At 70.3% G+C, this 56,264-nt stretch carries 48 protein-coding genes (1 of these 48 cut by a window edge); 11 read left to right on the forward strand and 37 right to left on the reverse strand.

The annotated features are described in order from the left end of the window. Window positions 1–428 carry the 3' end of a glycoside hydrolase family 2 protein gene (locus OG2516_RS18315; RefSeq protein WP_007257197.1) on the forward strand. The gene continues 2,284 nt to the left of window position 1, outside the view, so 428 of the gene's 2,712 nt are visible here — the last part of the coding sequence; the start codon falls outside the window, past its left edge; its stop codon occupies window positions 426–428. Continuing rightward, complete coding sequence (locus OG2516_RS18320) at window positions 428–1,495, forward strand: ABC transporter ATP-binding protein (protein WP_007257198.1); 1,068 nt, start codon at window positions 428–430, stop codon at window positions 1,493–1,495. The genes OG2516_RS18315 and OG2516_RS18320 overlap by 1 nt, the downstream gene beginning before the upstream one ends. 5 nt (window positions 1,496–1,500) lie before the next feature. On the opposite strand, the gene OG2516_RS18325 is transcribed toward OG2516_RS18320, so the two are convergent. The 13 genes from OG2516_RS18325 to OG2516_RS18385 form a co-directional block, all read right to left on the reverse strand. Further along, on the reverse strand, window positions 1,501–3,054 hold the full coding sequence (locus OG2516_RS18325) for a hydantoinase B/oxoprolinase family protein (RefSeq protein ID WP_007257199.1): 1,554 nt from the start codon (window positions 3,052–3,054) through the stop codon (window positions 1,501–1,503). Further along, the gene (locus OG2516_RS18330) at window positions 3,047–4,141 is read right to left on the reverse strand and encodes a M24 family metallopeptidase (protein ID WP_007257200.1); all 1,095 of its coding nucleotides are present in this window, start codon (window positions 4,139–4,141) and stop codon (window positions 3,047–3,049) included. The genes OG2516_RS18325 and OG2516_RS18330 overlap by 8 nt, the downstream gene beginning before the upstream one ends. Continuing rightward, window positions 4,138–4,953, reverse strand: a complete 816-nt coding sequence (locus tag OG2516_RS18335; RefSeq protein WP_007257201.1) for an aspartate/glutamate racemase family protein — start codon at window positions 4,951–4,953, stop codon at window positions 4,138–4,140. The genes OG2516_RS18330 and OG2516_RS18335 overlap by 4 nt, the downstream gene beginning before the upstream one ends. 24 nt (window positions 4,954–4,977) lie before the next feature. Continuing rightward, the gene (locus tag OG2516_RS18340) at window positions 4,978–6,630 is read right to left on the reverse strand and encodes a hydantoinase B/oxoprolinase family protein (protein ID WP_007257202.1); all 1,653 of its coding nucleotides are present in this window, start codon (window positions 6,628–6,630) and stop codon (window positions 4,978–4,980) included. After that, a complete protein-coding gene (locus OG2516_RS18345) occupies window positions 6,627–8,702 on the reverse strand; it encodes a hydantoinase/oxoprolinase family protein (protein ID WP_007257203.1) in 2,076 nt (691 codons plus the stop codon). The genes OG2516_RS18340 and OG2516_RS18345 overlap by 4 nt, the downstream gene beginning before the upstream one ends. 1 nt (window position 8,703) lies before the next feature. Next, window positions 8,704–9,183: a GAF domain-containing protein gene (locus OG2516_RS18350; RefSeq protein ID WP_007257204.1), complete on the reverse strand. Its 480-nt coding sequence runs from the start codon at window positions 9,181–9,183 to the stop codon at window positions 8,704–8,706. Continuing rightward, window positions 9,183–9,980 (reverse strand): ABC transporter ATP-binding protein, encoded by a 798-nt coding sequence (locus OG2516_RS18355; RefSeq protein WP_007257205.1) that lies wholly within the window; start codon window positions 9,978–9,980, stop codon window positions 9,183–9,185. The genes OG2516_RS18350 and OG2516_RS18355 overlap by 1 nt, the downstream gene beginning before the upstream one ends. Continuing rightward, window positions 9,977–10,849, reverse strand: coding sequence for an ABC transporter ATP-binding protein (locus tag OG2516_RS18360; RefSeq protein WP_007257206.1), 873 nt, complete (start codon window positions 10,847–10,849; stop codon window positions 9,977–9,979). Before OG2516_RS18360 ends, OG2516_RS18355 begins: the two co-directional genes overlap by 4 nt. Next, complete coding sequence (locus tag OG2516_RS18365) at window positions 10,846–11,679, reverse strand: ABC transporter permease (RefSeq protein WP_007257207.1); 834 nt, start codon at window positions 11,677–11,679, stop codon at window positions 10,846–10,848. Before OG2516_RS18365 ends, OG2516_RS18360 begins: the two co-directional genes overlap by 4 nt. After that, window positions 11,676–12,704 carry an ABC transporter permease gene (locus tag OG2516_RS18370; RefSeq protein ID WP_007257208.1) on the reverse strand — a complete coding sequence of 343 codons (1,029 nt, stop codon included), beginning with the start codon at window positions 12,702–12,704 and terminating at the stop codon, window positions 11,676–11,678. The genes OG2516_RS18365 and OG2516_RS18370 overlap by 4 nt, the downstream gene beginning before the upstream one ends. Before the next feature lie 79 nt (window positions 12,705–12,783). Beyond that, complete coding sequence (locus OG2516_RS18375) at window positions 12,784–14,355, reverse strand: ABC transporter substrate-binding protein (protein WP_007257209.1); 1,572 nt, start codon at window positions 14,353–14,355, stop codon at window positions 12,784–12,786. Next, window positions 14,352–15,002: a helix-turn-helix domain-containing protein gene (locus tag OG2516_RS18380; RefSeq protein WP_083788653.1), complete on the reverse strand. Its 651-nt coding sequence runs from the start codon at window positions 15,000–15,002 to the stop codon at window positions 14,352–14,354. The genes OG2516_RS18375 and OG2516_RS18380 overlap by 4 nt, the downstream gene beginning before the upstream one ends. A gap of 140 nt (window positions 15,003–15,142) precedes the next feature. Further along, window positions 15,143–15,826: a hypothetical protein gene (locus OG2516_RS18385; RefSeq protein ID WP_040616414.1), complete on the reverse strand. Its 684-nt coding sequence runs from the start codon at window positions 15,824–15,826 to the stop codon at window positions 15,143–15,145. Between the two features lie 452 nt (window positions 15,827–16,278). Here OG2516_RS18385 and OG2516_RS18390 point away from each other — a divergent pair, with 452 nt between their 5' ends. Together OG2516_RS18390 and OG2516_RS18395 are read left to right on the forward strand one after the other, a co-directional pair. Beyond that, window positions 16,279–17,577, forward strand: coding sequence for an AAA family ATPase (locus OG2516_RS18390; RefSeq protein WP_007257212.1), 1,299 nt, complete (start codon window positions 16,279–16,281; stop codon window positions 17,575–17,577). Between the two features lie 60 nt (window positions 17,578–17,637). Beyond that, window positions 17,638–18,741 carry a ParB/RepB/Spo0J family partition protein gene (locus tag OG2516_RS18395; RefSeq protein WP_040616415.1) on the forward strand — a complete coding sequence of 368 codons (1,104 nt, stop codon included), beginning with the start codon at window positions 17,638–17,640 and terminating at the stop codon, window positions 18,739–18,741. An 82-nt stretch (window positions 18,742–18,823) separates the two neighbouring features. Here OG2516_RS18395 and OG2516_RS18400 read toward each other — a convergent pair whose 3' ends face one another. From OG2516_RS18400 to OG2516_RS18410, 3 genes are read right to left on the reverse strand one after another with little or no spacing between them, the layout of a single operon-like run. After that, the gene (locus tag OG2516_RS18400) at window positions 18,824–19,636 is read right to left on the reverse strand and encodes an alpha/beta fold hydrolase (RefSeq protein WP_007257214.1); all 813 of its coding nucleotides are present in this window, start codon (window positions 19,634–19,636) and stop codon (window positions 18,824–18,826) included. Window positions 19,637–19,643: 7 nt separating this feature from the next. Then, on the reverse strand, window positions 19,644–21,407 hold the full coding sequence (locus OG2516_RS18405; RefSeq protein WP_007257215.1) for a thiamine pyrophosphate-binding protein: 1,764 nt from the start codon (window positions 21,405–21,407) through the stop codon (window positions 19,644–19,646). Between the two features lie 22 nt (window positions 21,408–21,429). After that, on the reverse strand, window positions 21,430–23,451 hold the full coding sequence (locus OG2516_RS18410) for a tripartite tricarboxylate transporter permease (protein ID WP_007257216.1): 2,022 nt from the start codon (window positions 23,449–23,451) through the stop codon (window positions 21,430–21,432). A gap of 191 nt (window positions 23,452–23,642) precedes the next feature. Between OG2516_RS18410 and OG2516_RS18415 the strand changes: the two genes are divergently transcribed. From OG2516_RS18415 to OG2516_RS18435, 5 genes are all read left to right on the forward strand, one after another. After that, the gene (locus tag OG2516_RS18415; protein WP_007257217.1) at window positions 23,643–24,692 is read left to right on the forward strand and encodes a Bug family tripartite tricarboxylate transporter substrate binding protein; all 1,050 of its coding nucleotides are present in this window, start codon (window positions 23,643–23,645) and stop codon (window positions 24,690–24,692) included. Window positions 24,693–24,798: 106 nt separating this feature from the next. After that, window positions 24,799–26,430 (forward strand): UbiD family decarboxylase, encoded by a 1,632-nt coding sequence (locus OG2516_RS18420; RefSeq protein ID WP_007257218.1) that lies wholly within the window; start codon window positions 24,799–24,801, stop codon window positions 26,428–26,430. Window positions 26,431–26,485: 55 nt separating this feature from the next. After that, window positions 26,486–27,520, forward strand: coding sequence for an AbrB family transcriptional regulator (locus OG2516_RS18425; protein ID WP_156799451.1), 1,035 nt, complete (start codon window positions 26,486–26,488; stop codon window positions 27,518–27,520). Window positions 27,521–27,542: 22 nt separating this feature from the next. Continuing rightward, complete coding sequence (locus OG2516_RS18430; protein WP_007257220.1) at window positions 27,543–28,241, forward strand: GntR family transcriptional regulator; 699 nt, start codon at window positions 27,543–27,545, stop codon at window positions 28,239–28,241. Beyond that, a complete protein-coding gene (locus OG2516_RS18435; RefSeq protein WP_007257221.1) occupies window positions 28,231–28,716 on the forward strand; it encodes a TIGR02444 family protein in 486 nt (161 codons plus the stop codon). The genes OG2516_RS18430 and OG2516_RS18435 overlap by 11 nt, the downstream gene beginning before the upstream one ends. A gap of 1 nt (window position 28,717) precedes the next feature. Here OG2516_RS18435 and OG2516_RS18440 read toward each other — a convergent pair whose 3' ends face one another. Genes OG2516_RS18440 through OG2516_RS18455 form a run of 4 tightly spaced genes read right to left on the reverse strand, consistent with a single transcriptional unit; the run spans window position 28,718 to window position 33,396 of the window. Next, window positions 28,718–29,533 carry an FAD binding domain-containing protein gene (locus OG2516_RS18440; RefSeq protein ID WP_040616441.1) on the reverse strand — a complete coding sequence of 272 codons (816 nt, stop codon included), beginning with the start codon at window positions 29,531–29,533 and terminating at the stop codon, window positions 28,718–28,720. Window positions 29,534–29,540: 7 nt separating this feature from the next. Continuing rightward, complete coding sequence (locus OG2516_RS18445; RefSeq protein WP_007257223.1) at window positions 29,541–30,020, reverse strand: (2Fe-2S)-binding protein; 480 nt, start codon at window positions 30,018–30,020, stop codon at window positions 29,541–29,543. Next, on the reverse strand, window positions 30,017–30,946 hold the full coding sequence (locus OG2516_RS18450; RefSeq protein ID WP_007257224.1) for an ABC transporter substrate-binding protein: 930 nt from the start codon (window positions 30,944–30,946) through the stop codon (window positions 30,017–30,019). The genes OG2516_RS18445 and OG2516_RS18450 overlap by 4 nt, the downstream gene beginning before the upstream one ends. Further along, entirely contained in the window at window positions 30,943–33,396 is a 2,454-nt protein-coding gene (locus OG2516_RS18455) for a xanthine dehydrogenase family protein molybdopterin-binding subunit (RefSeq protein ID WP_007257225.1), read from the reverse strand. Before OG2516_RS18455 ends, OG2516_RS18450 begins: the two co-directional genes overlap by 4 nt. A 115-nt stretch (window positions 33,397–33,511) precedes the next feature. On the opposite strand from OG2516_RS18455, the gene OG2516_RS18460 reads away from it, so the two are divergent. Continuing rightward, entirely contained in the window at window positions 33,512–35,800 is a 2,289-nt protein-coding gene (locus OG2516_RS18460; protein ID WP_007257226.1) for a xanthine dehydrogenase family protein molybdopterin-binding subunit, read from the forward strand. Next, complete coding sequence (locus tag OG2516_RS18465) at window positions 35,797–36,381, forward strand: UbiX family flavin prenyltransferase (RefSeq protein ID WP_007257227.1); 585 nt, start codon at window positions 35,797–35,799, stop codon at window positions 36,379–36,381. Before OG2516_RS18460 ends, OG2516_RS18465 begins: the two co-directional genes overlap by 4 nt. On the opposite strand, the gene OG2516_RS18470 is transcribed toward OG2516_RS18465, so the two are convergent. The 17 genes from OG2516_RS18470 to OG2516_RS18550 form a co-directional block, all read right to left on the reverse strand. Beyond that, complete coding sequence (locus OG2516_RS18470; RefSeq protein ID WP_007257228.1) at window positions 36,378–37,499, reverse strand: ABC transporter ATP-binding protein; 1,122 nt, start codon at window positions 37,497–37,499, stop codon at window positions 36,378–36,380. The genes OG2516_RS18465 and OG2516_RS18470 overlap by 4 nt on opposite strands. Next, complete coding sequence (locus OG2516_RS19205; protein WP_007257229.1) at window positions 37,496–38,374, reverse strand: helix-turn-helix domain-containing protein; 879 nt, start codon at window positions 38,372–38,374, stop codon at window positions 37,496–37,498. Before OG2516_RS19205 ends, OG2516_RS18470 begins: the two co-directional genes overlap by 4 nt. Before the next feature lie 37 nt (window positions 38,375–38,411). Next, window positions 38,412–39,299, reverse strand: a complete 888-nt coding sequence (locus OG2516_RS18480) for a carbohydrate ABC transporter permease (RefSeq protein WP_007257230.1) — start codon at window positions 39,297–39,299, stop codon at window positions 38,412–38,414. Beyond that, window positions 39,296–40,189, reverse strand: a complete 894-nt coding sequence (locus OG2516_RS18485) for a carbohydrate ABC transporter permease (RefSeq protein WP_007257231.1) — start codon at window positions 40,187–40,189, stop codon at window positions 39,296–39,298. Before OG2516_RS18485 ends, OG2516_RS18480 begins: the two co-directional genes overlap by 4 nt. Window positions 40,190–40,253: 64 nt before the next feature. Next, window positions 40,254–41,546: an ABC transporter substrate-binding protein gene (locus tag OG2516_RS18490; protein ID WP_007257232.1), complete on the reverse strand. Its 1,293-nt coding sequence runs from the start codon at window positions 41,544–41,546 to the stop codon at window positions 40,254–40,256. 39 nt (window positions 41,547–41,585) lie between these two features. Next, window positions 41,586–44,216: a GH116 family glycosyl-hydrolase gene (locus OG2516_RS18495; RefSeq protein ID WP_007257233.1), complete on the reverse strand. Its 2,631-nt coding sequence runs from the start codon at window positions 44,214–44,216 to the stop codon at window positions 41,586–41,588. A 292-nt stretch (window positions 44,217–44,508) separates the two neighbouring features. Continuing rightward, window positions 44,509–46,458, reverse strand: a complete 1,950-nt coding sequence (locus tag OG2516_RS18500; protein WP_007257234.1) for an SDR family oxidoreductase — start codon at window positions 46,456–46,458, stop codon at window positions 44,509–44,511. Window positions 46,459–46,465: 7 nt separating this feature from the next. Next, window positions 46,466–46,759 carry a hypothetical protein gene (locus tag OG2516_RS18505; RefSeq protein ID WP_007257235.1) on the reverse strand — a complete coding sequence of 98 codons (294 nt, stop codon included), beginning with the start codon at window positions 46,757–46,759 and terminating at the stop codon, window positions 46,466–46,468. Continuing rightward, window positions 46,756–47,853 carry an ABC transporter ATP-binding protein gene (locus tag OG2516_RS18510; protein WP_007257236.1) on the reverse strand — a complete coding sequence of 366 codons (1,098 nt, stop codon included), beginning with the start codon at window positions 47,851–47,853 and terminating at the stop codon, window positions 46,756–46,758. The genes OG2516_RS18505 and OG2516_RS18510 overlap by 4 nt, the downstream gene beginning before the upstream one ends. 2 nt (window positions 47,854–47,855) lie before the next feature. Continuing rightward, window positions 47,856–48,716, reverse strand: coding sequence for a carbohydrate ABC transporter permease (locus OG2516_RS18515; protein ID WP_007257237.1), 861 nt, complete (start codon window positions 48,714–48,716; stop codon window positions 47,856–47,858). Further along, a complete protein-coding gene (locus tag OG2516_RS18520) occupies window positions 48,716–49,660 on the reverse strand; it encodes a carbohydrate ABC transporter permease (protein ID WP_007257238.1) in 945 nt (314 codons plus the stop codon). The genes OG2516_RS18515 and OG2516_RS18520 overlap by 1 nt, the downstream gene beginning before the upstream one ends. Window positions 49,661–49,682: 22 nt before the next feature. After that, on the reverse strand, window positions 49,683–51,119 hold the full coding sequence (locus tag OG2516_RS18525) for an ABC transporter substrate-binding protein (RefSeq protein WP_007257239.1): 1,437 nt from the start codon (window positions 51,117–51,119) through the stop codon (window positions 49,683–49,685). A gap of 26 nt (window positions 51,120–51,145) precedes the next feature. Continuing rightward, entirely contained in the window at window positions 51,146–52,171 is a 1,026-nt protein-coding gene (locus OG2516_RS18530; protein WP_007257240.1) for an ABC transporter ATP-binding protein, read from the reverse strand. After that, window positions 52,168–53,391 (reverse strand): Tm-1-like ATP-binding domain-containing protein, encoded by a 1,224-nt coding sequence (locus tag OG2516_RS18535; protein WP_007257241.1) that lies wholly within the window; start codon window positions 53,389–53,391, stop codon window positions 52,168–52,170. Before OG2516_RS18535 ends, OG2516_RS18530 begins: the two co-directional genes overlap by 4 nt. Window positions 53,392–53,402: 11 nt before the next feature. Continuing rightward, window positions 53,403–54,260 carry a phosphoenolpyruvate hydrolase family protein gene (locus OG2516_RS18540; protein ID WP_007257242.1) on the reverse strand — a complete coding sequence of 286 codons (858 nt, stop codon included), beginning with the start codon at window positions 54,258–54,260 and terminating at the stop codon, window positions 53,403–53,405. Then, a complete protein-coding gene (locus OG2516_RS18545) occupies window positions 54,257–54,997 on the reverse strand; it encodes an alpha/beta fold hydrolase (protein ID WP_007257243.1) in 741 nt (246 codons plus the stop codon). Before OG2516_RS18545 ends, OG2516_RS18540 begins: the two co-directional genes overlap by 4 nt. Before the next feature lie 217 nt (window positions 54,998–55,214). Further along, window positions 55,215–55,976, reverse strand: coding sequence for an AraC family transcriptional regulator (locus OG2516_RS18550; protein WP_007257244.1), 762 nt, complete (start codon window positions 55,974–55,976; stop codon window positions 55,215–55,217). Between the last annotated feature and the right edge of the window lie 288 nt (window positions 55,977–56,264).

Raw genomic sequence — 56,264 nt, forward strand, 5'->3', positions numbered from 1 at the left:
CCAACGTCTTCTGGAACACGCTCTGGACCAGCGGGCAGGAGCCGCACACGCTGGGCCTGCGCATCGACACCGACCATCCCGCCCTCGCCGGCTTCCCGGCGCGCCGCCACAACGAGGCGCACTGGTTCGAGCTGATGAGCCGGCGCGTCGCCTTCGGCCACGAAGGCCTGCCCGGCCGGCCCATCGTCGCGGTCAACGACGACTGGAACCGCAACCGCGACCTGTCGCTGCTGAGCGAGGTCGCCGTCGGCGAGGGCCGGCTGCTGATCTCGGCGATGGACCTCGCCGCACAGAGCGACCGCCCCGTCGCCCGCAGCCTCGCCCGCGCCCTCGCGCGCTACCTCGACGCGCCCGCCACGGCCGGCACGGCCGAGCCGCAGGCGGTGCTCGAGTGGTGGCAGGCGAACAAGCGCAAGGGAGAGGACTGATGGCGCGGATCGAACTCGAAAGCGTCACCAAGACGTTCGGCGGGACGCAGGTCATCCACGGCCTCGACCTCGCCATCGAGGAAGGCGAGTTCTGCGTCTTCGTCGGCCCCTCGGGCTGCGGCAAGTCCACGCTGTTGCGCATGATCGCCGGGCTCGAGGACATCTCCGGCGGCGAGATCCGCATCGACGGCGACCGGGTCAACGAGGACCCCGCCGTCGAGCGCCAGCTCGCCATGGTGTTCCAGTCCTATGCGCTCTACCCGCACATGAGCGTCGAGCAGAACATGAGCTTCGCGCTGCGCCGCACCGGCACGCCCAAGGCGGAGGCGCGCGAGAAGGTGCGCCGCGCCGCCGAGACGCTCCAGCTCACCGAGTACCTCGATCGCAAGCCCGGCCAGCTCTCGGGCGGCCAGCGCCAGCGGGTCGCCATCGGCCGCGCCATCGTGCGCGAGCCGCGCGCCTTCCTGTTCGACGAGCCGCTGTCCAACCTCGACGCCGAGCTGCGGGTGCAGATGCGCTTCGAGATCGCCAAGCTGCACCAGCAGCTCTCGGCGACGATGATCTACGTCACCCACGACCAGGTCGAGGCGATGACCCTGGCCGACAAGATCGTCGTGCTGCGCAAGGGGCGCATCGAGCAGGTCGGCCCGCCGGCCCGGCTCTACGGCGATCCCGACAACCTCTTCGTCGCCGGCTTCATCGGCTCGCCGCAGATGAACTTCGTCGCCGTCACCGCCGAGGCCGACGGCCTGCGCCTGCCCGACGGCAGCCTCGTCGCCTCCCCCGTCCCGCTCGACCGGCTCGCCTCCGGCCGCCGGTACACCCTCGGCATCCGCCCCGAACACCTCTCGACCGAGGGCGCGGGCGAGCGGCTGTCGCTCGAGGTCGACGTGAGCGAGAACCTCGGCGCGGCCAACATCATCTACGGCCTGATGTCAGGCGGCACCCGCGTCCTCGTCGAGGACCGCTCCGGCCGGCCGATCTCCTCCGGCGAGCGCATCGAGGTCCGCTACGAGCGGACCCGCTCGTTCCTGTTCGACGCCGAGGGCGCGCGGATCAGGGGCTGAGCCCCCTACCCCGCCCGCGCGTTGCCGCCGCGCGCGGTGGCGATCTCGAGCTCGTCGCCCGCCGCGATGCGCCGCTTGCTCAGGAAGGTCGGCTGCGCCTCGGTCTCGCCGTCGCGCGCCAGCGTCAGGCGGTTGAGCCCGCCCTCGCTCGCCCCCGGCAGCGCCCAGACCGGCACGACGCCGTGCGAGAACCCGGCCGAGATCACCGCGTCGGCGTGCAGCCGGTAGCGGGTATGGACGCCGCGCCCGCCCGCGTGCTCGCCCGCCGCCTCGTGGCGCGCCCCGAGCCACTTGCCGATGACCTCGAAGCCGTAGCGCGCCTCGGCGACCTCTATGGGGCAGTTGAAGGTGTCGCCGTGGTTGGTGGAGAACATCGCGTCGTTGCCCGGCCGCTCCCTCGTGGCCCCCCAGCCGCCCATCTGCGGCTCGACCATCGTGTAGCGGCGCCCGGTGACCGGGTGGCGGCCGGCGATGACGACGCCGAAGATCGACGCGAAGCTGCCCGCCGGCAGGTCCACGCCCCCCTGCTCGGCAAGGCCGCGCCAGAGCATGTCGATCAGCCGGATCCGGGTCTCGAAGTAATAGCCGTGCGCCGCCTCGGGCGAGGGATCGAACAGCGAGCCGGGCCGGGTCAGCACCCGCAGCGGCTCGAACGAACCGGCATTGGCGTAGCGGTCGGGGTCGGTGAGCGCCTTGAACAGGATCTGGCAGGCCACCAGCGCCCCGTCGCGGCAGGTGTTGTAGGGGCCGGGGCTCTGGTCGGGCGCGTCGCGCAGGTCGACGGTGAAGCTGTCCTCGGCGATGGTGATCTTCGCCCGCCAGGTACTGCCGTCGTCCTGCGGCTGGGCGACCTCGAAGGTCCCGCGCGGCAGCTCCGCCAGCCCCTGCAGCGCCCGCGCCCGGCCGGTGGCGTGGGCGTCGTCGATGGCCGAGCGGATCGTCTCGGCGCCGTAGCGCGCGCACAGCCCCCGGATCAGCCTCGCCGCCCGCCGCCCCGCCGAGACTTGCGCCCAGAGATCGCCGGTCACGAAGTCGGGCAGCCGCGAGTTGGTCTGGATGATGTCGGCCACCGCCGCGTTGCGCTCGCCGCGCGAGAACAGCCGCACGATCGGCAGCCGCAGCCCCTCGGCGACGATGCCGGTCACGTCGGTCGCCATCGAGCCGGGCGTCGAGCCGCCGATGTCGCCCCAATGGGCGATCGACGCCACCCAGGCCACGCAGGCCCCCTCGAAGAACACCGGCTCGGCGACGACGACGTCGTTGAGGTGGGTGACGCCGCCGAAATTGGGATCGTTGGTGACGAAGACGTCGCCCTCCTCGATGCGCCCGCCCTCCTTGGCGAGGATCGCCTTGACCGACTTGTCGAGCACGCCGACGAACGACGGGATCCCCGCGCCCGAGCTGACCAGCGCGCCGTCGGCGGCGGTGATGCCGGTGCCGACGTCGAGCACCTCGTAGATGATCGGGCTCATCGCCGTCTTGCGCAGCACCTCGAACATCTCCTCGGCGGCGCTGTCGAGGCCGGCCTGCACGACCGAGAGGGTGAAGGGATCAGCCATCGATCCGCTCCGCGTCGCGCGGCAGGTCGGAGAGGATCTCGGGGCCGTCGGCGCGCAGCACCACGATCTCCTCGAGCCGGATGCCGAAGCGGCCGGGCAGGTAGATGCCGGGCTCGATGGAGAACACCATGCCCTCGTCGAGCACCGTGTCGGAGCTGGCGGTGATGAAGGGCGGCTCGTGGACCTCGGTGCCGAGGCCGTGGCCGGTGCGGTGGACGAAGTACTCGCCGTAGCCCGCCTCGGCGATCACGCCGCGCGCCGCGTCGTCGACCTCCCGCGCCTTCACCCCCGGACGCGCCGCCGCGAGCGCCGCCTGCACCGCCGCCTCGACCACGGCGTGCACCTCGGCGTAGCCCTCCGGCCCGTCGCCGATCACCGCCATGCGGGTGATGTCCGACGAATAGCCTTCCGACGCCGCGCCGATGTCCATGACCACGGCGTCGCCGTCCCGCAGCACCGTCTCGCCGGTCTGGTGGTGCGGGAAAGCGCCGTTCTTGCCGGCACCGATGATGGTGAACAGCGGCTTGGCCCCCGCCTCCGCGAAGTGGCCGCGCACGACCGCTGCGATCTCCGCCTCGGTCTTGCCCGGCGCCATCGCGGCGCGGGCGGCCTGCATCGCGCGGTCGGCGATCTGCGCGTTGCGCTTCAGCGCGGCCAGCTCGTCGTCGCCCTTGCGCATCCGCAGCGCCCCGACCGTGTCGACGGTGAAGCGCCGCGCGGCCCCCGGCAGCGCGTCGGTGACGAGCGCGGCGTGATCGGCGCGCATCGTCTCGTCGAGCACGAGCGCACCGGCGTCGCGGACGCCGAGCTCTCCCAGTAGCTCCGCCAGCGCCGCCTCCGGCCCGGCATCGTCGGCCCATTCGAAGAACGGCAGGTCGGTCTGCGTCCGCGCGCTCTCGGCCTCGAGCGCGGGCATCAGGAACCCGGCCCCCTTGGCCGAGACGAAGGCGAGGCAGGGCCGCTCGTCGGCGTGGGGCTTCACCCCGAGCAGCCACGCAAGGTGCGCGCCCGGCCCCAGCACCACGAGGTCGGTGCCGGTCTCGTCCATCTTCGCGCGCAGCGCGTCCAGCCGTGCGGTCGTCGTCATGTGGAGCTCCTTCCATCCTCGGCCGCGACGACGATCCGGCCGCCGAAGGCGGGGCCGTCGTCGAAGGTGCCGATCCTTGCAATCTCATCCTCGGGCGGCGCCTCGCAGGACCATTTGCGCGAGGGCTTCCAGCCGCAATCCCGCTTCAGCAGCGCGCCGTACTCGGCCCGCTTCAGCGCCGCGATCGACGGGTCGATCACCGGCACGCCGAGCTGCCGCTCGACCTCGGCGTAAAAGCCCACCTCCATCGTGCAGCCCAGGATCAGCGCCTCGGCGTAATCCTCCTCGACCGCCCGCCGCCCGGCCGCGAGCAGCCGGCTCGCGGTGCGGTCGTGGTCGGCCTGGAACTCGGTCACGCCGAGCTCGACATGGTAGAAGCCCGCCAGCCGGTCCCGGTGGCCGAGCGCGTGCACCGTGGCCTGCATCTGGTCGACCCACTTGCGCCGCCCGACGATCACCCCGAACCGGTTGGACAGGCTGGCGGCGATCTCGCAGGACGCGGCGCAGGGGGCGGTGACGATCATCTCGCCCGAGACCTCGCGCGCCTCTGCGAGCGCGGTGTCGTAGAAACAGCCGATCACCAGCGCGTCGAACCCCTCGCGCGCCGCGGCGCGGGTGGCGCGGATGATGCCGGCGGTCACCATCCCCTCGAAGCTGCGGTACTCGATGTGCTCGAACCGCCCGACCCCCTCGGGCAGCGAGGTGACGTGGACCTCGGTGCCCGGCAGCTTGTAGTCGCGGGCCATGTCCGCGAACAGGTCGTCATGGCCGGCCCGGTGCGCGACCGGGCTGAGATACATGATCTTGACCATCCTTCGTCCTCCCCTGGACTGGCCTCAGAGGCCGTGAACCTCGCGCGCGCGCTCTTCGGTGATGAGCCCGGCCTCGATGTCGCGCCGCACCGCGTCGCGGTCGCGCTGCTTCGGATCGCCGTAGCCGGCCCCCGACGAGGTGATGACCCGCACCACGTCGTCGGTGGTCAGCGCCAGGCCGGAGACGAAGCTGTAGGTCTCCTCGCTGCCGTCGGCCTTGATCACCTCGACGAAGTTGCCCGAGCCCTCCTCGCCGCCCTCGAGCGGCCACGGCTTGATCCGCGAGCGGGTGTAGCCGGCGGTGAGGAAGCCGTTTTCGGTGCGGATCCGGTATTCGAGCACCAGCCCGCGGCCGCCGTTCCACTGCCCCTCGCCGCCCGGCGCGGTGTTGAGCGCCATGCGGTCGACGAACAGCCCGTTGCGGGCCTCGGAGATCTCGGCGGGGGTGTTGTAGGTCTCGCCGTGGAAGCCCGAGAAGATGCACGGGTTGCCGTCGCGGCCCTCCCAGGCGCCCCAGCCGCCGATCTGCGGCTCGATGATCGTGTATTGCCGCCCGGTATCGGGGTGGATGCCGCCGATGAACGTGCCGCAGATCGAGCTGAAATGCCCAGCCGGCAGCCGCTCGGGGATGTGGCGCGCCAGGCAGCGCCAGATCAGGTCGTAGACCCGCACCTCGGTCTCGAAGTAGAAGCCGATCGCCGAGCCTTCGCGGGCGTCGAAGATCGAGCCCTCGCGGGTCAGCACCCGCAGCGGCCGGAAGCTGCCGTCGTTGGCGGGGCTGTCCGAGCCGGTGAGCGACTTGAAGACCATCTGCGCGCAGATCATCGTGCCGTCCTTGCAGGCGTTGGTCGGCCCGGTGTCCTGGTCGGGGTTGTCGCGCAGGTCGACGAGGAACTCGTCGGCGCTGATCGTCACCTTGACGTTGAAGACGCGGCCGTCGTCCTGCTCTTCCGACAGCTCGAAGGTGCCGTGCGGCAGCTGCGCCAGCTCGGCGCGCGCAGCCCTTTCGCCGAAGTCCATGAAGTGGTCCATCGCCTTCAGGAAGGTGCCGGTGCCGTACTTCGCCGCCAGCCCCTGCAGCCGCCGCGCCCCGACCCGGACCGAGGCGATCGCCGCCCAAACGTCGCCCTTGAGGAAGTCGGGCATCCGGCTGTTGGTGGTGATGATGTCGATCACCGCGTCGTCGGTGACGCCCTCGCGGATCACCTTCACCGCCGGCAGCCGCAGCCCCTCCTGCCAGATCTCCGTCGCCTCGCCCGACAGCGAGCCCGGCGCCATGCCGCCGACGTCGGAATTGTGCGCGATGTTGGCGGTCCAGGCGATGATCGCGCCGTCGGCGAAGACCGGCATCGCCAGCACCAGGTCGTTGAGGTGCGTGACGCCGCCGTGCCAGGGGTCGTTGGTGATGAAGACGTCGCCGGGGCGGATGTCGTCGGCGTCGAACTTCTTCAGGATGAACTGCACCGACTTGTCGAGCACGCCGATGAAGGCCGGGATCCCCGCCCCCGACGACGCGATGCGCCCTTCGGCGTCGGTGATCCCGGTGCCCATGTCGAGCACCTCGTAGATGATCGACGACATCGCCGTCTTGCGCATCGCGGCGAACATCTCGTCGGCCGCCGATTGCAGCGAGTTCTGGATGATCTCCAGGGTGATCGGATCGGCGTCAGCGCTCATGCCGCGTCTCCCAGGTGGATGTGGACGTTGCGGTAGGCGTCGATCTCGACCCGGTTGCCCGGGTGGATGACGATGGTGGTGCCCGGATCCTCGATGATCGCGGGGCCGGTGAACTTCATGCCCGGCGCGAGCTTCGTGCCGTCGTAGATGTCGGCCTCGTGCTTGCCCTCGAGCGCGTAATCCACCTCGCGCCGGCCCTTGCTGGCGCCGCTGGCATCGGCCGGCCCGATCTCGGCGGGCTTCATCTCGAGCTTGCCCACCTCGGCGCGGGCGACGAGATGGACCCCGACCATCTCCACCGGCGCGTCGAGCCGGTAGGTGTATTCGCGCTCATAGGCCTCGTGGAAGTCGGCGGCGATCTTCTCGAGCGCCGCGTCCGTCACCTCGCCCTCGAGCTGCACCTCGGTGGTGTGCTCCTGGTTCTGGTAGCGGAACTTGCCGTAGCGCAGGAAGTCGACCCGGGCCGGATCGACGCCCTCGGCCTCGAACGTGGCGCGCGCCTGCGTCTCCGCCTCGGCGAAGGTGGCCTCGATCAGGGCGCCCGCACCCTCTTCGAGGTCGACGAGCTGGGTGACGAAGGTGTCGCGGCGCAGGTCGGACATCATCATCCCGAACGCCGAGAACACCGCCGCCGCGGCCGGCACCACGACCTTCTTCACCTGCAGCTCCTGCCCCAGCGCCACGGCGTGCATCGCGCCGCCGCCGCCGAAGGCCAGCAGGGTGAAGTCGCGGGTGTCGTGGCCGCGGTTGAGGCTGACCAGCTTGAGCGCGTTGACCATGTTGTTGTTGGCGATCCGCACGATCCCCTGCGCCGCCTCGTCGGTGCTGACCCCGAGCTTCTCGCCCACCGCCGTCAGCGCCGCCTCGGCGGCGTCCATGTGCGCCTCGACCTCGCCGCCGCAGAAGTAGTCGCGGTTGATCCGGCCGAGCCAGAGGTTGGCGTCGGTGGTGGTGGCGTTGTCGCCGCCCTTGCCGTAGGCCGCCGGGCCGGGCAGCGCGCCGGCCGATTGCGGGCCGACATGCAGCTTGCCGAAATCGTCGACCCAAGCGATCGAGCCGCCGCCGTTGCCGATCTCGACGAGGTCGACCACCGGCACCATGATCGGGTAGCCCGCCGACTTGCGGCTGCGCTCGATCCAGTAATCGGTCATGATCCGCACCTCGCCGCCCTCGATCAGGCTGCACTTCGCGGTGGTCCCGCCGATGTCGAGCGCGAGGATGTTGGGCTCGCCGATCAGCTTGCCGAGCTCGGCGGCGCCCCAGAAGCCCGAGGCCGGGCCGCTCTCGACCATGTTGATCGGGACCGCCGAGGTGGCCTCGAGGCTGTCGACGCCGCAATTCGACTGCATGATGTAGGGGCTCTTGGGCAGCCCCTGCGCCTTCAGCGCAGCGTCGAGCTTGCCGAGATAGCGCGCCGCGACCGGCTGCACGTAGGCCGACAGCACCGTGGTGTTGGTGCGCTCGTATTCGCGCCACTCGCGGGTGATCTGGTGCGAGGCGACCACCGAGACCTCCGGCCAGAGCCGGCGCACCTCCGCCAGCACCGCCTCCTCGTGCGAGGTGTCGGCGTAGGCGTGGAGCAGGCAGACCGCCACCGCCTCGACCCCCTCGGCGCGGAAGCCGTCGAGGATCGCGGGCAGGCCGGACGTGTCGAGCGGGGTGCGCTCCTGGCCCTGGTAGGTGATCCGCCCGGGCAGCTCCGCGCGCAGGTGGCGCGGCACGAAGGGCGCGGGCTTTTCGTAGTGCAGGTTGAAGAAATCGGGCCGGTTGCCCCGCGCGATCTCGAGCACGTCGCGGAAGCCCTCGGTGGTGATGAGCCCGACCTTCACCCCCTTGCGCTCGGTCAGCGCGTTGATGACGACGGTGGTGCCGTGCGCCATGAAGGTCACGGTCTCCGGGTCGATCCCGCCCTTCTTCAGCACGTTGAGCACGCCGTTCTCGAAGTCCGGCGGCGTCGTGTCCGACTTGGCGGTGACGATCTCCATCGTGCCGTCGGCACGGGTCTCGAAGGCGACGAGGTCGGTGAAGGTGCCGCCCACGTCGGTGGCCACACGGCGGATCGTTTCGGACATGTCAGGCCCCCTTTTTGCGGGTTTCGTGGATCAGGAAGGCGACGGCCCCGGGCAGCTTCAGCGCCTCGGCCGCGGCGACCTTCTCGTCGGTGTAGTAGCCCGCCTCGTGCAGGCAGTTCAGCGTGCCCACGACCTGCCCGTCGATGGTCACGGGCACGTTCATGCAGCTCTCGCAGCCGAGCGACTGGATCAGCTCGTAGTCGGGGAAGACCGCCGCGATCTCGTCGATGGAATTGGCCACGAACGTCTTGTGCTGGCCCTCGACGATGTCCGACCAGCGATCCTTGTTCAGCGGCTTCTCGCCGGAGACGGGATAGGCGTCGGGCATGTTGGTGAAGTTGCGGCGGACGACCTCGTTCTCGCGGTCGATGATCATCGTGGTGAAGAGCTTGGCACCCACCGTCTCCTGCACCAGCCGCGCCAGCGCCTCGAAGCTTGCATCCGGCTGGCCCTTCGCCGCCATCGCTTCGGTAAATTCCATTATTGCTCTCCTGCGAGTGTGTTTCTCAATTGCAGTTCGTCCTCGTCCACGACCGGCACCGCCCCGATCAGGGACCGCGTGTAGGGGTGCTCGGGGGCGGTGAAGATCCGGGCGGTCTCGCCGGTCTCGACGAGCTCGCCCGACTTGAAGACCGCGACCCGGTCGGCGACGTTGCGCACCACGGCGAGGTCGTGGGTGATGAAGACGTAGGTCAGCCGCTTCTCGGCGCGCAGCTCGTTGAGCAGCCGCAGCACCCGCGCCTGCACCAGCACGTCGAGCGCCGAGGTCGGCTCGTCGAGCACCAGCAGCTCCGGATCGCACGCCAGCGCCCGCGCGATGCCGACCCGCTGGCGCTGCCCGCCCGACAGCCCCGAGGGCCCGCGCCGCCGCATCTCGCCGGGCAGGCCGACCTCCTCGAGCGCCGCCTCGACCCGCGCCCACCGCTCGGACCGGGCGCCGATGCCGTAGGTGTCGAGCCCGAGCCGCACCGAGGCGCCGATGCTGCGCTTGGGGTTCAGCGACGACAGCGGGTTCTGCTGCACCAGCTGGATCGCGCGGCGGTGCTCGGGCCCGCGCCGGACCGGCAGCTCCCGACCGTCGAAGCGGATCGTCCCGCTGGTGGCGGCGAGGATGCCGAGGATCATGTTGGCCAGCGTGGTCTTGCCCGACCCGCTCTCGCCCACCACCGCGAGGCACTCGCCGCGCTCGACCGACAGCGACACGTCGCGCAGCGCGTGGACCGGGCCGCTCGGGGTCTGGAAGGTCTTGGACAGGCTCTCGACGCTCAACAGGCTCATGCCGCCCCTCCCGTGTGGCGCACCATCGGCGCGAGGAAGTCGTCGCTGACCTCCGGCACCTCGGGCAGCCCCGCGCCGGTGATCCGCGGCACCGCCGACATCAGCGCGCGGGTGTAGGCGTGGCCGGGGTTGTCGAAGAGCGCCCGCGTCGGCCCCTCCTCCACGATCCGGCCGCGGTAGATGACGTAGACCCGGTCGGCGAACTCGCGCACCACGCCGAGGTTGTGCGAGATGAACAGCACCGCGGTGCCGTGCCGCTCGACCAGGTCGTGCATCAGCCGCAGCGTCAGCGCCTGCACCGACACGTCGAGCGCGGTGCCGGGCTCGTCGGCGAGCAGCAGCTTGGGGTGGTTGACCAGCGCCATGGCGATCATCACCCGCTGGTTCATGCCGCCCGAAAGCTGGAACGGATAGGCCGACAGCACCCGCGCCGGGTCGGGGATCGACACCTCCGCCAGCATCTCGCTCGCCCGCCGGTCGCAGGCCTCCCGGCTCATCTCGGGCTGGCGGCGGCGCATGACCTCGGCGAATTGCCGGCCGATGGTGAAGGTCGGGTTCAGCGACGAGGTCGGATCCTGGAAGATCATCGACATCTCGGTCCCGCGCAGCTTCGCGCGCTGCCGGGCCGGCATGGTCGAGATGTCCCGCCCGTCGAACTCCACCGCCCCCGAGACCCGCGCCGCGCGCGCCTCCTGCAGCAGGCCGAGGATGATCCGCGCGGTGACCGACTTGCCCGAGCCGCTCTCGCCGACCAGCGCCACCCGCTCGCCGGCGGCGATGGCGAGGTCGATGCCGTGCAGCACCTCGGTGATCCCGCGCAGCCCCTTGAAGCCGAGCCGCAGGTCGCGGATGTCCAGCAGAGCGCTCATTCGTCCACCCCCAGCACTTCGCGCAGGCCGTCGCCCAGCAGGTTGAAGCCGAACACCGCCAGCAGGATCGCGAGGCCCGGGAACACCGTCATCCACCAGCTGTCGGGCAGGTAGCGCGCCCCCTCGGCCACCATCGAGCCGAGGTCCGGCGTCGGCGGCTGCACCCCGAGCCCGAGGAACGACAGCGACGAGGCGATGATGATGACGAAGCCCATGTCGAGCGTCATCTTGGTGATGATCGCCGGCAGGCAGTTGGGCAGCACCTCGCGGAAGGCAATGTGGGCGGTCGGCGCGCCGATCACCTCGGCGGCGAGCACGTAGCCCTCCTCGCGCTCGGAGCGGGCGATGGAATAGACCAGCCGCGCGTACCAGGGCCACCACATCACGGTGACGGCGATCATCGCGTTGGTCAGCGTCGGCTCGAGCACCCCGAGCACCGCGATCGCCAGCACCAGCGGCGGGATCGACAGGAACACGTCGACGAGCCGCATCAGCACCGATTCCGTCCAGCCGCCGAGGTAGCCCGCCAGCAGCCCCACCACGGTCCCGACCGGCGCGGCGATGATCAGCACCACGATGCCGAGCCCGAGGCTGATCCGGTAGGCGTAGAGGATGCGCGAGAAGATGTCCCGGCCCACGAGGTCGGTGCCCATCCAGTTGCGCGCGCTCGGCCCCTGGTTGGCGTAGGCGAAGTCGATCACCGCGGTGTTGTGGGTCGGAAACGGCGCCACCCACGGCGCGAAGATCGCGGCGGCGACGATCAGCAGCACCAGCAGCAGACCGGCGAGCGACATCGGGTTGGAGGCGATGATGCGCAGGGCCCGGGTCATGTCGCTCCCCTCGTGGAATGGCGGATACGCGTGTTGAGGAAGGCGATCAGCAGATCGACGATGATGTTCACCACCAGGAAGGTCAGCGCGATGATCAGGACGGTGCCCATGATCGCGTTCAGGTCCTTGCGCAGGATCACCGCCACGCCGTAGCGCGACAGCCCCGGCCAGGCGAAGACGGCCTCCACCAGGAAGGCGTTGCCGAGCATCGCCGCGAAATCGAGGCCGATGATCGTCAGCGACGGGATCAGCGAGGGCTTGAAGGCGTAGCGGCGGGCGATCCGCGACGGGAAGAAGCCGTAGGCCTCGGCCATCTCGATGTAGGGCTTATCGTAGGTCTCGACCATGTTGGCCCGCGTCAGCCGCGCCGCCTGCCCGATCCCCGACAGCGCCAGCGCCACGGCCGGCAGCACCAGGTGGTGCAGCGCGTCGAGGAACGCGCCGAAGTTGCCCGCGATCAGCGTGTCGACGGTCAGGAAGCCGGTCACGCGGGTGATGTCGTAGGCGCTGTCGAGCCGCCCGGCGACGGGGAACAGCGGCAGGTAGAAGGCGAAGAGCAGCATCAGGATCACCGCCCACACGAAGCTCGGCGCCGACACCGTCAGCAGGGTCAGCACCCGCACCACGTGGTCGGGCCAGCGCCCCCGGTGGCGCGCGGCGAGGATACCGAGCGGCAGCCCGAACCCGACCATCAGGATGCCGGCGAAGATCACCAGCTCGAGCGTGGCGGGCAGGAACTCGGCGATGTCGGTGGTGACGGGGCGGTTGGTGTAGAGCGAGGTGCCGAGATCGCCGCGCAGCACGTCCGCGACGAAATGGCCGTATTGCGCCACGATCGGCTCGTCCAGGTGCATCTCGGTGCGGATCATCACCACCTGCTCGGCGGTCGCGTTCGGCCCCAGCGCGATGCGCGCCGGATCGCCGGGAATGATGCGGGCGATGGCGAAGATCAGCATCGAGACCCCGATCAGAACGATCACGGAGATACCGAGCCGTCTCAGCAGGATGCGCAGGACAGAGGACATGGGAGGATCCCGGATTGGTGATGTCGGGGGTCCGGGCCCGCAGGGAGGAACGGGCCCGGACCGGTGGAGGTGGCCGAGCTTACTCGGTCATCTCCATGAGCCGGAAGCTGAAGCCCATCCCGTCGACGCCGAACGCCATGTCGGGGTCGGACAGCGCCGGGGCGTTGACCCGGTTGGACGCGGCGAAGACCGACTGCCGGTCGTAGCCGTAGATCGTGGGCGCCAGCTCCATCAGCCGGTCGTTCAGGTCGCTGTAGGCCGCCTCGCGCTCCGCCTCTCCCGGCCCGCGCCGGCCCGCCTCGAGGGCGGCGTCGACGTCCGCGTCATCGAGGTATTCCGGCGACTGCCAGGTCCCCGGCGTCGAGGAATGGTACATGCCGTAGAGCAGCGTGTCCGGGTCGCCGGTGACGGCGTTGACGAAGATCTGGCTGATATGCGGCGTGTTCTCCGGGCTGGCGACCCGCTCGGTGAACAGCGCCCAGGGCAGCGTCTCGATCGTCGAGGAGATCCCCAGCTCGGCGAAGTTCGCCTGCATCAGCAACGCGAAGCGCTCCTCGAGCGGCACCTCGGCGATCCAGCTGATCTCGAGGTTCCAGTCCTCCGGCGGCGTCGGGCAATCGGCGAGGTATTCCCGCGCCGCGTCGAGATCGCGCGTCAGCACCTCCTCGGCCGGGTTCGCGCCGAACATACCGACCGGGATCGCCCCGGTGGAGGCCGAGCCCGACGACACCTCGTCGGTGATCGCCACCATCCGCAGCGCCGTGTCGTAGTCGAAGGCGTGTGCCAGCGCCTGGCGGCAATTGACGTCGTCGAGCGGCGCGCGGGCGGTGTTCATCTTGATGTAGAACGCCCCGGTCCCGCTCTCGGTGAAGAGCTGCGCGCCGTCCTCGGCAAGCGCCCGGATCACCTCCGGCGGCAGCCACTGGCTGGCGATGTCATGCTCGCCCTGGGCCAGCAGCGTGCGCACCGTGGCGGCCTCCAGCGAGTAGCGCAGCCGCACCTCGTCGGGCGCCGCCTCGTTGATGTCGAGGAAGTAGCCGTCGTTGACCGCCATCACGGTCTCGTCCTGCGGATTGTGCGACGTGACGGTGTAGGCCCCCGTCCCCGCGCCGGTGCCGGACAGGAACGCCTCGCCCCAAGGATCGTCCTCGGTCGCGTTCTCCTCGACCAGCGCCTTGTCGACGATGGGCAGGCGGATCAGCGAGGCCACGAAGGGCGCGTAGGGCTCCTCGAGCTCGAAGCGCACGGTGCGCTCGTCGACCGCCTCGGCGGTGACGCCGCCGAACAGGTGCGACAGGCCCTGCCCCAGCGTCTGCATCCGCTCGAGCGAATAGACCACGTCCTCGGCCCGCAGCGGATTGCCCGACTGGAAGCTGACGTCGTCGCGCAGCGTGAAGGTGTAGGTCGCGCCGTCGACCTCCCAGCTCTCCGCCAGGTGCGGGTCGTGGCCGGGCTCGCCCTGCTTGGGCAGCACGAGCGTGTCGTAGACGTTGAACATCAGGATGCTGTCGGCGTAGTCCGACGCTTTCGCGGGGTCGAGCTCGCCCACGGCGACCTCGTCGAGCCGCAGCACGCTCTGCGCGAAGGCCGGGCTGGTCAGCGCGGTGGCCGCCGCGAGGGCGGCCCCGGCCAGCAGGTGGCGGTTGGTCATGTCACTTCACTCCTGTTGATGGCGTTTGGCTGGCCCTCGTTGACCGGGGCGCTTTCGTGAATGGGTCCGGGCGCGTCACCGAAGATGTCCATGGTGCCGCACCACAGGAACGAGGCCGTCCTGTCGGTGTCGTTCCAGGTCGAGTGCACGCGGGTGCTGTCAAAGTGCACCGAATCGCCGGAGCGCAGGACGTCGATCGTCCCCTCGATCTCCACCGTCACCTCGCCGGCGAGCACGAAGAACATCTCCTCCCCCCGGTGGCTGATCGGCTCGCCCCGGTGGCCGGGCGGCTCGTGGACGATAACCGAGTAGAGCTGCGAGCCCCGGAACGACGACGAGATCCGCTCGTAGCTCATGTCGGAGGCGGCCAGCGCGAACACCTCGCGCATCGCCTGCCGCGTCGTCTCGCTGCCCCGCTTCGGGCGATCGAGAAACTCCGGGATCGAGGCCCCGAGCACCTCCGCGATCGTCGCCAGGGACGACAGCGACGGCGCCGTCAGCCCGCGCTCGATCTGGCTGATGAACCCGACCGACAGGCCCGCCTCGTCCGCGACCGTCTGCATCGACAGCCCCAGCTCCTTGCGCCGCGCCCGCAGGGCTGTTCCGAGCGTGCCGGCGTCCGGGGATTTGGCTTCCGTTTTTACCATGACTAAAAACCTGAAGCGAACCGGCCCCTCCCGTCAAGGACTTTTTAGCCCTGCTAAAAATTTTCAGAGATTGCCGCCACTTCGCCTCCGGGCTGCATGGCGACCTCCCGCACGGGTCGCCGGAGACGCAATCTTGCGCCCTAGCTCGTCACCTCCACATGGCTCACCGACGGATCCGCCACCCGCACGCCCGCCAGCAGGCGGCTCTGCAGGTGCGTCGCCACGTAGGAGGCATGGAACGACGACGGCGCCAGCAGCGTCAGCCGCCCGCCGTCGCGCCCCACTTCCGTCAGCAGGTGGAACCATGCCCCGTAGGTCGCCGCGTCCTCGCGGTGCAGCACCGCCTGCGCCGCGCCCCAGGTGCCGGCGGCCGCGCCCCCTGCCCCCGGTTCGGGCGCGCGGAACGGCACCACGTTGCCCGCCTCCGGCGCCGTCTCGCCCGGCGCGAGCCGGTCGACGAAGTCCGTCCCGATGTTGGCCCAGACGGGCCGCGTGTCGATCAGGATGCGCTCGAGGTCGAGCCCGTGCACCGAGACCCGCCCCCGCGCCCCCTGCCGCTTCAGCACCAGCCAGCCGAGGCCCCGCAGGCGGGCCATCTCGCGCTTCACCGTGCGCTCGTCGACGCACCAGAGCCGCGCGATCTCCGCCTGCCCCATCGACAGCTCGTCGCGTTGCCAGTTGTAGCGCGTGGTGATGAGGGAGGTCAGCCGCAGGATCAGCCGTTGGCGCGACTTGTCGCCCGAGAGCGCGAACGCCATGAGTGCCGAGAGGATGTCGTACTTGCGAGACGCCGCCTCGCGCCCCACAGGCCTCAGAACCTGCATCACCGTCTCCTGCCCGCCCGCCGTTGCCGGCGTGTTGCTGCCTCGCGGCCGACCTGTCCGGCGCTTTCGCAACGCTCTTCGTCAACCTGACGTCATTTGCGTCCGCTTCTTCGATTCTGTCAAGCAGACTCGCCGCGCGCGGCCCGACCCTCCCCTGATCCAGGATCGAAGATCGGTATCTATGGTGATGGGGGACATCCTGTCTGTCCCCCAATCCTGCGGAAATGTCCCCCAATCGGCAGCGGGGGGCAACCTGCTGTCCCCCTAAATCTGCGCCTCGCCTCTACCCGTCGCCGCCGCTGCCGATTCGCGCCGCGACCCCGCGCAAGACGCTGTATACCTTCCCCGCGGGGAAGATCCGGCCACAGGATATTCCCCCTTTCCCAAATCTCCAAATTCGGCGTAGTTTGCGACCCGAGCAGATTTAACGTCCCGAAAAGAGGCAGGCCCGGATGTACACCCACGAGGACCTCGCGCAGCTGCAGGCGAAGTCGCTGAAGATGCAGAGCTGGATCCGCCAGCAGACCTTCAGCCCCGAGAACAACAAGACGCTCCGGCGCTTCTCCTCCTGGGAGGTGGCCGAGCTGATCTTCCGCATCAACCAGTCCACCTTCCGCGGCCGCCTCGCCGCCGAGCCGAACCTTCCCGGCGGGGAAGTCGAGCCAGACGGCCGGCAGCGCTGGTTCTCCCTCGAGGAGATCAACGAGCTGCGCCGGCGCATGAAGGTTAACCGCAGGAGCCTGCTGCCGCCCCGCCCCAAGGACAAGCGCGCCTTCCGCTGCGCCATCGCCAACTTCAAGGGCGGCGCCGGCAAGTCGACCGTGGCCCTGCACTTCGCCCACGCCGCCGCGCTCGACGGCTACCGGGTGCTCCTCGTCGACTTCGACCCGCAGGCCACGCTGTCGCACTCGATGGGCCTGACCGACACCGTCGAGGACTACACCGTCTGGGGCATCATGGCGCGCGACCTGATCCGCGAGACCGACCGGATGAACGCCGACACCCCCAGGGCCGCCGCGAGCGGGACCGCCCTGCCCCACCGCACGATCCCGTCGTCGATCCGCGACCTCGGCCTCGACCGGCTGCGCCACGGCGACTTCATCAAGAAGACCGCCTGGTCCACGATCGACATCGTCCCCTCCTGCGCCAACGCCGCCTTCGTCGAGTTCGCCTCCGCCCAGTACCGCCACCTCAATCCCGAATGGTCGTTCTTCGCCGCCGTCTCCCGCTACCTCGACCAGCTCGGCGACGACGATTACGACCTCATCCTCTTCGATTGCCCGCCCGCCATCGGCTACCAGTCGATGAACGCGGTCTTCGCCGCCGACATGCTCTACATCCCGTCGGGCCCGGGCTATTGGGAGTACGACAGCACCACGAGCTTCATCGGCCAGCTCTCCGAGGCGCTCGAGGATCTCGGCCACGGATTCGAAGGCACCTTCCCCGCGGGGAAGATCGCCCTGCCCAAGGCCTTCACCGACATCCGCTTCCTGATGACCCGCTACGAGCCCGGCAACGACCTGCACCGCGCGATGCTGGAAGCCTTTCGCAAGGTTTTCGGGGAACACTTGGCGGAGCACCCCGTCGAGATGACCCGCGCTGTCGAGCAGTCGGGCCGGTTCCTGAGCTCGGTCTACGAGATCGACTACCGCGAGATGACCCGGGAGACATGGCGGCGCGCGCGGGCGAGCTTCGACCGCGCCTACGACGAGTTCCGCGGCCGCGTCGTGACGGCGTGGGACGAGATATGACAGCGCGGCTAGAGGCGGACCTTCCCCGCGGGGAAGGTCGCAACAAGGAGGAGAGGGCGCATGGCTAAGAAGCGCAGGATGTTCGACATCGAGCTGCCCGAGGACGACGCACCCGCGGCCGCACCGGAAACCAAGGCAGCGGAGCCGACCTTCCCCGCGGGGAAGGTCTCCGAGCGGCGCGGCCCGATGGCCTCCGCGATCACCGAAGCCAGCACCGCCGCGCGCGAGCGCCAGGAGGTGGAGGCGAAGATCCGCGCCGAGAACGACGCGCTCGCTCACGAGCTCGTCCGGCTGAAGAAGCTCGGCCTCGTGGTCGAGACGGTCCCGCTCGACGCGATCCACAGCCGCAAGCTGGTTCGCGACCGCAGCGCCGGACTGGATTACGACCTCAGGGAGCTCAAGGTCTCCATCGCCGAGATCGGCCTGTCCAACCCGATCCGGCTCGAGCGGGCCGGAGACGGCTACGAGCTGATCCAGGGCTACCGCCGCCTTTCCGCCTACCGCGAGCTGTTGGAGGAGACGGGCGAGGAGCGCTTCGCCGCCATTCCCGCCGCCGTCGCCGAGCCGGGGGAGGGGGCCGAGACGCTCTACCGCCGGATGGTCGACGAGAACCTCGTGCGCAAGGACATCTCCTTCGGCGAGATGGCCCAGCTCGCGCTCGACTACGCCGCGGATCCGGCCACCGCCTGCGACGATCCGCACGAGGCCGTGGCCCAGCTCTACAAGTCCGCCGGCTACCAGAAGCGCAGCTACATCCGCAACTTCCTCCCCATCGTCGAGCGGCTCGGCAAGCACCTCAAGTACCTGCCCGACCTGCCGCGCTCGCTGGGGCTGGAGCTGGCCAGGAAGATGGAAGAGGTCGAAGGCATCGACGCCCGCATCCAGGCCGAGCTGCAGGACTGGGAGACGCGCTCGGTCAAGGACGAGCTCACCGTCCTGCGCCGCATCGTCGAGCAGGGCAGGGGGGTCGCCCCCGCCCCGGCGCCGGACGCCTCCAAGCCGAGCAAGGCGCGCACCAGCTTCCAGTTCGACCACCCCGCCGGGAGGGCGCGCTGCACCGCCTCCAACGGCCGCCTCGAAGTGCGCCTCGAGCGCGACTTCTCCACCATCGACCGCCGCAAGCTGGAGGCGGCGGTGCAGAAGCTGCTGGACGGTCTGGGATAAAGTGGTGCAACTTTAAGTAGTGCGGGTAAGCCGGGCTGAAGCCCGGCCTACGGGCCGTGAGCGCGTCGACGTAAGCCGGGCTTCAGCCCGGCACCCCCTCCACCAGCGCCGCCAGCGTCGCGGCGATCTTCTCCGGCACCTCCAGCGGCGACAGGTGCCGCACGCCGGGCAGCACCTCGTAGGTCGCGCCGGGGATGGCGCGGGCGAGGTCCTTCGCCATCGGGATCGGCGTCGCGTAATCCTCCTCGCCGACCACCACGGCGGCGGGCACCGAAACCCCCGGCAGCGCGTCGCGCAGGTCGGCGCGGCCGAGCATGCGGCAGGTCTCGAGGTAGGCGTCGGGATCGTTGGCGGTGAACACCGCGACCGTCTCCTCGACGAGGCCCGGATTGGCCTCGCGGAAGTGGTCTGAGAACCACCGGGTCTTCTGGAAGCCCGTCAGCGCCGCCAGCCCCTCGGCCCGCGCCTTCTGGCCCCGGCCCTCCCAGTCCGCCGGCGCCGTCTCGCCGTACCACGCCGTCGTGTCGAACAGCCCCAGCGCCCGCGTCCGCGCGCCGTGGCGGGCGCAGAAGGCCTGCGCCACGCAGCCGCCCATCGACGCGCCGCCGATCACCGCCGCGTCCCAGCCCGCGTCGTCGAGCACCGCGGCGAGGTCGTCGGCGAACTGCTCGACGGCATAGGGCCCGGCCGGCTTGCCCGACGCCCCGTGGCCCCGGCAATCGAGCGCCAGCACCTCCCAGTCGTCGCCGAGCGCCGCCGCCGTCGCCTCCCAGAATTCCGCCCGCATCGCCAGCGAGTGCACCAGCGCGACCCGGTGCTTCGCCGCGCCGCCGCGCCAGATCACGTAGCGCAGGGCGGTGCCGTCGGGGGCGGTGGCTTGGTGTTCGCTCTTCATGTCAGCCTCACGACAATTCGACCATCGGCTGGCCAATGTATTCCTGGCGCACCCGCACGTCGAGCACCACGGCCGCGCCCTCCGCCACCCGGTCGAGCGCGGCGGCCAGCGCGGCGGGCAGGTCGGCGAGGTCGGTGACGGGCTCGGGCGCCTCGAGGCCGAGCCCGCGCGCGAGGCCGGCGAGGTCGGGCTCGGGGCCCTGCATCCGCTGGCCGATCGGCGCGTTCTCCTCGGGCCGGCCACGGCGGCGGGCGACCTTTATCTGGTGGTCCTCGTCGTTGTAGTACGAGTGGTTGTTGGCGATCAGGAACAGCACCGGCAGCCTGAGCGTCGCCGCGTTCCAGATCGCGGTGAGGCCCATCGTGTAGTCGCCGTCGCCGAGGATCGCCACGGCGCGCCGCTCCGAGCCGATCTCGCGCAGCCCGAGCGCCGCGCCGACGGCGATGCTGGTGCCCGCCCCCAGTCCGCCGCCGCCGGTATGGCCGAGGAAGCCGAGCGGGTGGTCGATCTCGTTGGCGTTGACCGGCCAGCCGAGCGGACGGCCGGTGATGGCGATCTCGCGCCCCTTGCTGGCATGGTGGAAGGCGCGCGCGAGGTCCATCAGCCCGATCTCGCCGGAGCCCGTCACCTCCGGCACGTCCCAGCCCGTCAGCGCCTCGCGCGCCGGCCCGGCCTCGAGGCCGTCGAGCAGGGCGCGCACGGCGGTGGCGGAGACGGTCGGGATGGTGACGTCGGCCGCCGGCAGCCCGCCGTAATCCATGTTCCAGCCGCGGTGGATGTGGAAATCGTTGGAGATGTGGATGATCGGCGGCCGCTCGGTGCCGGGCGGGAAGGCGAGCTTGATCGTGTTGCCCGCGTCGAGCCAGTCGAGCATGACGATGGCGTCGGCGTTCCGGATCGCGTCGAGCACCGGGCCCTTGAGCCGCCAGCCCGTCTCGCCGACGAAGGCCGGGTGGGTTGTCGGAAAGCCCGCCGGCAGCTTCATGTGCGCCGTGGTGCGCGCGCCGATGGCCTCGGCAAGGCGGATGCGGTCGGTCCACTCCGCCTCGCTGCGGCTGCCGCGGCCGCAGAAGATGAACGGCCGCTCGGCGCCCTTCAGGATGTCGAGCGCCGCCTGCAGCGCCGCCTTGGGCGGTTCGGCGTCGTCGGGGGTGGGGTAGTGCGAGACGTCGCCGAGGTCGGGGCGCTCGGCGAGCTCCGCCTCCTGGATGCTGACGTCGAGGTTGACGTAGACCGGGCCGGAGGGGCGGGTGTTGGTGAGCATGACGCCCCGGCGGATCGATTCCACCGCCGCCTCGGGCGAGCCGGGCTGGTCGTCCCACTTGGTGTAGCCGCGCACGATGTCGGCCTGGTCGACGGTGGTGTGGATCCACTCGATCCAGGGCCGCCGCTTGGCCGCGTCGATGGGGCCGGTGGCGCCGATCACGAGCATCGGGGTGCGGTCGCACCAGGCGTTGAAGATGCCCATGGAGGCATGCATCAGCCCGACGTTGGAATGGACGGCGACGGCGAGCGCGGTGTCGGTGATCTTGGCGTAGCCCTGCGCGATCCCGACGGCGTGCTCCTCGTGCATGCAGGTGATGATCTCGGGGGTCTCGTTGCCGAGATGGTTGACGAGCGAATCGTGCAGCCCCCGGTAGCTCGCGCCGGGATTGAGGCAGATGTAGGGGAAGTCCTGCTCGCGCAGGGCCTCGGCGATGAGGTCGCTGCCGTAGAGCGTCTCGCCCGCGGCGGCGGTCTCGGCGGGTCGGTCGGGCGTCGGTTTGTCCACGGGGCTCTCCAATGTCAGCGGGTCAAATCAGGCGTTCGGTCAGCTTGCGCAGGTCCGGGAAGGCGTCGCCGAGCAGCGATTGCGGCCAGGGCGTGTGCAGCATCTCGTGGAACAGGAAGTAGATGCCGCCGAGGAACGGGATCAGGATCAGCACCGCGTGGAGCGGGCGGACCTTGCCCTCGATCATCATGTAGCAGAGCGCGAACAGCGCGATGGCCGGCAGCATCCCCACGAGCTTGACCCCGACGACGAGCGCGCCGAGCCACAGCGCCTGTTTCGCCACGGCGGGCAGCGGCTCGCTGGCGTCGGTGCGCAGCGGGGGGATCTTGCCCATGGCGCGGAACACGAAGAACCCGGCCGCCGCGATGAGGCCGCCGACGGCGACGGCCTGCGGCAGCATCCGGGCCGGGGCGGGCCAGCCGGCGGAGCTGACGTAGACGTAGATCATCAGCGCGACGACGGCGGCCCACAGGACGAGGTCGGAGACCAGCTCGGAGCCGCGGGCGTGGACGACGGCCGGCTGCGCGCCGTTGCCCGCCGGGGTGGCGGCGGCGGCCTGCTGGCGGCTGCTCCAGGAGGGCAGGAAGCGCACGACGAGGGGGCGCAGCAGCAGGAAGGCGATCATCAGCATCACCACTGCGGGCAGGGGCTGGAGCATCCAGCCGAAGCCGTAGCGCAGCTGCGAGATGAACAGGTAGTTCTCGACCAGCCCGCCCAGCACGAAGGCCAGGATCAGCGGCGGGCGCGGCCAGTTGAGCCGCTTCATCACCCAGCCCAGCAGGCCGAAGCCGACGAGGACGAGCAGGTCGGCGTAGTCCTTCGCGCCCTGGTAGGCGCCGATGACCATGATGCCGAACACCAGCGGCACGAGCAGCCCCGCGCGCACCATCGCGACCTTGGCGAACTGCCCGGCGAGGCCGAAGCAGATGCCGGCGCCGAGGATGTTGGCGAGGGCGACGGTCCAGATCAGGGTGAAGGTGACGTCGAGCTGCGCGTCGAGCATGTTGGGCCCGGGGGCGATGCCGTGGATCAGGAACGCGCCGAGCAGGATCGCCATCGAGGCCGAGCCCGGCACGCCGAAGGCGAGGGTGGGCACGAGCGCGCCGCCTTCCTTGGCGTTGTTGGCGCTCTCGGCGGCGATGACGCCGCGCACGTCGCCCTTGCCGAAGGTCTCGCGGGCCTCGGGGATGGAGCGGGCGGCGTAGCCGTAGGAGATCCAGTCGATCACGTTGGCGCCGAGGCCGGGGATCGAGCCGAGGAAGGTGCCGATGCTGGCGCAGCGCAGCACCAGCCACCAGTTGCGCACCGCGTCGCGCGCCCCCGCGAGCTGGTCCCAGGCCGACATCTTGCGGCCGTCGCGCGCGATGGTGCGCTTGGAGGCGCCGAGGTCGATCATCTCGGGCACCGCGAACAGGCCGAGCGCGACCGGGACGAGGCTGAGCCCGTCCCAGAGGTAGAACGAGCCGAAGGTCCAGCGCATCTCGCCGGTCTGGGGCTCGTCGCCGATGGTGGCGAGCAGCAGGCCGATGGCCGTCGCCACGAGGCCCTTGAACAGCGCGCCGTGACTGAGCGACACGACGAGGGTCAGGCCGAGCAGGCAGATCGCGAGCAGCTCGGGGGTGCCAATGGCCATGATGAACGGGCGCAGGATCGGGATCGACATCGCCAGCACGACCGCGCCGAACAGCCCGCCGCAGACCGAGGCGGTGAACGCCGCCCCGTAGGCCCGCCCGGCCTCGCCCTTCTTGGCCATCGGGTGTCCGTCGAGCACGGTGGCGGCGGAGCCGGTGGTGCCGGGGACGCCGAACAGGACGGCGGGGATGGTGTCGGAGGTGGTGGTGACGGACTGCACGCCGACGAGGAAGGCGAGGGCGGTGTAGGGGTCCATCGAGAAGGTGAACGGCAACAGCAAGGCCAGCCCGACGAGGCCGCCGATCCCGGGGATCACGCCGATCATCAGCCCGAGCACCGTGCCGAGCGCGACGAAGACGAGCCGCGCCGGATCGGCGATGATGAGCAGGGCTTCCAGAGCCGCTTCGATCAATCGAGTCCCTCCCTCGAAGCAAAGCCGGACAGCTGCCTCCCAACATCCATCGGGCCGGTTGCAATTTCGTATAATGTATGACAGTAATACTTACAACCGATTTTGTCGTGCGGATACGGCACGCTGGAGATCGGTTCCGGCCGCCGGGCAGGAGGATGCCTCTCGCGGTCCATCGAAATGGGAGGATCAAGATGAATCTTGGAAACATTTGCCGCTCCGTCGCGCTCGGCGCCGTTGCGGCGGCGGTGGCCTGGATGCCGCAGGACGTGGCGGCGCAGTCGCTCGAGGAGGTCTACGAGGGCGAGACGCTGACGATCATGGTCGGCCACCCGCCCGGCGGCTCCTACGACCTCTACGCGCAGCTCGCGGCGGAGTTCATGGGCGAGCACATCCCCGGCAACCCGAACGTCATCGTGCAGCACATGCCCGGCGGCGGCGGGCGCAAGGGCGCGGCATTCTTCCTCAACAACACCGAGCCGGACGGGCTGACCGTGGGCATCTTCCCCGACAGCCTCGGCCACATCCAGCACCTGCGCCCCGAGGCGGCGAACTGGGACGCCTCCGAGTTCCGCTACATCGGGCGGTTCTCCACGGCCAACGCCGCCTTCGCGGTGCGCGCCGACAAGGTGTCGAGCGCCGAGGAGATGCGCGACACCGAGGTGATCGTCGCCTGCACCGGCCGCAACGCGCGCTCCGCGCAGCAGGCGGCGGCGCTGAAGAACGCCGCTGGGCTGAACCTGCGGCTGATCTGCGGCTACGATGGCTCGCAGGCCACGGTGCTCGCGGCGCTGCGCGGCGAGGCCGACATGCTGTCGCAGAACTGGGCGTCGTTCGCGTCCGACCCCGCCGACCTCGGCGACGGGACGCTGCACATCGTCGTGCAGACCGGCCTCGAGCGCGACCCGGACCTGCAGGACGTGCCGCTGATGCAGGAGCTGACGGACGATCCCGACGACCAGGCGGTGCTGCGCTATCTCGGGGCCTCGGCACCGATCGGGCGCTCGATGATGGTTCATCCCGACACCGAGGAGTACATCGTCGAGGGCCTGCGCGAGGCGTTCCAGGCGATGATCACCGACGAGGACTTCCTCGCCGCCGCCGAGCAGCGCTCGGCGATCATCAACCCCGCCACCGGCGAGGAGATGGAAGAGGTCATGGCCGAGATCATGGGCGCGAGCGACGAGCTGCTCGAGAACGTGCGGGCGGCCATCGACACGTCCAGCGCCGAAGAGGCCCAGTGACCCGGGCCGGCCGGCGGGACGTCCGCCGGCCGGTCGACTGTCGAGCAGGAAGACACGAGCGCCGCCCGGTCATCCGAGGCGGCGCCTCAGCAACCGCGAGGGACGGATGACGAGCGAGCGCAGGACCAAGGCCCCCATCGATCTGCAGGATCACCTGGCACGGCTGGAAGAGCGGGGCCTGCTGACGCGGATCGCGTGCCCCATCGACAAGGACAGCGAGCTGCACCCGCTCGCGCGCTGGCAGTTCCAGGGCGGGATCCCGGCCGAGGACCGCAAGGCGTTCCTGTTCACCGACGTCACCGACGGCAAGGGCAACAGGTACGACATCCCCGTCACCGTGGGCGCACTGGCGGCGAACCCGGAGATCTACGCCGCCGGGCTCGGGGTGCCGGTCGACGAGATCGGGGCGGTGTGGGTGAAGGCGATGCAGGCGCCGATCCCGCCGGAGGTGGTGACGGAGGCGCCGTGCCAGGAGGTCGTGATGACCGGCGAGGAGCTGACCCGCGAGGGCGGCGGCCTGGCGGCGCTGCCGGTTCCGATCTCGACGCCCGGCTTCGACGCCGCGCCCTACCTGACGGCGACGCTGGTGGTGACGAAGGACCCCGAGAACGGCATCCGCAACATGGGCACCTACCGGGGCCAGCTGAAGGCGCGCGATCGGCTCGGCGTGCGCATGGCGAGCCGGCTCGGCGGGGCAGGGGGCTACCAGCACTGGCTGAAGTACAAGGCGCGCGGCGAGAAGATGCCCGTCGCCATCGTCATCGGCTGCGCCCCGGCGGTGCTGTTCACGGGGCCGCAGAAGCTGCCCATCGACCAGGACGAAATGGCCGTCGCCGGCGGCCTGATCGGCGCGCCGGTGCGGACGGTGAAATGCAGGACCGTGGATCTCGAGGTGCCGGCCGACGCGGAAATCGTGATCGAGGGCGAGGTGGCCGTCGACTATCTCGAGCCGGAGGGGCCGTTCGGGGAGAGCCACGGCCACGTGGCGCTCGAGGATTTCAACATGTCGATGCAGGTGACGGCGATCACCATGAAGGCGAAGCCGGTCTTCGTCTCCATCGTCAGCCAGGTCACGCCGAGCGAGAGCTCGACGCTCAAGAAGGTCGCCTACGAGCCGCTCTACTTCGAGCACCTGAAGACGGTGCTCAACGTGAAGGGCATCAAGCGGGTGGTCATGCACGAGCCGCTGACCAACATCCGCAAGGTCATCTTCCTGCAGTTCGACCGCTCCGCCCCGCAGACCGAGGTCTGGCGCGGGTTGCAGGGGGCGGCGGCGCTGCAGGCGCAGTGCGGCAAGGTGGTGATCGCGGTGTCCGAGGACATCGAGCCGAACAACGCCGACGCGATCTTCTGGTCCATCGCCTACCGCGCCAACCTGTCGACGGACCTGCATGTCACGCCCTACCGCTCGGGCGGGCACGGGCCGAAATTGGGGCGCGGCAGTGCCGACTCGACGCTGATGATCGACGCGACGCTGAAGGCCGACATGCCGCCGCTGGCGCTGCCGCGCGAGAAGTACATGAGCCGCGCGCGCCAGATTTGGGAGGAGCTGCAGCTGCCGCGCCTGACGCCGCAGCCGCCGTGGCACGGCTACGAGCTGGGCGACTGGTCGGAGCAGTGGAGCGACTACGCCGACCGCGCGGTGGCTGGCGATTGGGAGGCCAACGGTCTAGTGACCGAGGCGCGCCAGCGCGGCGGGATGAAGCCCGAGACGCCGACGCGCGATATCGAGGACTGACGTAGAGAGTGAGGCGGTGGCGATGGCGGGCGAGGGCAGGCGCGGCTTGGCGAACATGGGCTTCGCGCTCGCCCTCGGCGCGGTGGCCGGGCTGCTGTTCAACTGGGCGACGCTGCCGCTGCCGTGGATGCTGGGGCCGATGATCGCCAACACGCTGGCGGCGGTCGTTCGGCTGCCGGTCGCCTCGCCGGGGCGGGCGAGGCCCTACGTGGTCGCGGTGATCGGGGTGATGCTGGGGGCGGGCTTCTCGCCGGACATCGTCGACCAGATCGGGCTGTGGGCGCTGTCGTTCCTGTTCCTCGCCGTCTACATCGCCGTCAGCGGGGCGGTCGTCATTCCCTACTACCGCAAGGTCGGCGGGTTCGATCTGCCGACGGCCTACTTCGCCGGGATGCCCGGCGGGCTGAACGAGATGATGATCGTGGGCAAGGAGATGGGCGGCGACGAGCGTGCCATCGTGCTCGCCCATGCCAGCCGGATCGTCGTCGTGGTGGCGCTGGTGGCGGTGTGGTTCCGGCTGATCCAGGGGGTCGACCTGACCGACCGCTCGCAGTTCGGCACGCCGTTCGCCGACATTCCCGCGCACGAGCTGCTGGTGCTGCTGGTGGCGGGGGTGGTCGGGTTCTACCTCGGCAAGCTGCTGCGGCTGCCGGCGCCGATGCTGCTGGGGCCGATGATCGTGAGCGCGGCGGTGCACCTGGCGGGGCTGACCGACAGCCCGCCGCCGCAGGAGCTGGTGATCGTCGCGCAGGTGTTCCTCGGCACGATCATCGGCTGCCGCTTCATCGGCGCCGCGCCGCGCGCCATCGGCCGGGCGATCGGGCTGAGCATCGGGGCGACGGTGCTGATGCTGGTGGTGACCTTCGTGTTCGCGGGGGCGTTCCACGGGCTGTTCGGGCAGACGCTGGAGCAGGTGCTGCTGGCCTACTCGCCGGGGGGGCTGGCGGAGATGAGCCTCGTGGCATTGGCGATGAACGCCGATATCGCCTACGTTGCCAGTCACCACCTGTTCAGGATCAGCATCATCGTGCTGATGGCGCCGCTGCTGTTCGGGGTGCTGCGACGGCGGGGCCGGGGGGCGGGAGAATGAGACGGACGGGAGGGCAGTGCGGATGTCGGAGGATATGAAGGCCGTGCGGCTGGCCCCCATCCAGTTCCAGGCGGCGCCGCTGCGGGCGAAGATCATCGAGTCGATGCGGCGGGCGATCGAGCGGGGCAACCTGCAACCGGGCGACCGGCTCGTGGAGAAGGACCTGTGCGAGCAACTCGGGGTGAGCCGGACTTCGCTGCGCGAGGCGCTGCGCGAGCTGGAGGCGGAGGGGATCGTCGCGCAGCTCGGGGCGCGGGGGCTGACGGTGGTGAAGATCTCGCGCCGGGACGCCGAGAACATCTACCGCATCCGCGCCGACATCGAGGCGCTGATCTTCGAGCAGTTCCTCGGGCTCGCCGACGCGGCCGCGCTGAGCCAGGCGGACGCGCTCTGCGAGAACATCATCGCCGCCTACAAGGGCGGCGACTTCGTCGCGATCGTGGACGCCAAGCGGGCGTTCTACGAGTTCGTCTGCGGCGTGGCCAACAACCGGATCGCGCACGAGCTGCTCAACCGGCTGACCCTGCGCACCGCGCAGCTGCGCAGCAAGTCGGTGGTGCGCGAGGAGCGGCAGAACCAGTCGATCGAGGAGATCCGGGCGTTGAAGCGGGCGCTGCTGGCGCGCGACGTGGACGCGGCGCGCGAGGCCGCGCGCAGCCACGTGGGCAACGCGGCGAAGTCGGCGCTGCCGTTCGTGGAGGACACGCCGGATGACGGCTGACGCGGAGCTCTGGGAGTTCGCGCTGAAGGTCTACGGCACGGAGGGCGTGGCGGCGGCGTGCCTGGAGCTGCAGGACCGGTTCGGCGCCGACGTGCCGGTGGTGCTGGCGGTGCTCTGGGCGGCGCGGCGGGGCGTGGCGGTGGACGCCGACGCGATGGCGGCGCTCGAGGCCGCGGCCGGGCCGTGGCGGGCGGAGATGGTCGTGCCGCTGCGGGCGCTGCGGCGGCGGCTGAAGGCGGGGCCGGACCCGGCGCCGTCGGCCGAAACGGAAGCACTGCGCGGCGAGATCAAGCGCGCCGAGCTGCACGCGGAGAAGATCGAGTTGCGGGTGCTGGCCGGCTGGATCGCCGGGGCCGGGGCGGGGCAGGCGGAGGTCCGCGCGAACCTCGGGGCCGCGCTGGCGCATTATGCCGGCGGCCAGGACGTGCCCGAGGAGCTAACAGCACCGCTCGTCGCGGCGGCCGAGGCGGCCTGAGTCAGGCCAGCAGCGTCAGGCGGCCGGGATTGGCGACCGCCCGCGCGGTGCCGACGGCGCAGAGATGCGCGCGGAAGGCGGCGCTGGCGTGCATGTCGGACATCATGCCGTCGGGATCGACCGCGAGGCCGTCGAGCGCGCCCGGCTCGAAGCGCGCGGCGAGCGCCTCCTCGGCCTCGTGCCAGCGGAACACGCCATCGCTGCCCGCGCCGGTGATGGCGACGCGGACGTCGCCGCCGAAGCGGGCGACGAAGCTGGCGGCGAGGGCGTAGCGCGAGGCCGGGTTGCGCATCTTGGCGTAGCCGGCGCTGTCGGGGACCGGGAAGGCGATGCGGGTGACGATCTCGCCCTCGTCGAGCGCGGTGGTGAACATGCCGGCGAAGAAGTCGTCGGCGTCGATCTCGCGCTCAGAGGTGTGGATCGTCGCGCCGAGGCCGAGGACGGCGGAGGGGTAGTCGGCGGCCGGGTCGTTGTTGGCGACGGAGCCGCCCATGGTGCCACGATGGCGGACCTGCGGATCGCCGATGGAGCCGGCGAGCGCGGCGAGGGCGGGGATCGCCTCCTGCACCACGGGCGAGGCGGCGACGCCGGCGTGGGTCTCGGCGGCGCCGATCACGAGGCGGTCGCCGTCGCGGGCGATGCCGCGCAGTTCGGGGATCGCGGTGAGGTGCACCAGCCGATCGGGCGCGGCGAGGCGGTTCTTCATCGTCGGCAGCAGCGAGTGGCCGCCCGAGACGTAGGCGGCGTCGTCGGCGTCGCGGAAGGCGGCGCGGGCGTCGTCGAGGGTGCGGGCGCGGTGGTAGGCGAAATCGTACATCATCGCTCTACTCCGCCGCGATCCTGGTCTGCTGCGCGGCGTCGAGCACGGCCTTGACGATGTTGTGGTAGCCCGTGCAGCGGCAGAGGTTGCCCTCGAGCTGGTGGCGCACGAGCGCCTCGTCGATGTCGGGCCCGTGGCGCTCGAGGATGTTGACGGCGGCCATGATCATGCCGGGCGTGCAGAAGCCGCACTGGAGCGCGTGGTGCTTGCAGAAGGCCGCCTGCACCGGGTGCAGCTCGTCGCCCTCGGCGAGGCCCTCGATGGTGCGCACCTCCGACCCCTCGGCCATGACGGCGAGCACGGTGCAGCTCTTCACGGCCTTGCCGTCGAGGATGACGGTGCAGGCGCCGCACTGGGAGGTGTCGCAGCCGACATGGGTGCCGGTCAGGCCGAGCGCCTCGCGCAGGAAGTCGACGAGCAGGGTGCGGTCCTCGACGGTCGCGCTCCGGTCGGTGCCGTTGACGTTGATGGTGACGTCGCTCATCCGCCGGTCTCCTTCCGGATCGCCTCGAGCAGGGACAGGTCGAGGTACTTGCGGTGGTCGGTCAGGGTCCGGCCGCCGAAGCCGTGGCGGCTGCGCAGGTCGAGCACGCAATCCATGCCGTCGGGCAGGATGTCGCCGCCGGGGGTGAGGCCGGATTTCGGGTCGAGCAGGCTGGCCATCACCGGACCGACGGCCTGCGGCTTGATCGCGGGCATGTGCTTTTGCAGGTGCGCCGCCGCCGCGTCGCGGTTGGCCGGGTCGCGGACCCAGGCGAGGCCGGCGAGGTAGCCGCGCATGTAGGCGGCGAGGGCGTCCTCGTGGTCCTGCCGGTAGCCGCGGTTGGCGGCCATGACGCCGCCCTGGTAGGCGGGCAGGATGTCGGTCGACTTCTGCAGCACGGTGAAGCCGGCGCGGGTGGCGAGCGTGGTGAAGGGCTCGATGGTCAGGGTGCCCGCATGCGCGCCCGCCTGCACCGACTGCCAGCGCTGGGGCGTCGCGCCGACGGCGACGTACTCGGTGTCGGCGCGCGACAGGCCGGCGCGCTGGAGCATCTCGGTCAGCACGAAGGCGAAGCCGGTGTCCTTGGCGTCGAGCGCGATGGTGCGGCCCCGGAGCTGGTCGAAGGTCTCGATGTCGGGGGCGACGATCAGGCTCAGTTCGAGCTGGGTGGCGCCCAGGGTGACGACGTAGGCGGGATCGACCCCCGGCCCGGCCGCGCCCTGGCCCTCGGAATAGGCGACGACGTTGTCGAAGGCGGTCATCGCCACGTCGAAGGCGCCGGCGGCGACCTGCTCGGCCTGATAGATCGACGACGGCGTCAGCTCGATCTCGACGGCGACGGCCTCGGCGTCGAAGAGGCCCTCCTCGAGCGCCGCGAAGATCGGCAGGTTGGGGGCGCCGGGGAAGGCGATGACGCGGGTCTTCATGTGCGGGACTCCGTGGCTTGGGGAGCGGCGTGGAGCGCCTGCCACAGCCGCTCGGGCGTGACCGGCATGGAGATGTCGCGCACCCCGAGCGGGCGCAGCGCGTCGAGGACGGCGAGGGTCACGGTGGCGAGCGCCGGGGTGGTGCCGCCCTCGCCGCCGGCCTTCACGCCGAACGGGTTGGTGGGCGAGAGCACCTCGGAGATGCCGACGTCGTAGAAGGGGACGTTGTCGGCGCGGGGCATGCCGTAATCCATCAGCGAGCCGGCCAGCGGCTGGCCGGACTCGGCGTCGATCGGGCAGTTCTCCCACATCGCCTGGCCGACGCCCTGGGCGATGCCGCCGTGGCTCTGGCCGTGGACGATCATCGGGTTGATGCAGCGCCCGACGTCGTCGATGGAGGCGTAGCGGGTGATCTCGATCCGGCAGGTGTCCGGGTCGATCTCCACCTCGCAGATCGCGGTGCCGTTGGGGAAGACCGGGGCGTGCATCTCGTTGGTGCGCGCGGCGAAGAGGGGCGCGTCGGCGGTGGCGAGCTCGGCGAGGGTGACGGTCTGGTTGCTGTCGCGGTGGGAGAAGGCGCCGTCGGTGAAGTCGAGCTCCTCGGGCGGGAAGCCGAGCCGGTCGGCGGCGAGGGTGCGGGCCTTGCGCAGCAGGTCGGCGGAGGCCATCGCCATGACGGTGCCGGCGTGGCGCATGGAGCGACCCGAATGGGTGCCGCCACCGAGGCTGACCTTGTCGGTGTCGCCGAGCACGATGCGGACCCGCTCGACCGGGGTCTGGAGCATGTCGGCGACGACCTGGGCGAAGGAGGTCTCGTGGCCCTGGCCCGAGGGCTGGGTGCCGATGACGACCTCGACCTGCCCGCCGGGCGCGACGGTGATCTCGGCGCGCTCCTTCGGGGTGCCGATGGAGCTCTCGACGTAGTTCGCGAGCCCCACCCCGAGCCGCTTGCCGCGCGCCTCGGCGTCGGCGTGGCGGGCGGGGATGGCGTCCCACTCGAACAGCGCCATGGCGCGGTCCATGTTGGCCTCGTACTCGCCGCTGTCGTAGATCGAGCCCATCGCGGTGCGGTAGGGCATGTCGGTGGGCGCAACGAGGTTGCGGCGGCGCAGCTCGATCTTGTCGAGGCCCATCTCCTCGGCGGCGATGTCGACGAGGCGCTCGATGGCGTAGGTGACCTCGGGCCGGCCGGAGCTGCGGTAGGCCTGGGTGCACATGGTGTTGGTGAACACCGCGCGTGCGCGCAGGTGGGCGTGGGGGATGTGGTAGGAGCCGGTGATCAGGCCCGAGCCCTTCGACAGCGGCGACAGCGAGACGCAGCGCGCGCCGACGTTGGAGACGTTGTCGGCTTTCATGGCGAGGAAGCGGCCGTCGGCGTCGAGGGCGAGCTGGACGTGGGTGTTCAGGTCGCGGCCCTGGTAGTCGGTCAGGAACGACTCGGAGCGGGTGGCGGTGAACTTGACCGGGCGCTGCAGGCGGCGGGAGGCCCAGAGGACGAGGCCGAACTCGACGTAGACCCTGTTCCTCGCGCCGAAGTTGCCGCCGACATCGTGGGACAGCACGCGCAGGTCGGCCGGGTCGAGGCCGAGGGTCTCGGCGAGCTCGCGCTTCTGGCGCACCGCCCCGCCGCTGCCGGCGTAGAGGGTCGAGCGGCCGGTCTCGGGATCGTAATCGGCCAGCGCGGCGCGCGGCTCCATGGTGACGGCGGTGACGCGGTTGACGTGGAACTTCGCGCTGGCGACGTGGGCGGCCTCGGCGAAGGCGGCGTCGACGGCGGCCTCGTCGCCGAAGGCGCTGTCGACGAAGGCGTTGCCGGGGACCTCGTCCCAGACCTGCGGCGCGCCGGGCGCCATCGCGTCGAGGCTGTCGGCGACGTGGGGCAGCTCCTCCCAGTCGACCTCGACCAGCTCGGCGGCGTCCTCGGCGGCGGCGCGGCTCTCGGCGACGACCATCGCGACGGCCTCGCCGACGTGGCGGGCCTTGTCGACGGGCAGCAGCAGGTGGGGGCCGATGAAGGGCATCGCGCCATCGGGCGCGCGCAGCTTCACGTCGAAGCGGGTGGAGGGGACCGGGTTGTGCGGGATCGGGCCGAGGCCGTCATCGAGCGCGTCCTGCCCGGTGAGCACCGCGAGCACGCCCGGGGCCTCCTGCGCGGCCGCCGTGTCGATCGCGCGGATGCGGGCGTGCGGGTAGGGCGAGCGGACCATTGCGGCGTAGAGCTGGCCGGCGACGGAGAAGTCGTCGGTGAAGCGGCCCTTGCCGGTGACGAGGCGGCGATCCTCGCGGCGCTTCACCGGCTTGCCGATGCTGCGGAACATGTCGACCGGCAGCACGCCGATGCCGGAGGCCTCGGCGTCGTAGGCCCAGCCCTCGGGGAGCTCGGTGCAGGGGCCAGCGGCGGCGGGCGCGGCGTCCGCGTCTCTGTCTGTGCCGCTGTCGTGCTCGCTCATGCCTCGGGTGTCCGCGCGCTGATCCTATTGCCGTATGTAGTAATGTATGACAGTATGATTGGCAAGCGGTCGATTGCCGTCCGTTGCAGAATCCGCCCCGGAGGAGCACGCCATCATGTGGAAAATCGGCCGGTCGCAGGTGCGCGTCGAGGACGACCGCTTCCTCAAGGGAGAGGGTGCCTACGCGGCGGACCGGCCCGGGGCGGAGCTCCAGATGGTGGTGGTGCGCTCGCCCGTCGCCGCCGCGCGGCTGACGGAGGTGGACGCCGGGGACGCGCGGGAGATGCCGGGCGTCGTCGCGGTGCTGACGGCGCGGGAGCAGGCGGAGGACGGGCTCGGGGCCGTCGTGCCGCGCCTGAGCCATCCGGGGCCGGACGGCGGCGACATGGCCGTCCCCGACGTGCGGCCGCTGGCGACGGACCTGCTCCAGTATGTCGGCCACCCCGTCGCGGTGGTGCTGGCCGAGACGCGGGCGGCGGCGGAGGACGCCGCCGAGGCGGTGCTGCTCGAGTACGAGGACCGCGCGGCGGTGGTCGATCCGCTGGCGGCGCTGGCAGAGGATGCGCCGAGGGTGTGGCCGGACCTGCCCGACAACCGGTGCTTCCACGTCGAGAAGGGAGACGGCGCGGCGGTGGCGCGGGCGTTCGCGGAGGCGGCGCACGTGACGCGGGCGCGGATGCGGATCAACCGGGTGACGGCGGTGGCGCTGGAGCCGCGGGCGCTGGTGGCGGAGCATGACGCGACCACGGGCTACCGGCTCGAGGTCGGCAGCCAGACGCCGCACCGGGTCGCCTCCGACCTGGCGCCGATCCTCGGGGTGACGCCCGGCGACATCCGCGTCGTGGCGCGCGACACGGGCGGCTCGTTCGGGATGAAGAATGCGGGCTACGTGGAGTACGCGCTCGCGCTCTGGGCCGCCCGGCGCACGGGGCGGAGCGTGGCCTGGCAGGCGACGCGGACGGAGTCGTTCATGTCGGACGCCCACGCGCGCGACCAGTGGGCCGACGTGGCGCTCGCGCTCGACGCCGACTTCCGCATCCTCGCGCTCGACGTGCACGTGACGGCCGGGCTCGGGGCCTGCATGGGGCCGGCGACGACGCATCCGCCGGTGGCCAACCTCGCGGGGCTGGCCGGGGTCTACGGCACGCCGGCGATCCGGGCGGTGGTGGACGGGGTGTTCACCAACTGCCAGCACGTCGCGCCCTATCGCGGCGCGGGGCGGCCCGAAGCGACCTACATGATCGAGCGCATCCTCGACATCGCCGCCGCCGAGACCGGGCAGGGCCGGGTCGCGCTGCGGCGGCGCAACCTGATCCCGGCGGACGACCTGCCCCACGCGACGCCGCTCGGCTGGGTCTACGACAGCGGCGATTTCGAGGGCGTGCTCGACGAGGCGCTGGCGGCGGCGGACTGGGACGGCTTCGCCGCGCGGCGCGCCGAGGCCGAGGTGGCGGGGCAGCTGCGCGGCATCGGGCTGAGCCTGCCCATCGAGATCGCGGGCGGGCCGGTGAAGGCGCCGCACAAGGAATACGCCGAGCTGTCGGTCGGCGCGCAGGGCAGCGCGCGCCTCGTCGTGGGCACCTGCAGCTCGGGGCAGGGGCACGAGACGGCGTTCCGGCAGGTGGTGTGCGACAGGCTGGGGATCGAGGCGGCGGCAATCGAGGTCGTCGCGGGCGATACCGGGGCCGTGGCCAAGGGGACCGGGACGTTCGGCTCGCGCAGCCTGACGGCGGCGGGGACGGCACTGTGGCAGGCGATGGACGACGCCATCGCGCGCACCCGGCCGGTGGCGGCGGAGATGCTCGGGGTGGGGGAGGCGGCGCTGGTATTCGAGGGCGCGGCGTTCCACGCGCCGGACGGGCGGTCGGCGAGCTTCCTCGAGGCGATGGCGCACGGCAAGGTGCGGGTCGAGACGCAGGCGCATGTGGGCGCGGACGGCGCGACCTTCCCCAACGGGTGCCACGTCTGCGAGGTGGCGGTCGATCCCGAGACGGGGCGGGTGCGGGTGGAGCGCTACACGGTGGTCGACGACGTGGGCACGGTGGTCAACCCGCTGCTCGTGAAGGGGCAGATCGCGGGCGGCGTGGCGCAGGGGATCGGGCAGGCGGTGATGGAGGACGTGAGCTTCGACGCCGAGACGGGCCAGTTGCTGAGCGCGAGCTTCATGGACTACGCTCTGCCGCGGTTCGACGACATTCCCGGGATCGCGGTGCTGAGCCACCCCGTCCCGACCGCGGCGAACCCGCTCGGCGCGAAGGGCGCGGGCGAGGCCGGGACGGTGGGCGCGCTCGCCGCCTGCATCAACGCGGTGGTCGACGCGCTCTCGGGGCGGGGGATCGCGCACATGGACATGCCGGCCACCCCCGCGCGGGTCTGGGCGCGGCTGCGGGAGGCGGAACAGTGAGCGCAGGCGGCGTAGGCAGACAGCGGCTCATCGTCGCCATCACCGGGGCCTCCGGGGTGATCTACGGCATCCGCGCGCTGCAGATCCTGCGGGAGGTGCCCGGGATCGAGACCCACGCCATCATTTCGCCCTCCGCCTTCCGCACCGCGCAGGACGAGGTGGACATGTCGGCCGAGGAGATGAAGGCGCTGCCCGACGTGCTCTACGGCCACCGCGACATCGGCGCGGCGCTGTCGTCGGGCTCCTACCTGACGACGGGGATGCTGGTGGCGCCCTGCACGGTCAAGACGCTGTCCAACATCGCCACCTGCAACGCCGGCGAGCTGATCCCGCGCGCCGCCGACGTGTGCCTCAAGGAGCGCCGCCGGCTGGTGCTGATGTTCCGCGAGACGCCGCTCCACGCCGGCCACATCGCGCTGATGGAGCAGGCGACGCGCAACGGCGCCATCGTCATGCCGCCGGTGCCGGCCTTCTACAGCAAGCCGGGCAGCCTCGAGGAGATGGTCGACCAGTCCGTGGGCCGCGCGCTCGACCTGCTCGGCGTCCACCTCCCCCACGTCCGGCGCTGGACGGAGGGCTAGGGCGCGCTCGCCAGGCGGCGCGGGGTGGCGGTGAGCGGCGACGGCTGGGTCGGGGACATCAGGCAGCGGTCGGTGGCGGCATCGAACAGGTAGACCTGGTGCATCGGTGCGGTGACGCCGGCGAGGTCGCCGGCCCGGGCGGTGGTCTGGCCGATGACCTTGATGACGAGGGGCTCGGCGCCGTGGTCGGCGGGCTGCAGGTGGATGAAGGACTCTCCGCCGAGATGCTCGACGGTGAGGATGCGGCCGTCGAGGAAGCCGGCGCCCGGCTCGCACAGCTCGGCCAGCTCGGGGCGCAGGCCGAGGATCGCGTCGCCGCTGGCGGGAGGGTCGAGGTCGAGCTCGGCGCCGCCATCGACCTGCAGGCGCCCACGGGCGTTGCGGTGCAGGGGGAGGAAGTTCATCTGCGGCGAGCCGATGAAGCCGGCGACGAAGCGGTTGACGGGGGAATTGTAGAGCTCGAGGGGCGAGCCGATCTGCTCGATCTGGCCGTCGCGGAAGACGACGATCCGGTCGGCCATCGTCATCGCCTCGGTCTGGTCGTGGGTGACGTAGATCATGGTGCGCCCGAGCCGGGCGTGAAGCGCCTTGAGCTCGACGCGCATGTGGACGCGCAGCTCGGCGTCGAGGTTGGACAGGGGCTCGTCGAACAGGAACAGGTCGGGGTCGCGCACGATGGCGCGGCCGATGGCGACGCGCTGGCTCTGTCCGCCGGAGAGCGCCCCCGGGCGGCGGTCGAGCAGGGGCGTGATCTTGAGCGTCTCGGCCGCGGCCTCGACCCGCTCGCGGATCTCGGGCTTGGGCATGCGCGCCTGCTCCAGACCGAAGGCGAGGTTCTGGCGCACCGACATGTTGGGGTAGAGCGCGTAGGACTGGAACACCATCGCGACGCCGCGCTTCACCGGGGCCTCGTCGTTCATCACCGCGCCGTCGATGACGAGCTGGCCGCCGGTGATCGTCTCGAGCCCGGCGATCATGCGCAGCATCGTCGACTTGCCGCAGCCGGAGGGTCCGACGAAGACGAGGAACTCGCCCTTGTTCACCGCGAGATCGACGCCGCGGATGACTTCGAAGCCGCCGAAGGCCTTGGTGATGTTCCTGAGTTCGAGATGGGTCATATCGCGGACCTGTGGCTGCGCTGGTTGCGGTAGTCGGAGGGGGTGAGGCCGAGGTACTTGCGGAAGGTGCGCGCGAAGTGCTGCGAGCTGGCGAAGCCGAGGGTGTGGGCGACGTCGGTGACGGTGTCGGAGCCGCTGCGCAGGCACTCGCAGGCCTGCCGGATGCGGTGGCGCTGGACGTAGTCGCTGGGCGACATGCCGATGTCGCGCCGGAAGATGGCGTGCAGGTGGCCCCGCGTGCAGCCCACGGTCTCGGCGAGCGCGCCGATCTGCGGCCAGGTTTCGGTTTCGCCGTGGATCATGTCGAGGACCTTCTGCACGATGGGGTCGGGTTCGGTGGTGGCGGGGCTGCGGTCGTGCACCTTCCAGGTCTCGACCATGATCAGGTAGAGGTGGGCGCGCAGCTCGGAGACGAGGAGCGGCGCGCCGGAATAGAGGCGCTTGTCCTTCATCAGCCGGATCAGCGCCTGGATGCTCGCGAGGCCCTGTTCGGAGATCGGCCGGGTCAGGCCGTGGCGGCCGAGGGCGGTGTCGAAGAGCATCCGGTTGCTGTCGGTGAGCATGCCCGCGCGACCGGTGTTCTTGTGATTGCTCATCACCAGCCAGAACGAGCTCGACGGCGGGTAGACGCCGTTGGTGATCCGGTGCTTGAGCCCCGCCGGGAAGAGCGCGCACTGGCCGGTGCTGAGCGGCACGAGCAGGTTGTCGTCGAGCTCCCAGCAGGCGTCGCCGTCGAGCATGTAGACCAGCTCGGCGCCCTCGTGGTGGGCCCAGTTGTCGGACGTGGCGACGGCGGTGGCGAACTGGGCATAGCCGAAGCGCTCCACCTCCGGCACGCCGATCTCGAAGCCGGCAATGGACGCGGTATGCTGCACAGCCTGCGAGCCTAGCATTGGGCAATTCTCTCTACTGTCATTTCTTCACCCCGGTGCTGGCGATGCTCTCGACGATGAACCGCTGGGCGATCAGGAACACCACCAGCAGGGGCAGGATGGAAAGCGTGACCGCGGCGAGGATCACCGAGAGCTCCTCGGCCCCGTAGCTGCCGAACAGCGACAGGATGCCGACCGGCAGGGTCATCGCCTCGAAGGAGCGCACGAAGACCAGCGGCAGCAGGAAGTTGTTCCAGCTCGTCGTGAAGACGATGATCGACAGCGCCGCGATGGGCGGGCCCATCTGGGGCAGCGAGATGCGCCAGAAGATCGTCCAGTAGCTCGCGCCGTCGACGAAGGCGCTCTCCTCGTACTCGCGCGGCTGGCTGCGCATGAACTCGCGCATCATCAGCACCGCGAGCGGGTTGGCCAGCGCCGGCAGGATCAGCGACCAGAGCGTGTCGATCAGCCCGACCGCCGCCATGCCGAAGAACAGCGGGATCAGCACCAGCGCCGGCGGCACCATCAGGCCGACCAGCATCGAGGCGAACAACACGTTGGAGCCCGGGAAGCGCAGGCGGGAGAAGGCGAAGGCGGCCATGGCGCTGGTGAAGATCACCACGACCGTCGTCACCGCCGCGACGACGAAGCTGTTCCAGTACATGGTCAGGAACGGGATCGGGCCGTCCTCCAGGCGGGCGTAGGAGGAGAAGTCGAGCCGGTCGGGCAGGAAGCTCGGCGGCAGCCGGTAGGCCTCGGAGATCGGGCGCAGGCTGGTGGAGAACGTCCACATGAACGGCAGCAGCATGAACACCGCGCCGATGCCGAGCAGCACCATGACCGTCCAGTTGCGCCAGTGGATGACCCGCGTCGCGCGGTAGAACCGGGCGGTGAGCGTGTCGGCGTGGGGGTGGGTCATCATGGTCATGCCTTTCTCCTGCGCCGCATGAAGCCGACGATGCCGAACTGGCAGGCGATGACGAAGCCGATGGTGACGAGCAGGATCAGCGCGGACGCGGCGCCGGTGCCGAGGTCGCCGAGGTCGAACGCCTCGCCGACCATGTACATCACCACCGAGCGGGTCGCGTCGCCGGGGCCGCCATTGGTGAGGATCTTGATGGAGTCGAAGACCTGCAACCCGCCGATGGTGGCGTAGGTGATGCAGAAGACGATCACCGGCGCGATGAAGGGCACCTTGATCCGGGTCAGCACCACCCAGGGGCGTGCGCCGTCGATGGCGGCCGCCTCGATCAGGTTGCGCGGCACGCCCTGCAGCGCGGCGAGGAAGATGATGACGAAGAAGCCCATGTTCTTCCACACGTCCATGATGATGACCGAGATCATCGCCATCGACGAACTGGTCAGCCACGGGACGTTGGGGATGCCGAGCTGGCGCAGGTAGTAGTTTATGATGCCGAGGTCGGTGGAGTAGAGGAACTTCCAGATGAACGACACGAAGGCGAGCGACACCAGCACCGGCAGGAAGTAGGCGAGCCGGAAGAAGTAGAGCAGCGGGCCGGGGATGGCGCGATCGAGCGCGAGGGCGACGACGAGGCCAAGCCCGACATTGCCGATCACCGACATCGAGATGAAGTAGAAGGTGTTGCCGAAGGCGGTCCAGAAGCGCGGGTCGCTGAAGACCCAGTCGAAATTCTCGCCGCCGACCCAGTCGATCGTCCAGCTCAGCCGGTCCATCTGCGCGAAGGACAGGCCCATCGCCGCGATCAGGGGGATCAGCAGGAAGGCGAGGTAGAGCGCGTAGGCCGGCAGGATGAAGAGGTAGCCGGCGCGGATTTCGCGGGTGCGGAGAGTGGCCATGACTTCCTCTGCTGCGTGCGACGTGCGGTCCGGCGGCAGCGGGGCCGCCGGACCACGGGGGAGGTTAGCGGTTGGCGCGCGCCATGGCGCGGTCGAGTTCGCGATCCATGCCCGCGATGGTGTCGTCGAGGCCGACTTCGTCGTTGAAGTAGGTCGACAGATAGCGGCCCACGATCTCCTGCACCACGGCGTAGTTGGCCGGGGACGTCACCGGGATGGCTGTCTCGGCGGTCTCGTAGAAGATCTCCGAGTTGTCCGGCCAGGCGGTGAATTCATCGGTCGTGGCGAAGGCGCGGGCCGTCGGGATCGAGCTGCCGTCGTCGGCGAGGCTTTGTTGATATTCCGGCCCGGTCATCTCCTCGACGAAGGCCCAGGCGAGATCGGGGTGCTCTGTCGCCTTCGTGATGCCGAGGCCGCCGATCCCGTAGACGGTCGTCTGCACTTTGTTCATCGGCATGTGCTGGACGCCGACGTTCTGCTGCTCGCCCGCCCGGATCGAGGGCACCGGCCAGTGACCGGCCGAGAACATGGCGATCTGCCCGGCGTTGAACTTCTCGATCCCCACGCCGGTTTCGTAGGCCGGCGCGGACCCGTCCTCGTGGATCAGCGCGTGCAGGAACTCCAGCGTCTCGCGGAACTCGGGCGTGTCGACCGTCGGCTCGCGCCACTCTGCGTCGAGAACCGCAGCCTCGTTCGTCAGGTACCAGGGCTCCATGCCGAAGAAGAAGCCCGGGACGAAATAGCCGTACTGGGTGACGTTGCCGGCATCGTCCCTGAGGGTCAGATCGGCGGCGACCTGACGGAATTCGTCCCAGGTCCAGTCGGGGGCGGGGTAGTCCAGGCCCGCGGCATCGAACATGTCCTTGTTGTAGTACATGACGATGTTGTTCCACTCGGTCGGGAAGAAGTTCAGCTCTCCCGTCCCCTTGGTGCGCATCCCGTCGAGCAGGTTCTGCTCGATCCCCGCCATGACCTCGGCCGCGGCCTCGTTGCCCTCGGTGAAGGTGTCGAGGTCCATGAGCACGCCGGACGCCGCGAGCTGGGCGAAGCCCTCGATGGCGACGGCGATGATGTCGGGCGAGTCGCCGGCGGCGATCTGGTTGGTGATGGCGTTGATGTAGTCGCCCCAGTTGCCGGAGACGATCGGGATGTACTGGGTCTCGATGGTGACGTTCGGGTATTTTTCGGCGAAGCGCGCGATGGCGGCGTCGGTGGCCGAAATGATCTGCTCGCTCGACCACTGGGCCACCGAAAGCGTCGCCTCGATGTCGCTTGCCACCTGTGCCTGGCCGGCGCTCGCGGCCAGGCCGGCCGCGAGAGCGATCGGCAGGGCGATCGGTCGGGTGTGGGTTTTCATCTCAGGTCCTCCTCCGGTACCTTTGGTTGGTTCAGGTCGTCAGGTCAGCGCGAGGCTCAGCTTCGTCCCCGCCGGCAACCGGGCGCGGCCCTCCTCGACCGCGCCGCCCGCGGCGTCCGCCAGCGCGGCGGCGTCGAGGGTCTTGTCGCGCAGGGTCAGTTCCCCGAGCTCGAGGCGGCCGCCCATCACCGTCAGCTCCGCGGCGTCGTCGGTCAGCGTCACCTGTCCCCAGGCGGTGCCGTTGGACCAGATCGAGCGGAAGGTGCCGTTGGCGTCGTGAATGGGGGCGAAGCCCATCGACGCTGCGCCGGCGTCGAAGGTGAAGCCCGACAGGATCGGCACGGCGGCATAGGCGGCCATGGAGCGGGCGTAGTTGGAGCCGCACTCGAACTCGTTCCACGGATTGCGGTTGTGGCCGGCGTAGCGGTCGCGGACCGCCTCGAAGACGCGCACGCCCTTGTCGATCTCGCCGATCATCATCAGCTGACAGCCGAAGGCGTACTCGAAGCCGTGCATCGTCTCCTGTGAATAAGGTACCGGAATCGCGGGGCGGGGCACGTCGCGGGGCCAGCTGCAGATGGTGGTGCCGCTCTCCTCCTCGAGCCCGAAGACCCGGCAGGGGTTGGCGAGGTCTCCGAGGCGCTCGACGAAATTGTGCTCGTAGATGGCGCGCACGGCGGTGGCGAAATCGTTCGGGTCGTACAGGTGGTCGAGGCCGTAGAGGCGCGCGTGCCACTCCGCCAGCACCTGGTCGATCGCGCAGCCCGCGCCGATCTGGTACTTCAGCTCGCCGTGCTCCTCCGACCAATATTGCTCGAAGATGCTGCCGCTGATGTGGCTGGCGTCGCCGCCCGGCTCCTGGAAGGGCGCCAGGGTGTCGCGATCGGCGATATCGATCTTCTGGGCGAACCATTCGCCGTTGAACAGCTCCTCGCCGACCCACGCCTTGCCCTTCTCGAACAGGGCGCGGTACTGCGCGGCGGTGTCGGCCTCGCCGACGAACTCGGCCATCTCGGCCCCGGCAGAGAGCGCGCCGAGGTAGAAGCCGGCGAGCCACGAGTTCGGCCCGAAGAGCTCCATGTCGAGCGTGTGGTGCTGGCGGCCGCTGAGCACGCCGGTCTGGTCGGGGTCCCAGCGGTCGGGGTTGTCGGGGTGCCAGGCGAACTCGATGGCCGACTTGATGCTGGGCCAGAGGCTGCGCAGCCAGGCGTCGTCGCCCGAGAGCTTCCAGTCGCGGTAGGCCTTCATCACGTTGCCGAACTGGCCGTCGGCGCAGGGGCGCACGGAGCTGCGCCCGACGCCCTTGGGCAGGGCGATGCGGAACGCCATGCCGCCACTTTCGGGGTCCTGGTTCTCCTCGAAATCCGCAATCCGCATGGACCGCTCGAGCGACGGGAACAGGAACGGCAATGCCTGCTGGTAGTTCCAGACATGCGTGCACGATCCTTCACAGCAGCCCGCGCTGGCATGGCAGCCCTCGAACCCGTAGAACGTCCCGTCTTCGAGCCGCGCGACCGTCGGCGACTTCAGGATCGACAGGTTCGCGCCGACGGCGTCGGCCACGGCCGGGGGCAGGGTGGTGTCGGAGAGCACGTTGCGGAAGGCGAGGGTGCGGTCGCGCAGGTCGGCCCAGCCGTCGAGCGCGACGCGCGCCACTTCCTCGGCCGAGGACCATTGCGTCGCGTAGTAGTTCTTCCAGTGGGTCTGCACCTCGGCGCTCGGCTTGCAGCAGGCCATCGGGAAGGTCGTGAGCCAGTACTTGCGGAAGTTCGGGACGTACCAGGACAGCGCCATCCGGACCGTGCGCGATTCACCGGCCGGGACGGTGACGTGCGCCGCCAGCAGCGAGTGCTCGATGGCGTCGGCCTGGTTGTTGGCGACGCTGCTCTTGGCGCTCGGGTACTTGCGGTCGCGCAGGCGGCCGCCGCGCGCGATGTCGGCCCAGTAGACCTCCATCGTGTCGAACCAGTTGCCGCGGTAGAGGTGGTGCTGGTGGCTGGTGTCGTCGTGGTCGGTCGCGAGCGACAGCTGGCGGTGATCGGGGTGATCCTCGCCCAGCGTGGTCCGGCCGGTCAGGATCGTCCGGTCGCCGGTGGCGATGTCGACCTCGGCGTTGCCCTCGAGGTCGACGAAGTCGAAGGCGAGGCAGCCGAACAGGGTGTAGTCGAGCGGCGTGTCGCCGGGGTTGTTGAACGTCACCTCGAACATCGCGACGGGCATGGAGCTGTCGCGGTCTTCGAGCGGGACGAACGGGCTCAGGGCACGCATGTCGACGGCGCCCGGGAAGGCCGGGTCTTCGAACGTCAGATCGGCGGCCGGGTAGGGGCCGGCGAGCGAGGAGCTGCGGAACGAGGGGAAGCCGGTCATCTGCTGGCGGCGCGGCCCGAAGCCGTAGCCGTTGAACTCGGGCGCGAGGAACGAGCCGGTGCGGTTGCCGGTGAAGGGGCCATGGAGGACGCGGGTGTCGACGACCTCCCCCGCCCTCTCGGCGCGGACGGCGAAATGCGAGAAGCCGTTGACGCTCCCCTTGGCCGGGCGGTTGAAGATCTCCCAGTCCTGCAGCCGGCCGTCGGCGCCGATCCCGACCGTGCCCGCACCGATGCCGCCGAGGGGAAACACCGCGTAGGGCGATGTCCTGGCGTCGAAGATCTGCCTGTCGTTCTTTGTCATTCTGCGTCCTCCTGGGGGCACGCTAGCGGGGGAAGCAGGCCTGCGCGTTCACGCTTGTTGGATGACATTCGTGCACATGGTGCGATGCCGGGGGCGGGCGCGGGGCCTGCCGGTCCATGCCGATCGGCCTGCGGCGGGCGTGGACGCCGCGCCCGAGGCCGGACGAGCTTGCGGAATGGGAGTTGGTCGACGTGGCCGATGAGCCGGCTCGCGCAGGCCACTTCGACGGCATGCTCGCCCGGCTCGACGCGTGCATGGCCCTGATCGGGAGCGGCCGCGCCGGTGGCGGCGGTCAGATGACGCGGTCGTTGCCGCCGTCGACGGGGATCTGGGCGCCGGTCGTCACCCGCAGCGTTGCGCCGACGCAGGCGAGGACGGCGTTGGCGATGTCGTCGGAGGTGATCTCGGCCTTCAGCAGGTTGCGCGCCTTGTAGTCGGCGACGCTCATGCCGTAGCGCGCGGCGGAGCGTTCGAGGGCCTCGGCGGTCCAGAGGCCGGTGTCGAAGACGGCGTCGGGGTGCAGGGCGTTGACCCGGATGCCCAGGGGCGCGAGCTCGAGCGCGAGGACGCGCATGAGCTGGGTCAGCCCGGCCTTGGCGACGCTGTAGGCCGCCGCGCCGGGGCCGGGGGCGGTCACGTTGCGCGAGGCCATGAAGACGATGGCCGGGTCGAAGCCGTGTTCGAGCAGCGGGATGGCGGCGCGGGCGAGCTTCATGTGCGCGTCGAGGTTGAGCGCCATCGAGCGGCTCCACGTGGCGTCGTCGAGATCGGCCACGTGCTGGCCGGCGGGGAAGGTGCCGGCGTTGCAGACCACGATGTCGAGGCCGCCGAACTCCTGCACGATCCCGTCGAGCGCGGCGCGCGTCGCGGCGTCGTCGGTGGCGTCGACGATCTTGCCGGCGAGGCCGGGCCCGTCGAGGATCGCGGGGGTGTCGGGGTTGATGTCGAAGCCGACGACGACCGCGCCGCGCGCGTTGAGGCGGCGGGCGGTGGCGAGGCCGATGCCGGAGGCGGCGCCGGTGACGACGGCGACCTTGCCGCTCAGCTCCGGGTCCCTGGGCTGCTTCTTCAGCTTGGCCTGCTCGAGCTCCCAGTATTCGAGGCCGCGCAGGTCGTCTTCCGACAGGCCCTGCCAGCCGCCCGTCTCGCGGGCGTAGAGCAGGGCGCGGGCGGTGGTGCGGGCGACGTCGGCCGAGACCTGCGCGCGCTTGAGGTTGGGGGCGAAACTGCGGATCGCGCCGTCGGCGAAGACGGCCCAGTGCGGGTGCAGCGGCAGGCGCTCGAGCGACGGGTCGGCGGCGCGGTCGAAGTAGGCCTGATAATCCTCGGCGAAGGTGGCGAGGTCGGCGGCGATGTCGTCGCCGATCAGGGCCGGGAAGGGCTTGTTGTGGATGACGTGCTCGGGCGTGACGGTGCCGTGGCGGGCCATCCCGGCAAGCGGCCCGGCCACCTCGGCCGGCACCGCGCAGGAGGGGCGGGACAGCACGGCGGTGCCGGCGAGGTGCCCGACGGCCTTGCGCACCCTCGCCAGCGTCAGCGCGTCCTGCGCGGGCGCGTCTTCGGGGGCCAGGTCGCCGTAGCGGTCGCGCAGGTGGCGCTCGGCGATGTCGACGAGCTCGATGTGACGGTCGTAGGCCGCCCTGGCGTCGTCGGAGAAGGTGAACAGGCCGTGGTTCTCCAGGATCAGCCCGTCGCACCCCTCGAACCCGCCCTCGTCGCGGAAGGCCTTGATCTGCAGGGCGAGGTCGAAGCCGGGCTTCACGTAGGGCAGCACCGCGACGCTGCTGCCGAACAGCTCGGACCAGATGCTGCCGGGGAGGGCGCTGTTGGAGAGGGTGAGGATCGCGTCGGCGTGGGAATGGTCGACGAACTTGTGCGGGATGACCGCGTGCACGATGGCCTCGATCGAGGCGTTGGCGGCGCTCGGCTCGAACTGGGTGCGCTTAACCTCGCGGACCATGTCGGGATCGCTCAGCCGCTCGAGCTCGGCGAGGCGCAGCAGCGGCGCGAGCGCGAGGCCGGTGAAGCCTTCCGTCCACATCCTGGCGAGGTCGAAGCCGGAGGCCTTCACGAAGATCGCCTCGACGGTCTCGCCGAAGACGTCCTCGACCTCGGTCTTGACGGAGGTGTTGCCGCCGCCGTGCAGCACCAGGGCGGGGTCGATCCCGATCAGCCGCGACGTGTAGGCCCGCAGTTCGAGATCGGACCGGGGCGCGTCGGCATCGTTCCAGCGGTTTTCCATGGAAGCGTTATTTCCCCTGCAGATAAAGGACGTAGCCGTAGGTCGCCGCGATCGCGAGGGCGAAGACGACGGCGAAGACCAGGCAGATGATGAGCGCGGCCCGGCCGACCTGCCGCCATTGCCCGCCCGCTTGCAGGAAGGGCATCAGGTTGAAGACCAGGGCCGAGACGAAGGCCAGCACGCACCCGAGGGCGAAGACCGGCATGAAGAAGGGCTGGAAGACCATCACCAGCGAGGCGATGGACATGGCGAGGATCACGCCGCGCCAGAAGCGGGCGGACTTCGCGGTGAGGGTGTTCATTGCGGAATCCCCTTCACGCTGAGGCGCCGGCCGTCGCCGTCGAAGACGTGGAGCGCGCGCAGATCGACGCCGACGCGGCGCAGGGCGTCGACCTCGGGCGCGCGCGACTGCGTCAGCACGCGCACTGCCTGGCCGTGCCAGTCGAAGTGCAGCAGCTTCTCGGCGCCCATGTGCTCGCTCAGCACGAGGCGGCAGCCGTCGAGGCCCAGGGCGCCGGCCTCCAGCGAGGCCGCGCGGGGGCGGAAGCCGAAGGTGAGCCGGTCGCCCTTGCAGGGGCGGCGGTGGAAGTGGGCATGCGGGACGGTCCAGCGGGCGTGGTCGGTGCCGATGACGATGCCGCCATCGTCGGCGCCGAGGCAGGTGCCGTCGAGGAGGGTCATCTGCGGCGTGCCGATGAAGCCCGCGACGAAGGTGTTGTCGGGGTAGTCGAACACGTCCTGCGGCGTGCCGACCTGCTCGATGCCGCCGTCGCGCATCACGGCGATGCGGTCGCCCATCGTCATCGCCTCGAGCTGGTCGTGGGTGACGATGACGGTGGGGCGGTTGAGCGTGGCGAGGATGCGGCGGATCGAGCCGCGCATGTCTTCGCGCAGGGCGACGTCGAGGCGGCTCAGGGGCTCGTCGAACAGGAAGGCGTTGGGCCGGCGGATGATGCAGCGCCCGACCGCGACCCGCTGCTTCTCGCCCTCCGACAGCTCGTGCGGCCGCCGCTGCAGCACGCCGCCGAGCTGCAGCACCGAGGCGACGTGATCGAGCCGCGCCTGCCGCTCGCGCGCGTCGAGCCCCTCGGCGGCGAGCGGGAAGACGAGGTTCTCCTCGACGGTGAGGTCGGGGTAGAGGGCGTAGAACTGGAACGCCATCGCCACGTTGCGGTCCTGCGCGGGCAGGGCGGAGAGGTCGCGGCCGCCGAAGGCGACGGAGCCGTGGCTGACGCTCTCGAGGCCGGCGATCATGCGCAGGGTCGTCGTCTTGCCGCAGCCCGACGGGCCGAGCAGGCACAGCACCTCGTCGGGCGCGACGGTCAGGTCGATGTCCTCGACCGCCCGGAAGCCGCCGAACTGCTTGGAGACCTTGGTGAGGGTGAGCTCCGACATGGTTACTTCCGAATGGTTCCGAAGGTGACCCCGCGCAGCAGCTGGTTCTGCAGGGCGAAGGTCACGATGAAGACGGGGATGAGGAAGAGCGTGATCATCGCCGACAGCTTCCCCCAGTCGACCCCGATGGAGCCGCCGATGGTGGAGGCGATGGCGACGGGCACGGTCCGGGTCTCGGGGCCGGTGAGCAGCAGCGCGAAGATGAACTCGTTCCACGTCAGGATCAGCGCGAAGACGAGCGTGGCCGCCAGCCCGGCGAGCACCTGCGGCAGCACGATCCGGCCGAACACGGCCCAGTCGCTCGAGCCGTCCATGCGCGCGCTGTCCTCGACCTCGCGGTCGAGGTCGTCGAAGAAGCTCTTCATCATCCAGATCGAGAACGGCAGGTTGAAGCTGGTGTAGAGCAGGATGATGCCGATGTAGGTGCCCGACAGGCCGGTGATGCGGAACAGCAGGAAGATCGGGATGATGACGACGATGGGCGGCAGCATCCGGGTCGTCAGGATGATGAACAGGTAGGTGTCGTTGCCCTTCAGCGGGTAGCGCGAGAAGGCGTAGGCGGCGAGCGTGCCGATGATCAGCGCGAGCAGCACCGAGGCGCCGGCGATGAAGGCGGAGTTGGCGAAGTAGAGCCAGGCCCCGGTGGAGACGACCTCGCCGCTGCTCGTGACCTCCACGAACACCGATCTGAAGTTCTCGAGCGTGGGCGTGAAGATCAGCTTCGGCGGGATCGCCAGCGCGTCCTGGCGGGTCTTGAAGGCGGTCAGGATCATCCAGAAGACCGGCGCGAAGTAGATCACCGCGACCAGCCCGGAGACGAGCGTCTGGCCCCAGCCGCCCTCGTTGTGCTTGCGGAACGACATCAGACCTCCTCCGAGTTGCGCTGCTTGACGAGGTAGAGGTACAGCGACGTCAGCACGATCACGATGAACAGGATCAGGTAGGCCATCGCCGAGGCCTCCGAGGTGCGGAAGTTCTGGAAGCCGAGCCGGTAGGCGTAGACGGCGATCGTCTCGGTCGCGGTGCCGGGGCCGCCGGCGGTGATCAGGTAGACCAGCTCGAAGGTCTTGAAGGTCTCGATGGTGCGAAACAGCAGCGCCAGCAGGATCAGGCCCTTCACGTAAGGGAAGGTGATCGTCTTGAAGCGCCGCCAGTGGCTGGCGCGGTCGACCTGCGCGGCCTCGTAGAGATAGTCGGGGACCGAGACGAGACCGGCCAGCACCAGCAGCATCACGAACGGCGACCACATCCAGGCGTCGGCGATGACGATCGCCCAGATCGCGCCGGCGGGGGTGGCCATGATCGCGAAGGGCTCCCCGGTGAACATGGCGACGAACCACGACAGCAGCCCGAGCGTCGGGTCGTAGAAGAGCTTGAAGAAGATGCCGACCGACACGAACGACAGCATCATCGGCGTCAGCACCAGCATCAGCAGCACCCGGCGCAGCGGGAACTTCCTGGCGAACAGCATCGCCAGCCCGAACCCGACCACGAGCTGCAGCCCGACCGAGCCGGTCACGATCAGCCCGGTGGTGACGAAGCGCTCCCAGACCCGGTCATCGCCGAGCAGGTCGACGTAGTTCTCGAGCCCGTCGAAGCGCGGGGTGGCCATGCGGTTGGCGCGGTAGTTGAAGAAGCTGAGGCCGAACGACCACAGCAGCGGCAGGATGTTGACCAGAAGCAGGGTCAGGATGGCCGGCGCGACCAGCAGGGGGCCGCGCCGCTCGGGGGCATTGAGCCATCGCAGGATCCCACGCCCCGAAGTCCGGGCGGTGAATGCGGCAGGCAGGTGCATCTCGCGTTCCAAGACGTGGGATCCTCGCGGTTGGTCAGTCCAGGCGGCCTGCGTCGCGCAGCAGCTCGTCCTGGAACTCGGCGACGTTGTTGAGCGCCTCCTCGGCGGAGATCTGGCCGGTGATGGCGCGGTCGAACTCCTCCTGCTGCTGGGTCAGCATCTCGAACATCTCCGGCACGTGCCAAAGGTCCTTCTGCCAGGGCAGAGACCGGCGGAAGTACTCGTTCCAGGGCGACCAGCTGTCGTACTCGGGGTTGTTCATCACCGATTGCAGGCCGGACTGGCCGCCCGCCTTGACCGCGGCGATCTGGGTCTCTTCCGAGAGCCACCACTTCACCACGTCGAGGGCTTCCCGGGTGACCGTCTCGTCGTTCCACGAGGTCAGCACGAAGGGCTGGCCGCCGAGGTTGGCGGAGCGGTCGATCTCGCCGTCGCGCATGTGGCCGGGCATCATGGCGAAGCTGGTGACGTCGGCGACGGAGCTGGTCGCGGGGTCGACGACCGGCGCGGCGAGCGCGGCCCAGTCGATGATCGCGGCGATCTTGCCCTGCATGTAGAGATCCTGAATCTCGAAGATCCCCATCTGCCCGGTCTGCGCGATCGGCGGCGCGTAATCGAGCAGCGACAGGTAGGTCTCGAAGGCCTCGATGTTCTCGGGCGAGTTCACGACGCCCATCACCTGGGCCTCGGGCTCGTTGGACTCGTCCCAGATGCCGCCGCCCCACTGCCACAGGAAGGCGTTGATCTGCATGGTCGAGAAGTCGAGCGGTTTGCCGGCCTGGTAGGCGATGCCGTAGACGTCTTCGCTCAGAGTCTCGCCCGCGAGCGTCTCGCCGGCGGTGCGGGTGAAGAACGCGCCGTAGTTGCCCCAGTCCTCCCAGGTGACGTCGTCCCAGTCGGCCGGCTCGCACGGCAGCGGCGCGCCGTATTGTTCCTCGAAGGCGGCGTTCTCGGCCTCGTCGCAGAACAGGTCGTTGCGGTAGTAGGTGAAGTAGGCGTCGGGGAATTGCGGGAAGCCGTAGTAGCTGATGTCGGGCGCGTAGCCGCCGGCGGCCTCGATCTCCTCGGCAGGGACGTGCGGGTAGGTCGAGAAGCCGGCCACCAGCGCGGGGTGGACGTCCTGCATGATCGCCTGCAGCTCCGGGTCGGCCTCGATGTACTCGTTGAGCTTTAGGAAGTGGCCGGCCTCGACGAAGTTGCCGAGCCACTGGCTGTCGGACACGATCATCTGGTACTTCTGCTCGCCGGAATTGAGCGAGGCGTTCACGCGGTCGAAGAAGTTCGCCCACGGGATGAAGTCGATCTCGAGCGTGACGTTGTTGCCCGAGGGGGCGGTGTAGGTCTCGTTGGCGTAGTCCTGCATGAAGCGGGTCGGGCCCCAGTCGGGCGCGGCCATGCGGATCACGATGTCTTCGGCGCAGGCCGCGGACCCCGCCAGTATGGCCACGCTGGCCAGCAGATACTTCTTCATTGTCCGTCTCCTCCAGTTGGACTTGGTCATGGCTCCGGCAGCGCCCGGAGATGGTCGCGGTCGATGCGCAGCGGAACCTCGTCGCCGATCCGCACGGTGCGGGCGGTCTCGCCGAAGCAGACGCAGCGCAGGGCGTGGTCGCCGGCTTCGAGGTGCAGGACGGTGGAATCGCCGAGGGCTTCGATCAGCACGACGTCGGCGCGGAAATCGGGGGCGGCGGGATCGAGCCGCAGGTGGTTGGGCCGGATCACGTACTGGCCCGAGGGATGCGCGGCGTCGGCGAGCGTGGCGAAGCCGAGGGACAGCCCCCGCGGCGTCGCCGCCCCGGCGACGACGTTGGCGGGCGGCGAGCCGAGCATCCGCGCGACCTTGGCCGAGCGCGGCGCCTCGTAGAGGTCGTCGGGAGTGCCCCTGGCGATTATGCGGCCGTCGTCGATGAGGGCGATCTGCTCGGCCATGCTCGTCGCCTCGAGCTGATCGGGCGTCGCGAAGAGCATGGTGATCCCGAGCTCGCGGTGCAGCCGCTTGAGCTCGACTCGCATCTCGTCGCGCAGCTTGGCGTCGAGGTTGGTCAGCGGCTCGTCGAGCAGCAGCAGGCGCGGCTTGCGGATCAGCGCCCGCCCGATGGCGACGCGCTGGCGCTCGCCGCCCGAGAGCTGCCCGGGCTTGACCGCGATGCGGTGCGCGATGCGCAGCATCTCGGCCGTCTCCGTCACCCGCGTCGCCGTCTCGGCGCGCGACAGGCCGGCGCGGCGCAGCGGGTAGCCGAGGTTCTCGGCGACGGTGAGATGCGGGTAGAGCGCGAAGGTCTGGAACACCATCGCGAGGTCGCGGCCCTGCACGGGGACGTCGAGCGCGTCCTGTCCGTAGAGGCTGAACGCGCCCCGGTCGACCGTCTCAAGCCCGCCGATGATGCGCAGCGTGGTGGTCTTGCCGGCCGAGGACGGCCCCAGCAGCGCCGTGAAGGACCCCTCCCTGACCGACAGGCTCAGGCCCTTGAGCGCCGCGTGGCGCCCGTAGGACTTGTGGATATCGGACAGCTCCAGGATCATGACGCGCGGTCGATCAGGCCGGTGAGCTCGGCGATGGCGCGCTCGACGAAGGCGGGGTCCTCGGCGGCGGCGTCGACGTCGATCACCGGGAGGTGGCCGTCGAACTCGGCGTGCGCCGCCTCGAAGAGCGCGGCGTCGGCGTCCGGGTCGCGCAGCTCGCCGCCCTCGACGGAGTAGGAGCTGACGCCCTTCAGGGGCAGCAGGATCGCGCAATTGCGGGCGTGGCGCATCCGGCGGGCGAGCTCGGCCATCAGCGCGCGGCCCTCGTCGGCGGAGGTGCGGGGCACGAGGATGACGGGGTTGTGCCACGAGACCTTGCGGCCCGCGTAGCGCTCGGGCACCGCGTCGGGCTCGTCGACGAGCACGCCGATATGGTCGGCCCCGCCGGGGACGATGACGGTCGGCAGGCCGAGCTCCGCGGCCACGGTCATGCGGCTGTCGTCGCTCGCCCGGATGCCGCCGAACATCTGGTCGGTGAGCTCGCCGAGGGCGTAGTCGAAGACGGCGGTGACGACGCCCTCGCGCATCATCGCCTCCATCGCCGCGCCGCCCGAGCCGACGGCGTGGAACACGATCACCTCGTAGCCGGCCTCGTTGAGCTTGCCGATCGCGTGCATGGTGCCCTGGGTCAGGACGCCGAGGTTGGTCATGCCGATCACCGGCCGCTCGGAGCGGTAGGAGACCTTCGCGGCCGCGTCGGCCATGCCGACGACGGCGCCGGCGGCGTTGTTGAGCACGTTGCGCAGGAACGGGTTGAGGCCGAGGATGTCGCTGACCGAGAACATCATGGTGATGTCGCGGTTGCCGACGTAGCCGGAGGTGTCGCCCGAGGCCATCGTGGAGATCATCACCTTGGGCAGGCCGTAGGGCAGCGCCCGCATCACCGCCGTCGCGGCCGCCGTGCCCTGGGTGCCGCCGAGGCCGACGACGCCCTGCAGCTTGCCGTCGTCGTGCAGGCCGGAGAGGAGCGCGATCATGCCGCGGGTCATCGCGGCGCTGGCCTCCTCGCGCTTGCGCCCGGCGCGCAGCGCGGCGAGGTCGGCGCCGCCGGCCCGCGCGACCTCCCCGGCGGTGACGTCGACCGGGATCGTCGGTTCGGACATGACGCCGAAGTCGATGACCTTCGCGGTGCCGCCCTGCGCCTCGATGCGCTCACGCAGGAAGGCGGTCTCCTCGCCCTTCGTGTCGGCGGTCGAGAGGATGTAGATGGTCGCGCTCATGGCCGCCCCGCTCACTTGCTGAATTTCAGGGACTTGAAGCGCGCCGCGGCCTCGGTGACGGCGCGCTCGATGGGCAGCCGCTCGGTCGAGGAGCCGGTCCAGAAGCCGTCGCCCGAGGTGTTGTCGAGCATGAACTGCGCGTCTTCCGGAGTCTCCATCGCGGCGCCGTGCCCGAGCAGGATCACGTCGGGGTCGACGGCGCGGATGGCGCGGTAGGCCTCCTCGGTGGTGCGGGCGGTGTCGGCGATGGTGGTGCCGTCGTCGTAGCCCTTGCGCCCGCCCTTGGTGGTGCCGGCGTGGTAGCAGAAGACATCCGGGCGGGCCTCGTCGACGATGCGCAGGCTGTCCTCGACGGTGAAGGCGAGCCCGACGGTGATCAGGCCCATCTCCCTGGCGAGCTTGAGCATCTCGATCTCGTTGTCGAGCGTGATCCCGGCGCTGGTGAGCACCTTCTTGATCTCGCTTCCAGCGTCCACGTAGGACACCGACGGCCCGATGTTGCTGACGCTGGTGACTCCCATGCGAAGGCAGTCGTCGAGCACGACGCGCATGTCCTTGAGCGGGTCGTTGGCGTTGAGGCAGGCGCAGATCGACGCCTTGCCCCGGACCGCGGGCATGATGTCCTCGCGGGTGTAGCGCAGGGTCTGCTCGTTGCTGTCGAGGATCGGCCAGAGCATCGACATGGTGCCCATGCCGTTGGAGCGCAGGCGCGCGCCGGAGAAGGTGTTGATGAAGTCGACCCCCTGCTCCTCGAGGATCTGCGCCACCAGCCCGCTGCCGGCGCTGGCGATCATCACGGGCTCGCGGCCCGCGACCTTGGCGCGCAGCGCCTTCAGGAATTCCTTGGGATCGAGGCGGGCGGTGATCATGCGGCGACTCCGGTCGGGTTCAGAAGCAGTTGCGCGAGCGCGGCCCGGTGCTTGTCGGGCTGCAGGTAGCGGGGCGGCAGGATGACGAGCTCCGCGTCGGGGAGCGCGTTGGCGGTGGCGTTGGCGATGGGCACGGGGTGCAGGCTGTCGGCGTGGGTGCCGACGACGATGGCGGGCGTGCGGATGGCGCGCAGCGCGCGTATCGCGTCGAACGGCGCGCTGTGGAACATCGCAGACAGGACGGGCGCGTGGGCGGCGGCGTGGGGCCGCGCGAAGAGCGCGCGCACCGAGGCGGCCGCGAGCGGCACCTCGTCGCGCATCTCGATGTAGTCGGGGTCGGCCTCCAGCTGCCGCTGCGCCGCCGCGGGATCGGCCTCCGTCAGCCAGCGGCCGCAGCGGTCGATCAGGGCGAGGTGGTCGGGCGCGGGGGCGGCGAGCCAGGACGGGCGGATCAGCACCAGCGCGCGCACCAGCTCCGGCTGGCGGGCGGCGCAGGCGAGCGCGAGGGCGCTGCCCATGGAGATGCCGGCGAAGCGGGCGTCGCGGATGCCGAGATGCGCGCAGAGCTGCAGCACCAGCTCGGTGAAGGGCGCGAAGCCGATCGGGGCCGACGGCTCGGCCAGGTTGCCGCCGTGTCCGGGACAATCGACCATGAGCACGCTGTGCCGGTCGGCGAGGCCGGGCAGGAGGAACTCGAACTGAGCGCTGGACGCCCCGAGCCCATGCAGCAGGACCATCGTCCCGCCGGCCGCGGGCCCCTGGTGCAGGACATAGTCTATCCTGCCGTTGTCACAGCGAAAAACGTCCACGTCTCTCTCGCGGCCAGGCAGGCCGCCCTCCCTATCGCGGCGCCTCCCAGTGCCGCTCCCGGGGATGAGACTGGCGCGATTCCGGCCGTGCTTCTTGCACGTTTCCCGGCAAAAACTATGCGTAATCGATCATCCGGCCGCGCGCTCAGCGCCAGTGGAGCCGGTAGCTGCGCGGCGACTCGCCGAAGAAGCGGCGGAACTGGCGGCTGAAGTGGCTCTGGTCGCCGAAGCCGCAGGTCAGCGCCACCTGCGCGATCGAGCGGTTGGTCCGGGTCAGCAGCGTCGCCGCCTGGCGCAGCCTCTGCTGCAGGATGAACTCCTGCGGCGCGACGCCGAAGACCTGCTTGAAGCTGCGCCGGAAGTGGCTTTCGGACATGTTCGCCATCGCGGCGAGTTCGGGCACCGTCGGGGGCGTCTCGAGCGCGGCCTCGATCTTGCGGATGACATCGCGGAACTTCTCGAAGCGCGGCGGCAGCTCGGTGTTGACGTCGAGCAGCTGCGTCAGGCCGACGAGGCCGAGCACGTCGCCGGCGCCGTTCTGGATCGGCAGCTTGGAGGTGCTGGCCCAGACGAGCTGGCCGTGCTCGTTGGCGATCAGCTCGACCCGGTCGACGATGCGCTCGCCGTGCCCGAGGATGCGCAGGTCGTCCTCCTTAATGGCCTGCGCGACGGCCTCGGGGAAGAAGTCCTCCTCGCGCGCGCCGACGATCTCGGCGTGGCTGCGCTTGCGCAGGAGGGTCAGGGCCGCGCGGTTGCAGGTGACCCAGCGGCGGGAGTTGTCCTTGATGTAGAGGATCACCTTCGGCAGCAGGTTGAAGACCGTCTCGAGCTGGACGAAGTCCTCGGCCTGGAGCCGGTGGGACCGGTCGCGCTCGACGACGAGGCAGCCGGACAGGGTAGGGGTCATCGCGCGTCTCGTCGCCGTGGCCGGTGCCCGAGTATAGCGGGGCGGGGCGGTGCCGGCAAGGGGCCGGGGCCGGGGGGGCCGGCCTGGCCCCGCTGGGCTGCGATCGGGCCCTGGCTCCGGCGGGCAGACGCGCGAAGACCGCTGGCCAGTCCGGCTGCCTCGTCGTCGAGCGCGACCGGTGCCCCGGCTGTGAGCCGCGCCAGGGTGCTGCCGCTCGCCGCTTCGACGCTGGTGGTCAGGACGAGGCTGTTCGTGCTGCTCTACCCGTTCGTGTCGCCGGGGCGCGTC

The sequence above is a fragment of the Oceanicola granulosus HTCC2516 genome, assembly GCF_000153305.1.
GTDB classification, from domain to species: Bacteria; Pseudomonadota; Alphaproteobacteria; order Rhodobacterales; family Rhodobacteraceae; genus Oceanicola; species Oceanicola granulosus.

Excerpts from the sequence above, each read along its gene's own strand:
- OG2516_RS18540 (WP_007257242.1), bottom strand. The coding sequence starts at position 54,260 with ATGATCACCGCCCGCCTCGATCCCAAGGAATTCCTGAAGGCGCTGCGC.
- OG2516_RS18525 (WP_007257239.1), bottom strand. The coding sequence starts at position 51,119 with ATGAAGAAGTATCTGCTGGCCAGCGTGGCCATACTGGCGGGGTCCGCG.
- OG2516_RS18425 (WP_156799451.1), top strand. The coding sequence starts at position 26,486 with ATGGGCTTCGCGCTCGCCCTCGGCGCGGTGGCCGGGCTGCTGTTCAAC.
- OG2516_RS18320 (WP_007257198.1), top strand. The coding sequence starts at position 428 with ATGGCGCGGATCGAACTCGAAAGCGTCACCAAGACGTTCGGCGGGACG.
- OG2516_RS18445 (WP_007257223.1), bottom strand. The coding sequence starts at position 30,020 with ATGAGCGACGTCACCATCAACGTCAACGGCACCGACCGGAGCGCGACC.
- OG2516_RS18385 (WP_040616414.1), bottom strand. The coding sequence starts at position 15,826 with ATGCAGGTTCTGAGGCCTGTGGGGCGCGAGGCGGCGTCTCGCAAGTAC.
- OG2516_RS18515 (WP_007257237.1), bottom strand. The coding sequence starts at position 48,716 with ATGTCGTTCCGCAAGCACAACGAGGGCGGCTGGGGCCAGACGCTCGTC.
- OG2516_RS18355 (WP_007257205.1), bottom strand. The coding sequence starts at position 9,980 with ATGAGCCTGTTGAGCGTCGAGAGCCTGTCCAAGACCTTCCAGACCCCG.
- OG2516_RS18395 (WP_040616415.1), top strand. The coding sequence starts at position 17,638 with ATGGCTAAGAAGCGCAGGATGTTCGACATCGAGCTGCCCGAGGACGAC.
- OG2516_RS18500 (WP_007257234.1), bottom strand. The coding sequence starts at position 46,458 with ATGGAAAACCGCTGGAACGATGCCGACGCGCCCCGGTCCGATCTCGAA.
- OG2516_RS18440 (WP_040616441.1), bottom strand. The coding sequence starts at position 29,533 with ATGTACGATTTCGCCTACCACCGCGCCCGCACCCTCGACGACGCCCGC.
- OG2516_RS18375 (WP_007257209.1), bottom strand. The coding sequence starts at position 14,355 with ATGACCAACCGCCACCTGCTGGCCGGGGCCGCCCTCGCGGCGGCCACC.
- OG2516_RS18390 (WP_007257212.1), top strand. The coding sequence starts at position 16,279 with ATGTACACCCACGAGGACCTCGCGCAGCTGCAGGCGAAGTCGCTGAAG.
- OG2516_RS18485 (WP_007257231.1), bottom strand. The coding sequence starts at position 40,189 with ATGGCCACTCTCCGCACCCGCGAAATCCGCGCCGGCTACCTCTTCATC.
- OG2516_RS18420 (WP_007257218.1), top strand. The coding sequence starts at position 24,799 with ATGACGAGCGAGCGCAGGACCAAGGCCCCCATCGATCTGCAGGATCAC.
- OG2516_RS18360 (WP_007257206.1), bottom strand. The coding sequence starts at position 10,849 with ATGAGCGCTCTGCTGGACATCCGCGACCTGCGGCTCGGCTTCAAGGGG.
- OG2516_RS18490 (WP_007257232.1), bottom strand. The coding sequence starts at position 41,546 with ATGAAAACCCACACCCGACCGATCGCCCTGCCGATCGCTCTCGCGGCC.
- OG2516_RS18545 (WP_007257243.1), bottom strand. The coding sequence starts at position 54,997 with ATGGTCCTGCTGCATGGGCTCGGGGCGTCCAGCGCTCAGTTCGAGTTC.
- OG2516_RS18460 (WP_007257226.1), top strand. The coding sequence starts at position 33,512 with ATGTGGAAAATCGGCCGGTCGCAGGTGCGCGTCGAGGACGACCGCTTC.
- OG2516_RS18550 (WP_007257244.1), bottom strand. The coding sequence starts at position 55,976 with ATGACCCCTACCCTGTCCGGCTGCCTCGTCGTCGAGCGCGACCGGTCC.
- OG2516_RS18510 (WP_007257236.1), bottom strand. The coding sequence starts at position 47,853 with ATGTCGGAGCTCACCCTCACCAAGGTCTCCAAGCAGTTCGGCGGCTTC.
- OG2516_RS18365 (WP_007257207.1), bottom strand. The coding sequence starts at position 11,679 with ATGACCCGGGCCCTGCGCATCATCGCCTCCAACCCGATGTCGCTCGCC.
- OG2516_RS18415 (WP_007257217.1), top strand. The coding sequence starts at position 23,643 with ATGAATCTTGGAAACATTTGCCGCTCCGTCGCGCTCGGCGCCGTTGCG.
- OG2516_RS18350 (WP_007257204.1), bottom strand. The coding sequence starts at position 9,183 with ATGGAATTTACCGAAGCGATGGCGGCGAAGGGCCAGCCGGATGCAAGC.
- OG2516_RS18455 (WP_007257225.1), bottom strand. The coding sequence starts at position 33,396 with ATGAGCGAGCACGACAGCGGCACAGACAGAGACGCGGACGCCGCGCCC.
- OG2516_RS18480 (WP_007257230.1), bottom strand. The coding sequence starts at position 39,299 with ATGACCATGATGACCCACCCCCACGCCGACACGCTCACCGCCCGGTTC.
- OG2516_RS18380 (WP_083788653.1), bottom strand. The coding sequence starts at position 15,002 with ATGGTAAAAACGGAAGCCAAATCCCCGGACGCCGGCACGCTCGGAACA.
- OG2516_RS18505 (WP_007257235.1), bottom strand. The coding sequence starts at position 46,759 with ATGAACACCCTCACCGCGAAGTCCGCCCGCTTCTGGCGCGGCGTGATC.
- OG2516_RS18470 (WP_007257228.1), bottom strand. The coding sequence starts at position 37,499 with ATGACCCATCTCGAACTCAGGAACATCACCAAGGCCTTCGGCGGCTTC.
- OG2516_RS18435 (WP_007257221.1), top strand. The coding sequence starts at position 28,231 with ATGACGGCTGACGCGGAGCTCTGGGAGTTCGCGCTGAAGGTCTACGGC.
- OG2516_RS18345 (WP_007257203.1), bottom strand. The coding sequence starts at position 8,702 with ATGTCCGAAACGATCCGCCGTGTGGCCACCGACGTGGGCGGCACCTTC.
- OG2516_RS18530 (WP_007257240.1), bottom strand. The coding sequence starts at position 52,171 with ATGATCCTGGAGCTGTCCGATATCCACAAGTCCTACGGGCGCCACGCG.
- OG2516_RS18370 (WP_007257208.1), bottom strand. The coding sequence starts at position 12,704 with ATGTCCTCTGTCCTGCGCATCCTGCTGAGACGGCTCGGTATCTCCGTG.
- OG2516_RS18340 (WP_007257202.1), bottom strand. The coding sequence starts at position 6,630 with ATGAGCGCTGACGCCGATCCGATCACCCTGGAGATCATCCAGAACTCG.
- OG2516_RS18325 (WP_007257199.1), bottom strand. The coding sequence starts at position 3,054 with ATGGCTGATCCCTTCACCCTCTCGGTCGTGCAGGCCGGCCTCGACAGC.
- OG2516_RS18450 (WP_007257224.1), bottom strand. The coding sequence starts at position 30,946 with ATGAAGACCCGCGTCATCGCCTTCCCCGGCGCCCCCAACCTGCCGATC.
- OG2516_RS18430 (WP_007257220.1), top strand. The coding sequence starts at position 27,543 with ATGTCGGAGGATATGAAGGCCGTGCGGCTGGCCCCCATCCAGTTCCAG.
- OG2516_RS18495 (WP_007257233.1), bottom strand. The coding sequence starts at position 44,216 with ATGACAAAGAACGACAGGCAGATCTTCGACGCCAGGACATCGCCCTAC.
- OG2516_RS18335 (WP_007257201.1), bottom strand. The coding sequence starts at position 4,953 with ATGGTCAAGATCATGTATCTCAGCCCGGTCGCGCACCGGGCCGGCCAT.
- OG2516_RS18330 (WP_007257200.1), bottom strand. The coding sequence starts at position 4,141 with ATGACGACGACCGCACGGCTGGACGCGCTGCGCGCGAAGATGGACGAG.
- OG2516_RS18400 (WP_007257214.1), bottom strand. The coding sequence starts at position 19,636 with ATGAAGAGCGAACACCAAGCCACCGCCCCCGACGGCACCGCCCTGCGC.
- OG2516_RS18535 (WP_007257241.1), bottom strand. The coding sequence starts at position 53,391 with ATGAGCGCGACCATCTACATCCTCTCGACCGCCGACACGAAGGGCGAG.